This window comes from Pseudomonas sp. Irchel 3A5 (assembly GCF_900187575.1).
In the GTDB taxonomy this organism is placed as follows: Bacteria; Pseudomonadota; Gammaproteobacteria; order Pseudomonadales; family Pseudomonadaceae; genus Aquipseudomonas; species Aquipseudomonas folii.
In genome coordinates, this window is the sequence record NZ_FYDU01000001.1 from 57,672 (window position 1) to 115,342 (window position 57,671).

At 57.8% G+C, this 57,671-nt stretch carries 43 protein-coding genes and 1 riboswitch (1 of these 44 only partly in view); of the genes, 11 read left to right on the forward strand and 32 right to left on the reverse strand.

Annotated features, from left to right (window positions below):
- Positions 1 to 5: 5 nt before the first annotated feature.
- The gene (gene serB / locus CKW31_RS00235; RefSeq protein ID WP_218192126.1) at positions 6 to 1,220 is read right to left on the reverse strand and encodes a phosphoserine phosphatase SerB; all 1,215 of its coding nucleotides are present in this window, start codon (positions 1,218 to 1,220) and stop codon (positions 6 to 8) included.
- Between the two features lie 130 nt (positions 1,221 to 1,350).
- Between serB and CKW31_RS00240 the strand changes: the two genes are divergently transcribed.
- Positions 1,351 to 2,898, forward strand: coding sequence for an AhpA/YtjB family protein (locus CKW31_RS00240; RefSeq protein WP_095092358.1), 1,548 nt, complete (start codon positions 1,351 to 1,353; stop codon positions 2,896 to 2,898).
- Positions 2,899 to 3,143: 245 nt separating this feature from the next.
- On the opposite strand, the gene CKW31_RS00245 is transcribed toward CKW31_RS00240, so the two are convergent.
- The 9 genes from CKW31_RS00245 to CKW31_RS00285 all read right to left on the reverse strand — a co-directional run bounded on the left by CKW31_RS00245 (position 3,144) and on the right by CKW31_RS00285 (position 13,018).
- Positions 3,144 to 3,839, reverse strand: coding sequence for a membrane integrity-associated transporter subunit PqiC (locus CKW31_RS00245; protein ID WP_095092359.1), 696 nt, complete (start codon positions 3,837 to 3,839; stop codon positions 3,144 to 3,146).
- A gap of 180 nt (positions 3,840 to 4,019) precedes the next feature.
- Positions 4,020 to 6,284, reverse strand: coding sequence for a DNA topoisomerase IV subunit A (gene parC, locus CKW31_RS00250; RefSeq protein ID WP_095092360.1), 2,265 nt, complete (start codon positions 6,282 to 6,284; stop codon positions 4,020 to 4,022).
- Positions 6,285 to 6,294: 10 nt separating this feature from the next.
- Positions 6,295 to 6,774 carry a TIGR02281 family clan AA aspartic protease gene (locus CKW31_RS00255; RefSeq protein ID WP_371856666.1) on the reverse strand — a complete coding sequence of 160 codons (480 nt, stop codon included), beginning with the start codon at positions 6,772 to 6,774 and terminating at the stop codon, positions 6,295 to 6,297.
- A 38-nt stretch (positions 6,775 to 6,812) separates the two neighbouring features.
- Positions 6,813 to 7,862 carry an esterase-like activity of phytase family protein gene (locus CKW31_RS00260; protein WP_256582470.1) on the reverse strand — a complete coding sequence of 350 codons (1,050 nt, stop codon included), beginning with the start codon at positions 7,860 to 7,862 and terminating at the stop codon, positions 6,813 to 6,815.
- A 326-nt stretch (positions 7,863 to 8,188) separates the two neighbouring features.
- Entirely contained in the window at positions 8,189 to 10,093 is a 1,905-nt protein-coding gene (gene parE / locus CKW31_RS00265) for a DNA topoisomerase IV subunit B (RefSeq protein ID WP_095092362.1), read from the reverse strand.
- Positions 10,094 to 10,232: 139 nt separating this feature from the next.
- A complete protein-coding gene (locus CKW31_RS00270) occupies positions 10,233 to 10,850 on the reverse strand; it encodes a YqiA/YcfP family alpha/beta fold hydrolase (RefSeq protein ID WP_095092363.1) in 618 nt (205 codons plus the stop codon).
- 96 nt (positions 10,851 to 10,946) lie between these two features.
- Positions 10,947 to 11,759, reverse strand: coding sequence for a 3',5'-cyclic-AMP phosphodiesterase (gene cpdA, locus CKW31_RS00275; protein ID WP_176469750.1), 813 nt, complete (start codon positions 11,757 to 11,759; stop codon positions 10,947 to 10,949).
- A 198-nt stretch (positions 11,760 to 11,957) separates the two neighbouring features.
- Complete coding sequence (locus CKW31_RS00280; protein ID WP_095092364.1) at positions 11,958 to 12,410, reverse strand: DUF1249 domain-containing protein; 453 nt, start codon at positions 12,408 to 12,410, stop codon at positions 11,958 to 11,960.
- Entirely contained in the window at positions 12,401 to 13,018 is a 618-nt protein-coding gene (locus CKW31_RS00285) for an NUDIX domain-containing protein (protein ID WP_095092365.1), read from the reverse strand. The genes CKW31_RS00280 and CKW31_RS00285 overlap by 10 nt, the downstream gene beginning before the upstream one ends.
- Positions 13,019 to 13,228: 210 nt before the next feature.
- On the opposite strand from CKW31_RS00285, the gene CKW31_RS00290 reads away from it, so the two are divergent.
- Entirely contained in the window at positions 13,229 to 13,975 is a 747-nt protein-coding gene (locus CKW31_RS00290; RefSeq protein WP_095092366.1) for an RsiV family protein, read from the forward strand.
- Positions 13,976 to 13,980: 5 nt separating this feature from the next.
- Here the strand turns inward: CKW31_RS00290 and cytX are convergent, their stop codons facing one another.
- Positions 13,981 to 15,249, reverse strand: coding sequence for a putative hydroxymethylpyrimidine transporter CytX (cytX, locus tag CKW31_RS00295; protein ID WP_095092887.1), 1,269 nt, complete (start codon positions 15,247 to 15,249; stop codon positions 13,981 to 13,983).
- A 150-nt stretch (positions 15,250 to 15,399) separates the two neighbouring features.
- Entirely contained in the window at positions 15,400 to 17,289 is a 1,890-nt protein-coding gene (thiC, locus tag CKW31_RS00300; protein WP_095092367.1) for a phosphomethylpyrimidine synthase ThiC, read from the reverse strand.
- Positions 17,290 to 17,457: 168 nt separating this feature from the next.
- Positions 17,458 to 17,562: riboswitch (TPP riboswitch) on the reverse strand.
- Positions 17,563 to 17,718: 156 nt separating this feature from the next.
- On the opposite strand from thiC, the gene CKW31_RS00305 reads away from it, so the two are divergent.
- Positions 17,719 to 19,155 (forward strand): TolC family outer membrane protein, encoded by a 1,437-nt coding sequence (locus tag CKW31_RS00305; protein ID WP_095092888.1) that lies wholly within the window; start codon positions 17,719 to 17,721, stop codon positions 19,153 to 19,155.
- Positions 19,156 to 20,374: 1,219 nt separating this feature from the next.
- Here the strand turns inward: CKW31_RS00305 and waaA are convergent.
- Together waaA and CKW31_RS00330 are read right to left on the reverse strand one after the other, a co-directional pair.
- Positions 20,375 to 21,649, reverse strand: a complete 1,275-nt coding sequence (gene waaA / locus CKW31_RS00325) for a lipid IV(A) 3-deoxy-D-manno-octulosonic acid transferase (protein WP_095092371.1) — start codon at positions 21,647 to 21,649, stop codon at positions 20,375 to 20,377.
- A 14-nt stretch (positions 21,650 to 21,663) separates the two neighbouring features.
- The gene (locus tag CKW31_RS00330) at positions 21,664 to 22,548 is read right to left on the reverse strand and encodes a LysR family transcriptional regulator (protein WP_095092372.1); all 885 of its coding nucleotides are present in this window, start codon (positions 22,546 to 22,548) and stop codon (positions 21,664 to 21,666) included.
- 95 nt (positions 22,549 to 22,643) lie between these two features.
- Here CKW31_RS00330 and CKW31_RS00335 point away from each other — a divergent pair, with 95 nt between their 5' ends.
- The 4 genes from CKW31_RS00335 to CKW31_RS00350 are packed head-to-tail and all read left to right on the forward strand — an operon-like array spanning position 22,644 to position 26,006.
- A complete protein-coding gene (locus tag CKW31_RS00335; protein WP_095092373.1) occupies positions 22,644 to 22,976 on the forward strand; it encodes a multidrug efflux SMR transporter in 333 nt (110 codons plus the stop codon).
- A gap of 49 nt (positions 22,977 to 23,025) precedes the next feature.
- Positions 23,026 to 24,201: an FAD-binding oxidoreductase gene (locus CKW31_RS00340; RefSeq protein ID WP_095092374.1), complete on the forward strand. Its 1,176-nt coding sequence runs from the start codon at positions 23,026 to 23,028 to the stop codon at positions 24,199 to 24,201.
- The gene (locus CKW31_RS00345; protein WP_095092375.1) at positions 24,198 to 25,013 is read left to right on the forward strand and encodes an aldo/keto reductase; all 816 of its coding nucleotides are present in this window, start codon (positions 24,198 to 24,200) and stop codon (positions 25,011 to 25,013) included. Before CKW31_RS00340 ends, CKW31_RS00345 begins: the two co-directional genes overlap by 4 nt.
- Positions 25,014 to 25,049: 36 nt before the next feature.
- Positions 25,050 to 26,006, forward strand: coding sequence for a metal ABC transporter ATPase (locus CKW31_RS00350; protein WP_095092376.1), 957 nt, complete (start codon positions 25,050 to 25,052; stop codon positions 26,004 to 26,006).
- Between the two features lie 220 nt (positions 26,007 to 26,226).
- On the opposite strand, the gene hldE is transcribed toward CKW31_RS00350, so the two are convergent.
- From hldE to CKW31_RS00380, 6 genes are all read right to left on the reverse strand, one after another.
- Positions 26,227 to 27,648, reverse strand: coding sequence for a bifunctional D-glycero-beta-D-manno-heptose-7-phosphate kinase/D-glycero-beta-D-manno-heptose 1-phosphate adenylyltransferase HldE (gene hldE / locus CKW31_RS00355; RefSeq protein WP_095092377.1), 1,422 nt, complete (start codon positions 27,646 to 27,648; stop codon positions 26,227 to 26,229).
- 70 nt (positions 27,649 to 27,718) lie between these two features.
- On the reverse strand, positions 27,719 to 29,146 hold the full coding sequence (locus tag CKW31_RS00360) for a PIG-L deacetylase family protein (protein WP_095092378.1): 1,428 nt from the start codon (positions 29,144 to 29,146) through the stop codon (positions 27,719 to 27,721).
- 15 nt (positions 29,147 to 29,161) lie between these two features.
- On the reverse strand, positions 29,162 to 30,058 hold the full coding sequence (locus CKW31_RS00365; RefSeq protein ID WP_095092889.1) for a GNAT family N-acetyltransferase: 897 nt from the start codon (positions 30,056 to 30,058) through the stop codon (positions 29,162 to 29,164).
- Positions 30,058 to 31,845: a lipid A export permease/ATP-binding protein MsbA gene (gene msbA / locus CKW31_RS00370; protein WP_095092379.1), complete on the reverse strand. Its 1,788-nt coding sequence runs from the start codon at positions 31,843 to 31,845 to the stop codon at positions 30,058 to 30,060. The genes CKW31_RS00365 and msbA overlap by 1 nt, the downstream gene beginning before the upstream one ends.
- A gap of 58 nt (positions 31,846 to 31,903) precedes the next feature.
- Positions 31,904 to 33,085 carry an O-antigen ligase gene (locus CKW31_RS00375; protein ID WP_141230098.1) on the reverse strand — a complete coding sequence of 394 codons (1,182 nt, stop codon included), beginning with the start codon at positions 33,083 to 33,085 and terminating at the stop codon, positions 31,904 to 31,906.
- 5 nt (positions 33,086 to 33,090) lie between these two features.
- Positions 33,091 to 34,260: a capsular biosynthesis protein gene (locus tag CKW31_RS00380; RefSeq protein WP_256582449.1), complete on the reverse strand. Its 1,170-nt coding sequence runs from the start codon at positions 34,258 to 34,260 to the stop codon at positions 33,091 to 33,093.
- Between the two features lie 227 nt (positions 34,261 to 34,487).
- On the opposite strand from CKW31_RS00380, the gene CKW31_RS00385 reads away from it, so the two are divergent.
- The gene (locus CKW31_RS00385) at positions 34,488 to 35,117 is read left to right on the forward strand and encodes a toluene tolerance protein (protein ID WP_095092381.1); all 630 of its coding nucleotides are present in this window, start codon (positions 34,488 to 34,490) and stop codon (positions 35,115 to 35,117) included.
- 34 nt (positions 35,118 to 35,151) lie between these two features.
- Here CKW31_RS00385 and CKW31_RS00390 read toward each other — a convergent pair whose 3' ends face one another.
- The 3 genes from CKW31_RS00390 to CKW31_RS00400 all read right to left on the reverse strand — a co-directional run bounded on the left by CKW31_RS00390 (position 35,152) and on the right by CKW31_RS00400 (position 39,102).
- On the reverse strand, positions 35,152 to 36,345 hold the full coding sequence (locus tag CKW31_RS00390) for a capsule biosynthesis protein (RefSeq protein ID WP_256582450.1): 1,194 nt from the start codon (positions 36,343 to 36,345) through the stop codon (positions 35,152 to 35,154).
- A 104-nt stretch (positions 36,346 to 36,449) separates the two neighbouring features.
- Positions 36,450 to 37,355, reverse strand: a complete 906-nt coding sequence (locus CKW31_RS00395) for a glycosyltransferase family 2 protein (RefSeq protein ID WP_095092383.1) — start codon at positions 37,353 to 37,355, stop codon at positions 36,450 to 36,452.
- Positions 37,348 to 39,102 (reverse strand): carbamoyltransferase, encoded by a 1,755-nt coding sequence (locus tag CKW31_RS00400; RefSeq protein WP_095092384.1) that lies wholly within the window; start codon positions 39,100 to 39,102, stop codon positions 37,348 to 37,350. Before CKW31_RS00400 ends, CKW31_RS00395 begins: the two co-directional genes overlap by 8 nt.
- Positions 39,103 to 39,470: 368 nt before the next feature.
- Here CKW31_RS00400 and CKW31_RS00405 point away from each other — a divergent pair, with 368 nt between their 5' ends.
- A complete protein-coding gene (locus CKW31_RS00405) occupies positions 39,471 to 39,965 on the forward strand; it encodes a hypothetical protein (protein WP_095092385.1) in 495 nt (164 codons plus the stop codon).
- A 534-nt stretch (positions 39,966 to 40,499) separates the two neighbouring features.
- Entirely contained in the window at positions 40,500 to 41,087 is a 588-nt protein-coding gene (locus CKW31_RS29995) for a hypothetical protein (protein WP_256582452.1), read from the forward strand.
- 181 nt (positions 41,088 to 41,268) lie between these two features.
- Here CKW31_RS29995 and CKW31_RS00415 read toward each other — a convergent pair whose 3' ends face one another.
- Positions 41,269 to 42,153, reverse strand: coding sequence for a DUF4123 domain-containing protein (locus tag CKW31_RS00415; protein ID WP_095092386.1), 885 nt, complete (start codon positions 42,151 to 42,153; stop codon positions 41,269 to 41,271).
- On the reverse strand, positions 42,150 to 44,171 hold the full coding sequence (tssI, locus tag CKW31_RS00420; RefSeq protein WP_095092387.1) for a type VI secretion system tip protein TssI/VgrG: 2,022 nt from the start codon (positions 44,169 to 44,171) through the stop codon (positions 42,150 to 42,152). The genes CKW31_RS00415 and tssI overlap by 4 nt, the downstream gene beginning before the upstream one ends.
- A gap of 246 nt (positions 44,172 to 44,417) precedes the next feature.
- Here tssI and CKW31_RS00425 point away from each other — a divergent pair, with 246 nt between their 5' ends.
- Positions 44,418 to 50,558, forward strand: coding sequence for a membrane-targeted effector domain-containing toxin (locus CKW31_RS00425; protein ID WP_095092388.1), 6,141 nt, complete (start codon positions 44,418 to 44,420; stop codon positions 50,556 to 50,558).
- Between the two features lie 931 nt (positions 50,559 to 51,489).
- Here the strand turns inward: CKW31_RS00425 and CKW31_RS00430 are convergent.
- The 7 genes in view from CKW31_RS00430 to waaF are tightly spaced (each overlapping or abutting the next) and all read right to left on the reverse strand, a layout consistent with a single transcriptional unit that may run on beyond the window.
- Positions 51,490 to 52,926 (reverse strand): lipopolysaccharide kinase InaA family protein, encoded by a 1,437-nt coding sequence (locus CKW31_RS00430; RefSeq protein WP_095092389.1) that lies wholly within the window; start codon positions 52,924 to 52,926, stop codon positions 51,490 to 51,492.
- Entirely contained in the window at positions 52,926 to 53,705 is a 780-nt protein-coding gene (locus CKW31_RS00435) for a lipopolysaccharide kinase InaA family protein (RefSeq protein ID WP_095092390.1), read from the reverse strand. The genes CKW31_RS00430 and CKW31_RS00435 overlap by 1 nt, the downstream gene beginning before the upstream one ends.
- Complete coding sequence (locus tag CKW31_RS00440; RefSeq protein WP_095092391.1) at positions 53,702 to 54,436, reverse strand: lipopolysaccharide kinase InaA family protein; 735 nt, start codon at positions 54,434 to 54,436, stop codon at positions 53,702 to 53,704. Before CKW31_RS00440 ends, CKW31_RS00435 begins: the two co-directional genes overlap by 4 nt.
- A complete protein-coding gene (rfaP, locus tag CKW31_RS00445; RefSeq protein ID WP_095092392.1) occupies positions 54,436 to 55,242 on the reverse strand; it encodes a lipopolysaccharide core heptose(I) kinase RfaP in 807 nt (268 codons plus the stop codon). The genes CKW31_RS00440 and rfaP overlap by 1 nt, the downstream gene beginning before the upstream one ends.
- On the reverse strand, positions 55,239 to 56,363 hold the full coding sequence (locus CKW31_RS00450; RefSeq protein ID WP_095092393.1) for a glycosyltransferase family 4 protein: 1,125 nt from the start codon (positions 56,361 to 56,363) through the stop codon (positions 55,239 to 55,241). Before CKW31_RS00450 ends, rfaP begins: the two co-directional genes overlap by 4 nt.
- Positions 56,363 to 57,430: a lipopolysaccharide heptosyltransferase I gene (gene waaC, locus CKW31_RS00455; protein WP_095092394.1), complete on the reverse strand. Its 1,068-nt coding sequence runs from the start codon at positions 57,428 to 57,430 to the stop codon at positions 56,363 to 56,365. Before waaC ends, CKW31_RS00450 begins: the two co-directional genes overlap by 1 nt.
- Positions 57,431 to 57,671: the end of a lipopolysaccharide heptosyltransferase II gene (waaF, locus tag CKW31_RS00460; RefSeq protein WP_027900908.1), read on the reverse strand. The gene runs 794 nt beyond the window's last position; the window shows 241 of its 1,035 coding nt (coding positions 795-1,035); its start codon lies off the right edge, out of view — the gene reads right to left on this strand; its stop codon occupies positions 57,431 to 57,433. It abuts the gene before it with no gap.

A 57,671-nucleotide genomic window follows, 5' to 3' on the forward strand; every position in this document is an offset into this window, starting at 1 on the left:
AGCTTTCAGCCGCGACCTTCTCGCTCCCTTACCCCCAACAGATACAGCACGCCATCCAGACCCAGGGTCGAAATCGCCTGCCGGGCTGACTGTTTTACCAGCGGCTTGGCGCGAAACGCGACGCCCAGGCCCGCGATGGCCAGCATCGGCAAATCATTGGCGCCGTCGCCCACCGCGATGGTCTGCTCAAGGCTCAAACCTTCCTTCGCCGCCAGCTCACGCAACAAATCGGCTTTGCGCTGGGCATTGACGATAGGTTCGACGGCCACGCCTGTGCACTTGCCATCAACGACTTCCAGCTCATTGGCGAAGACATAGTCGATACCGAGTCTGGCCTGCAACTGCTTGGCAAAATAAGTGAAGCCGCCGGACAGAATCGCCGTTTTGTAGCCCAGACGCTTGAGTTCGGCGAACAGAACTTCGGTACCCTCGGTCAAGCGAAGTGAAGCACCAATCTCGTCCAGCACGCTGACATCCAGACCTTTGAGCAAAGCAAGACGCTCTTTGAAGCTGGCACTGAAGTCCAGTTCGCCACGCATGGCGCGCTCGGTGATTTCCGAAACCCGATCGCCCACCCCGTGAGCCTTGGCCAACTCATCGATCACTTCGGCTTCGATCAGGGTCGAGTCCATGTCGAACACCGCCAGACGGCGGTTACGGCGGAACAGCGAGTCCTGCTGAAAAGCAATGTCCACATTCAATTCTTGAGCAACCTGCAGGAATTCAGCCTGCAAGGCCTTGGCATCAGCGGGCTCGCCACGCACGGAAAACTCTACGCAACCCTTGCCCTGGTCAGTTGGAGCATCCAGCGGCATGCGTCTGGACAAACGATCAATCTTGTCAATGTTCAGGCCATGTTGCGCCGTGATGGCGCTGACACGCTGCAATTGCTCGGCAGTGATTTTGCGGGTCAGTAATGTCACGATGTGTCGTGCGCTGCCCTGATCGTTGACCCACTTCTGATAGTCCGCTTCAGACACCGGCGTAATGCGCACCTGCTGATCCAGCGAATGCGCGGCCGAGTGAATGTCCGCAAGGACCGAAGCCCCCTGTTCAGGGTCGGGCATTTCGACAAGAATGCCGAACGACATGACGTCGTGAATCACCGCCTGGCCAATATCAAGGATGCTCACGCCACCTTTGGCAAGCACGCCAGTGATGGTCGCAGTGAGACCGGGACGATCTTCACCGGTGATGTTAATCAGGACGATTTCGCGCAAGGGACACCCCAGCAGTGGAAAAAAACCGCATTCTAACCACATTCAGTGACCATCGGGCGAAGGCAGCGCTTTGCCGCCACTGGGTCGGTCGTTATACTGCGCGGCAACTTCTTCGAAAGAGCCGTGCTCTGTGAACCGGCCCACGCCTGTTAAAACTGATAATTTCTTCCTGCTGATCTTCCGTGCACTGCGTCATCGCCGTGTACCGATTGCATTGCGCATCGCCAGCCACAACGTGATCCTCGTCTCCCTGGCGCTGATGATCTACGCCGGCGTGATGGGCTTGCAGTTCAAGCAGGCCATGCATGAGCAGGCCGACGCACTGGGGCAGGCACTCACCACGCAAACTGCGACCTCCGCCACGGAGCTGCTGGTGTCCAACGACATCCTCAGCCTCAACGTGCTGCTGGGTAATCTGGTGAAGAACCCGCTGGTGGCGCATGCCGCGATTTACAGCGTGGACAATCGTATCCTTGCGGAAGCCGGTCAGCGCCCGAAAAACGGTCTGCTTGGCGAGGCCGAAGGGCTTTACGAAATCAAGATCACCTTCCAGGACACAATGGCCGGGCATCTGCGTATCAGCCTGGACATGTCCCAATTCCAGCAGCCGATGACCATCAGCCTGCAAAGCATGGGCATCCTCGCGGGAATCCTGCTGGCGCTCGCTTTGGCACTGAGTCTGCGTCTGGGGCGACACATTTCCACGCCGCTGCTGCAATTGCGGATCTGGCTGCGTGATATCGATCCGTACACCCCGGCCGTCGAACGCCAGGATGAAATCGGTGATCTGGCCCGCCAGCTGCGCACGTCCTTCGCGCCGCCGATGCCGGAACCGGAGCCCGAACCAGAGCCCGAATATGTCGAGGACGAGTCGGACGATCATTATGCTGAAGACGACGTCGTAGAGCCCGCCGCCAAAGGCCGCTCCGCCCGTGAGCCAGGTTTTGACGAGGCGCCCAAACCACGCTTGCCTGCGCCGCCCGTACAGCGCCGTCTGGTGGCCGAGGAGGATGAAGAAGACGAGGAAGACCCGTTTGCCGACCTGCGCGACAATTCCAGCGCTGCGCCTCAGGTCAGCAAAGCGGTGGCTCCAGGCAACCCGCAACCCAGCGCCGTGCTGGCCGTGCAGCTCGGCTCGCAGGATCAACTGCGTCGCTTGCCCAGAGCCCGCCTGACGGAGCTGCTGCAACGTTATCGCGATTGCCTGGATCAGGCTTCGTCGCTTTACGAAGGCGAGCTGCACACCCTGAACGATGGCAGCACATTGATGCTGTTCCACAGCCAGGAAAGCGGTGACGATTACCTCACCAATGCTATTTGCTGCGGCGAGCTGTTACGTGCCTTGAGCCATGCATTGCAGATTGAGGTCGCAGACAGCGGCATCACCCTGCAATTGCAGCTGGGCCTGACGCTCGGTGAAGGTCTGGCAGGCTTGAGTCAGATCGACCTGTTGCTGACTGAAACCGCACAGGATGCCTTGGCCCTGTCGCAACACAGCCGCAACCTGTTGCTGGTAGAGCGCAAAATCAATGATGACGCACTGATCCGCCAACGCGCGCGCATCCGTCCGATCGCAAGCCCTGAAGGCGCTTGCTGCGTAGAGCGTCTGATGGAGCCCTACCCTTCGATGCTTGAACGCCAGCTGGCGCGCATGCATGAGACGGCACGCAAGGGGTGATCCCGCATACGCTCCTACCCTGACCTGTAGGCGCGCAAGAGCACCGCGATTGATGGCCTTGGGCAACTTTGACCAAATCACGGATGGTTCTGAAAAACTGTAAAACCTGTAGGAGCTGCCGAAGGCTGCGAAAGCGATTTGGCTGAAATACCGCCATTCGCAGCCTTCGGCAGCTCCTACAGGAAATTCCAGATAGCAGCCCACAAAAAAGCCCGCATCGCTGCGGGCTTTTTTTTGCGCCAATCCTAGAAGCGGAACACTTCGAGATCAGTGCGTATGGGGGAAGCCATTGGAATCTTTGGTTTGTCGGGCTCTTTGGCGCGAGCTACCGGGGCTTTCTTCGGTTCATCCACAGGCTGCCAGGAAATCGGCTTGACCGCGGAACTCACCTGATCTGCCAGTCGCTGAAGCAGCAGGCCTTGGGCACGCACCTGATCGGCAGAAGTCCCCGCATGGAGTTCTTCAAGGTGCACAATCCGGCTGTCACGAACATTGCCTTTGCGGTCCACCAGACGCCATTGGGCATCAAGAATCGCCGGCTGCTTCGCGCCCGAGTCCAGACGGCTGATAGACAACACCACCTGCACATCAGGGGTGAAGTTCGCCGCAGCAGGAGCCAGCACGACCCGCTGGCTGTCCAGCTTCCACGCCAATTGGCGCAGCAGCAGTTGGTCGATATCCGAAGACAGGCTACCTGCCCAACGACCGTCGGTCGAAGCGGTCAGGCTACCGTCAGGCTGACGCTGCAACAGAGTCTCGCGCTGCAGGTAATCCGCCACTGAGACTGGCCCAAGTAAAACAGCCAGGCCCTTATTATGCGTAGGTTGCCCCGGTGTACCGCTGTCGAGCTGATAAAGCGAGGTCGGTTGGTTCACACTGCAACCAGCCAGACCCAAAATACCGGTCATCAACAAAACAAAGGGAAGGCGTAGAAGATTCATCGTCCCATCCAGGTGGCCGCCGTCAAGCAAGCCACAGTGTATAACTCAACAGAAATCGTGCAGGCATTCAGCCACGCTTGCGCCTCGAGACGTCATATCATCCGTGAATATGCGTCATGACTCCAGCGATTATGCGTCGATCTTCGTGGCAAAACGAAGACCGATAGCTCTAAAACAGGATTAAGAGGCGTTTTCTACCAAAAGCGCATCAACCCTCTGAAAGCCCCGCGGCAGCTTATTGCCCCGACGCCCACGCTCCCCCTTGTAATGTTCCAGATCATCAGGTTTGAGTGACAGGTTGCGTTTGCCTGCCTGCAAGACCAGCGTCGCTCCTTGCGGGATGACGGCGACATCAGTCACATATTCTTCACGACTGGCCACCCGATCCCCCGGAATTCCGATGATCTTGTTGCCCTTGCCTTTGCTCAACTGCGGAAGGTCACTGATTTTGAAGATCAGCAGACGCCCTTCAGTGGTAACAGCTGCGAGCCAGTTCTGCTCCCGGTCGGCCACTGGTCGCGGCTGCATCACCTTGGCCCCTTTCGGCAGGCTCAACAGCGCTTTGCCAGCCTTGTTCTTGGCCTGCAGATCCTCGCCCTTGACCACAAAGCCATAGCCCGCGTCCGAAGCAATCACATAAAGCGCGTCATCTTCAGGCAGCAGCACACATTCAAACGTTGCGCCTGGCGGCGGCTGGAGCTTGCCGGTCAACGGTTCGCCCTGCCCTCGCGCCGATGGCAAGGTGTGCGCCGCCAATGAATAGCTGCGCCCCGTAGAGTCGATAAACACCGCGTATTGATTGGAGCGGCCCATTGCAGCGGTCTGGAACCCGTCACCCGCTTTGTAGGAAAGCCCGGTCGCATCAATGTCATGGCCTTTGGCAGAGCGTACCCAGCCTTTTTCCGACAGTACGACGGTCACTTTCTCATTCGGCAGCAGGTCATGCTCGGTCATGGCCTTGGCTTCGGCACGCTCCACGATAGGCGAGCGGCGGTCGTCGCCATAGGTTTCGGCGTCTTTAAGCAGTTCGGTGCGGACCAGCTTTTTCAGCTTGGCTTCGCTGCCCAACAGAGCCAGCAACTTGGTGCGCTCTTTGTTCAGCTCATCCTGCTCGTTACGCAGTTTCATCTCTTCGAGACGCGCCAACTGCCGCAAGCGGGTGTCCAGAATGTAGTCAGCCTGGATTTCGCTCAGCTCGAAGCGTTCGATCAACCTGGCCCGTGGGTGCTCCTCGGTGCGGATGATGTGGATCACTTCATCCAGATTGAGGTAGGCGATCAACAAACCGTCCAACAGGTGCAGACGACGCTCAACCTTGTCGAGGCGGAATTGCAAACGACGGCGCACCGTGCGGACACGGAACTCCAGCCATTCCACCAGCAACGCCCGCAGGTTCTTCAACTGCGGCTTGCCGTCCAGACCGATGATGTTGATATTGACCCGGTAGCTGGACTCCAGATCGGTGCTGGCGAACAAGTGCTGCATCAGCGCTTCGTGATCGACCCGGCTGTTCACCGGGATAATCACGATGCGGCAAGGGTTTTCGTGGTCCGACTCGTCACGCAGGTCGGCAACCTGCGGTGCCTTGGAGGGCTTGGCCTGCATCAGCGCAGCGATCTGCTCCAGCACCTTGGCACCGGAAACCTGATGCGGCAAAGACGTGACGATGATGTCGCCATCTTCCACGTGGTACACAGCGCGCATCCGCACCGAGCCCTTGCCGGTTTCGTACATTTTCAGCAGGTCGGCACGCGGGGTGATGATCTCTGCTTCGGTGGGGTAATCCGGGCCCTGAATGTGTTCAACCAACTGCTCGACAGTAGCTTTCGGCTCATCCAGCAGACGAACACACGCCGTTGCGACTTCACGCAGGTTGTGCGGCGGCACGTCAGTGGCCATACCCACGGCAATACCGGTGGTGCCATTGAGCAGGATATTCGGCAAACGTGCTGGCAAGACGGCCGGTTCGTCGAGAGTGCCATCGAAGTTCGGTACCCAGTCCGCGGTGCCCTGCCCCAGTTCGCTAAGCAAGACTTCGGAGTACCGCGACAAGCGCGCCTCGGTGTAACGCATGGCCGCGAAGGATTTCGGATCATCCGGCGCTCCCCAGTTGCCCTGCCCGTCTACCAGCGTGTAGCGGTAGCTGAACGGCTGGGCCATGAGCACCATAGCTTCATAACAGGCCGAGTCACCATGGGGGTGAAACTTGCCGAGTACGTCACCCACGGTACGCGCCGACTTCTTGTGCTTGGAGTCAGCGTCAAGGCCCAGCTCGCTCATCGCGTAGACAATGCGTCGCTGCACAGGCTTGAGGCCGTCGCCGATATGCGGCAAGGCACGGTCCATGATCACGTACATGGAGTAGTTGAGGTAGGCCTGTTCGGTGAAGTCAGCCAGTGATCGGCGTTCTACACCATCAAGGCTGAGGTCAAGGGAGTCGCTCATGCGTGCCTCATTATTTCGTGGTCTGACGCAGCAGCATGGTGCCGCCGCGCTGAGTGAATTCGAGTTGTTTCATTGCGCTCATACCCAGCAGCACTTGTTCTCCGTCCAGACCGGGCACCACCAGGGCGCGCACGTTGTGCAGGACGATATCGCCCAATTGCAGGCGCTCGATGGAAGTCCGAAAGCCTTCGCTGCGACCATTGGCAGTGTTGACCCAAACCGGCGCACCGCGCTGCAACTGCAAGGTGTCGGCCACCTCGCCCGGAACAGCCACATCAGTGGCCCCGGTATCCAGCAAAAACTGCACGAGATGATCGTTGATCTTTCCAGTGCTGACAAAGTGCCCCTGGCGATTGCCCACCAATTGCACTTCGACGTAACCATCACCGTACTGCGAAGTGACCACGGTGTTGGGATTTTCCTGTTTGTCTTCCCACTCGCCAAAAAAGCGCGTTGCCAGAAACAGCCCCGCCGCCCAGGCGACGATCATCAGGACCTTTCCCGCCCGTTTGCCGGGAGGCTGCTGACTCACGGTTTAGCACCCCAGCCACCCGCCGGAGCCGCGAAACGCCACACAATCGGGCGTTCCTCGCCATCAGCGCGCTTGCCAAAATTGTTGTCGACGCCGATCCAGGCTCCCGTCTCATCGACGACCAGTGCTTCAGTCAGACCGAACGCCTGATCGTAAAGTCGATGCGGCATCAGTGCTTCTTTAGCGAACGACCAGCACTGCTCGGTCTTGCCGGTTTCCAGTTCGCGCCGACAGATGCGGTAAGCCGAACGCTCCAACGTAAACAGCTTGCCGTTGAACAGTGACAGATCCGCGAAATCACGGGATACCGATTTGCCACCCACCTGAGGCGGTAACACGTCCTTGCCGGGTTCAGTCCGCAATACGCAACTGCCTTTGCAGCGCCAGGCATCCGCCTCGCGATTGACTACCAGTAAACCGCGCTGCTCACGCTCGGCAGCCAGCCACAAGCGATCTCCCTGCGGGCTGACAGCCAAGCCTTCGAAAATAGCGTTGAAGTGTTGCAACATGCCCTTGGCCCGGGCCTGTGCGACCAGCTCGGTGGGCAATTTCAGCCAGGCCGGCGGTCCTTCCACAGGTACCTTGAGCACCTCGGCATATGCTTCGCTGACGACGTATTTATTGCCAGCTGCATCGCAACTGATGCCCTCGAAATCCAGGCTGCCGCCGCGTACTAATGACGATAGCTTGGCCAGCGAACGCAAGTTGGCCGGTAAGTCACTCTCCAGCGCAGGCGGTACATCAATCTTCTCCGACCGGGCCTGCCAGACGGTTTTCGTCATGTCCATGCGGTAGAGCAGGTCGTCGTCTCGATCCGAAATGGCCCACAGTTGACCGCCGCACATCGCCAGTCCTGACAGGTTGCCGCCGACCATACTGTCTACGGGATGCTCTGAAACCAGCACCAGCTCTGGCAGAGGGGCTGCGAATGCCGGAGTGGCCAGCAGCGTTGCAAGCAGCCCAGCCCACAACGCCGCGCTGTAGGAGCGCGCTTGCCCGCGATTGGGTCGAGCAGGCGCAACATGCATCGACTGACCCACCGCCATCGCGAGCAAGCGCGCCCCTATCAAGAAAAATATAACTACCTGACCTGGAGTACTTTTCTGTAGGAGCTCACGAGCACCGCGAGGCAGCGATGGCGTCCTGTCTGATACACCGCTATCGCGGCCTCGCGGTGCTCGTGCGCTCCTACAGGGCCCAATGTTTTCAATACGGTCTTGTATCAAACGCGCAATTCTGTAGGAGTGAGCTTGCTCGCGATCCGGTCGATCAGTCACAACATGCATCGACTGACCCACCGCCATCGCGGGCCAGCGCGCTCCTGCAGGTTTGGCGCTATCGCGCGGTGTCAGGGACACCGGGGCGCTTTGCATCAAGTCAGAACCTCGGCAAGGTTGCCTTTGGACTCCAGCCAGCTTTTGCGATCACCGGCGCGTTTTTTGGCCAGTAACATGTCCATCATTTCCGACGCCACTTCAAAATCATCCAGCGTCAGCTGCACCAGGCGGCGAGTGTTCGGATCCATGGTGGTTTCACGCAGCTGCGGCGGGTTCATTTCGCCCAGGCCTTTGAATCGCGTGACCTGCGGCTTGCCGCGTTTCTTCTCCGCAACAAGACGGTCCAGAATACCGTCGCGCTCGGCTTCGTCCAGCGCGTAGTAAATGTCTTTACCCAAGTCGATGCGGTACAGCGGCGGCATGGCGACATAGACGTGCCCGGCGTCCACCAGCGGACGGAAATGCTGGACGAACAACGCGCACAACAAGGTCGCAATGTGCAAACCGTCAGAGTCGGCGTCAGCGAGGATGCAGATTTTGCCGTAGCGCAACTGGCTCATGTCCGCCGCGCCCGGGTCGACACCAATGGCGACGGCAATGTTGTGGACTTCCTGACTGGCGAGCACTTCGCCGCCATCGACTTCCCACGTGTTGAGAATCTTGCCGCGCAACGGCAGGATCGCCTGAAATTCCTTGTCTCGCGCCTGCTTGGCCGACCCGCCAGCGGAGTCACCTTCCACCAGGAACAACTCGGAACGCATCGGGTCCTGCCCCGCGCAATCAGCCAGTTTGCCAGGCAATGCAGGGCCTTGAGTAATACGCTTGCGCTCAACCTTTTTACTGGCCTTTAGACGACGACCAGCGTTGTTGATCGCCAATTCCGCCAGTTGCATGCCCAGATCGGAGTTGGCGTTGAGCCACAGGCTGAAGGCATCTTTAACCACACCCGACACAAACGCCGCAGCCTCACGGGATGACAGGCGCTCTTTGGTCTGGCCGGAAAACTGCGGCTCCTGCATTTTCATCGACAGAACGAAAGCAATGCGCTCCCAGACGTCTTCCGGGGCAAGCTTCACACCGCGGGGCAACAGGTTGCGGTATTCGCAGAACTCACGCATCGCGTCGAGCAAACCCTGGCGCAGACCGTTGACGTGGGTACCGCCTTGCGCTGTCGGGATCAGGTTGACGTAGCTTTCCTGAACGCTGTCGCCGCCTTCCGGCAACCAGAGCAGTGCCCAGTCGACCGCTTCTTTATTACCGGCAAAACTGCCGCAGAACGGTTCGTCCGGAAGACGCAGGAAGTCGCTGACCGAATCCTGCAAGTAGGAACGAAGGCCATCTTCGTAATGCCACTCGACCTTTTCGTTAGTAGCCTTGTCTTCAAAGCTGACCAGCAGCCCCGGACACAGCACAGCCTTGGCCTTGAGCACATGCTTGAGGCGGCTGACCGAGAACTTCGGGGTGTCGAAATACTTGGGGTCCGGCGCGAAATACACGCTCGTCCCGGTGTTGCGTTTGCCCACAGTGCCGACGATTTCCAGCTCCGACGCCTTGTAGCCGTCGGTGAAGGACATTTCGTATTCATTACCATCGCGCTTGACCCGAACCTTGACCAAGGTCGACAGCGCGTTGACCACCGAAATACCCACGCCGTGCAGACCGCCGGAGAACTGGTAGTTCTTGTTGGAGAACTTGCCGCCCGCGTGAAGCTTAGTGAGGATCAGTTCGACACCGGAAACGCCTTCCTCCGGGTGAATGTCCACCGGCATACCGCGACCGTCGTCGGACACTTCCAGCGAGTTATCGGCATGCAGAATGACCTGCACCGATTTGGCATGCCCGGCCAGCGCTTCGTCGACGCTGTTGTCGATGACTTCCTGGGCAAGGTGGTTCGGCCGCGAAGTGTCGGTGTACATGCCCGGCCGCTTGCGAACCGGGTCGAGGCCCGAGAGGACTTCGATGGCGTCTGCGTTATAAGAGCTAGCGCTGGGATTGGCCATGGGGTCTCGTCATCAGTTGTTCGTGGGGTTACAGAGTTGAAAACCTGTAGGAGCTGCCGAAGGCTGCGATCCGGCATACGCCAGGCTTTCGAACCAATCGCAGCCTTCGGCAGCTCCTACATTTAATCCGGCTATACATTCAAAGCTTGGAAACATCCACCGCCTGTAACAACTCAGGGGCAAATCCGGCAAAACTCAACAGCGCGGGCAATTGCCCGGCAAAGCCTTGGTAACTGTGGTCGCCGCCTGCCTGTATACGCAAGGCGCATGCTCGATAGAACGATTCGGCGCGGCGATAATCAAGGGTCTCATCACCCGTTTGCAGCCAGACCTGAACACGCGTCGGGTCCTGAGGGGCGGGCACTTCCAGTTCGGCCAGGGCCTTGACGTGGTCGTGGGTCAGCTCCCAGGTTTCGCCGGTATAAAGGTTTTGCTGCGTACCGACAAATCCGTCGAACAGCTGGTGCGGGTTGACTGCCGGGTTGATCAGCACGGCCTTGAGGCCGTGGCGCTGCGCCAAGTGTGTCGCATAGTAGCCGCCGAGCGAGCTGCCGACCAGCAATGGCCGCCCGAGTTCTTCGATAGCGGATTCGAGCTGAACCATGGCGTGACGCGGATGGTGATGCAACTCAGGGACACGCACCTGCTCACTCAGCCCAAGCGAGCGCATCAGGGCGATCAATTGAGTGGCTTTTTTCGACAGGGCCGAACTGTTCAGGCCGTGGATATAAAGCAGTGTGGGGTTTTCGCTGGTCACGCCGTCCGCTCCTGAATCACTGAGTGGTGCAAAGCCGCGCAGTTTACAGGGACTAACGCTGAAAGACCCGCACCCGTGTGTATCACGACAAAAAGATCAGTAGCCGTTGCCGCCGTAATCCACTTCGAAATCCAGGCCAACCACCCGGGACACACCGGTTTCCAGCTTCCCGTCATCGTAAAGACGCAGCCAGCGGTAGCCCGGAGCGGTGTTGTCGACTTTGAAATCAACGCTACCGGGCGCGAACTGGATGCAGGTTGAAGGCGATGCCAGCAGCCGGACGGCATCGCGCATCTGGTCGTATTCCTGATGAACATGCCCCCAGAGCACTGCTCGCACCTGTGGAAAACGCTCCAGGACCGCAAACAGCGCATCGGGATTGCGCAGTCCGATAGGGTTCATCCACTCGCAGCCAATCGGCACCGGATTGTGATGCAGACACACCAGATGATGTCGCTCGGGCGCTTCACTCAATGACTGGACCAGCAACTGTAGCTGTTGATCGCTCAAATAACCGGGTACGGAACCCGGTACCGAGGAGTCCAGCAACGTCACTCGCCAATTGCCAATATCGATGACCGGGTCGAGCAAGTCGCTTTGTTGCGCGGCCTGGAGCATCTCCCGGGATTCGTCATGATTGCCGGGGAACCAGCGCTTCGGCGCCTCGATCGCCCCGCTCAATTGCCGAAAAGCCTCATAAGATTCGACGCTGCCGTCCTGCGACACATCGCCACTGGCAACCACCAGATCGACATGCGGCTGTTCGGCCAGCACCAGTTCGATGACTTTTTGCAGACTGTCGCGAGTACACATGCCCAGCAGCGTACCGTCCGCCTCGGCGAACAAATGGCTGTCGGACAACTGGACCAGCAGGACTGAATCTTTAACGGGGGCGTTTGGCAAAGCCATCTCCTTGGGAAGAGTCTGGCGATTATGGTGGGAAGCGATCAGGTCGGCAAATCCGGGAATGAGCGGCAGGTCTCAGTTACGAACGATTGGCCTGTAGGAGCTGCCGAAGGCTGCGATGGCGGTGTGTCAGATAGTGCTTTCGCAGCCTTCGGCAGCTCCTACAAGAAATGTATTTCTCTGAAAGACGAGATATAACGCTTACCGCACCGCTTCAAACTCATGCCCGCACGCCAGGCAATGGCTCAACCACTCCCCGAGAAACAGATTCAATTGGGCTTTTTCATCCGGCTGGTGCATTTCGGCGTTCGGATAAGGATAGATCCCCCGGAAGCGCCGGGCGTGTTCTGCACCGATCACTTCGGCCATGCGTGCGTCGTGGTAGACCTGCACTTCAAGGCTCGGCACCGGCAGCCACGGCAGGCTGTGTTCCTGCCGGACTTGCAAGGTGGTGGTGTACGGACAATCGAGCAGCACTTCAACCGCCAGCACGCCGAGCATTTGATCGCCCTGGGTCACTGCCACCCGCCTTGAGCGTTGGGCGTTGCGCATGTCCGGCAACAATCGCATCAAGCGCGCATAGTTGGCCTCGCAGGCAGCTTGCAGCCCGACGAGGTCAACCCGATAGCGCTCGCGCAATAGATTCACGACCATAACCCCCTGACTTCAGCACGATTCAACGCTAGCCATTGCAGCGCAATAATCGTCGAAGCATTGATAATTCGCCCGTCACGTACGGCTTGCAGTGCGTCATCGAACGACCAGACGGTGACGCGGATATCTTCACCCTCAGACTCCAGTCCGTGCAATCCCCCCGCACCCTCGCTCTCACAACGCCCTAAGTACAGATGAACGAACTCATCGCTGCCACCCGGTGACGGAAAGTATTTAGTGATGGGCCATAAGGCGCTGAAGACAATGCCAGCTTCCTCTTCTGCCTCGCGGTGGGCAACCTCTTCAGGCTCCTCCGCCTTATCGATCAAACCGGCGACCAGCTCGATCAGCCAGGGGTTGGCAGTCTTGTCCAGAGCACCGACGCGAAACTGCTCGATCAAGACCACTTCGTCACGCTTGGCGTCATACGGCAGGACACACACCGCGTCATGACGTACAAACAGCTCGCGACTGATTTCCTTGCCAAAGCCACCTGCAAACAGCTCGTGACGCAGGATCACTTTGTCCAGTCTATAGAAGCCCTGAAAGCAGTTTTCCCGTTTAGTGATTTCAAACGCTGTCGGGGTCGATCGGGTCGGGTCGGTCATGGGGTTCTCGCTTCGGGTAAATCGTGACGTGACGCCATCCTAACGCGCATCGCCAACCAGATGCAGCCCCCTCTTGAACATGCAGGGTAGACGGCTGATGGCGAAACGAACTCTAATCCGCCCAGCGGCGAACCGATGCCACCGTTTGCAGTCCAAGCAGCCTGAACTCGAACAACGTAACCGTCTTCATTGCCACCGCAAAGGATCAACATGTCGTTATTGAGGATCGCTTCACTGGCTTGCCTGGCCCTTATGCTGGGCGCATGTCAGAGCCTGTTCCAACCCAATTACCGTGCGCCACTGCAAGTGCAGCGCGACGCGTCCGAGCTGATCAAGCCGGGCTGTACCGCCGCTGATTGCCCGCTGGTGAATATCGACACCGTGCACTTCCCTGATGAGCCCAAGCTGGACGCCATCGTGCAGAAAACCCTGCTGCAACTGACTCGCACGGATTCCAGCGGGCCGCTGCCGGTTTCGATCAAGGCTTACCAGGAGCAATATCTGCGTGATTCCCAGGGTCGCAACGCCAGCTACCTGCAAGCCAAGGTACGCGAGCAACATGACGGTATCGTAGTCGTTGAGCTGTCCAGCTATCTGGACACAGGCGGCGCACATGGCGAACCCGGCCGAGCGTTCATCAACTACTCGCGCCAGCAAGAGAAAGTGCTGACTCTGGCCGACATGATCGTGCCGGGCAAGGAAGCCGAGTTCTGGCAAAAAGCCGAACTGGCGCATCAGGGCTGGCTGCTGTCGACCAAAATGAACGAAGACCCTGAGTTCATGAAAACCTGGCCGTTCAAGCGCACCCCGCACATCGCCCTGACCTATGGCGCGTTCATCCTCAAGTATCAGGTGGACACCATTGCGCCCTACTCCATGGGCCACATCGAGCTGAAGATCCCTTATCCACAGCTCAATGGCATCCTCAAACCGGAGCTGTTTCCCGGTCGCGGTTGAGTTTTTTACCTAGCAACTTTTTTACCCAGCAACAACTGCAACACGCCAGCGACGATGAGCGCTGGCAGTGTTGCGCCGATATCCGGATAAAGATTGGCCAGCACGTGATAGGTGCTGACTCCGCCTAGCCAGGCCAGCAAGGTCATCCAGCGAAACCCGACATTAGCCGCCTGGCTTCTGCGTCCGCGCAACACAAAGTGATCCACCAGCACCACGCCAAATAATGGCGCGAACACCGAGCCGATGAGCAGCAGGAAGTTCTGATACTGCGCCAGTGGCGCGAGGCAGGCGATCAGCGTGCAGATCACGCCTATGGCCAAGGCCAGATGCTCGACCTTCAGCCCTGTCAGCATCCCGCTGGACACTGCCGCCGAGTGAATATCGGCGAAAGCGTTTTCCGACTCGTCGAGCAGAATCAGTAACAACGGAATCCCCAGCCCCGCTCCTGCCAGCGCCAGCAACAACGCGTTGACTTCCCCGCTGGGCGCAAACGCCAGGGTGTAAGCAACGCCCAGGCTCATCAACCAGAAATTACCGATGAAGAAACCCAGCGCGGTGCCGCCGAAGACGTTTTTCGCGCGCTTGCCGAAGCGTGAGTAATCGGCAATGAGTGGCAGCCATGACAGCGGCATGGCGATAGCAATGTCAAAGCCCACGGCAAAGGGCAAAGACCCATCACCGGCCTGAGCCCAAAGTGCGGCCAGGTCCGCCTTGGCGAACAGGTTCCAGGTCAGCCACAGACACGCGGCCAGCAGCAGCCAGATGCCCCATTTGCGCAGGATCTGCCGAACAAACGTCAGCGGGCCACTGACGGCCAGCAATGTCGCCAGGCCACCAAAAAACAACGTCCACAGCAGCGGACTGGTCCACAGGTTTTCTTCACCAAAAGCGCGGGTGCCCAGCAGACTCGCGGCATCGCGCATGACGATGATTTCGAACGAACCCCAACCAATCAGTTGCAGCAGATTGAGCAGCGCGGGCAGAGATGCCCCTTTGCTGCCCAGACTGAGCTTAAGCGCGGCCATGGACGACAAACCGGTGTCGCTGCCGATCACGCCAACAGCGGCCAACAGCAATACGCCCACAAGCGTGCCGAGAAAAATGGCCAGCAGCGAACTCGACAGGCCCAGCCCCGGCGCCAATAGCGCGCCGGTTTGCAGGACCATCAGGCCGATGCCGAGGGAAAACCACAGAGAAAACAGATCACGCCCACCGAAGACGCGCTTAGCGGCGGGGACCGGAATATCAGGTGAGTAGGTGCTTGGGGTATTCACATTGTTATCTCGACATGTCTGATGGAACGCGGACATGTGGGAGCGGTGCTTGCCCGCGATAAGGGCGCCGCGATCTCCTAGAAAATCGCGTCCAGCCTTATCGCGGGCAAGCACCGCTCCCACAGGAACGCACTCCTGCGGGCGAATTAATCAAACTTTCTTGTACAGCTGGCTACCTTCCTGTTTGAACCGCTCGGCCTGTTCCGCCAGCCCTTGGGCGACGTCCAGGTCAACGGCTTCAATCTTCTGGTTGGCCGCATACTCACGGACTTCCTGGGTGATTTTCATCGAACAGAATTTCGGCCCGCACATGGAGCAGAAATGCGCGACCTTGGCGGAATCCTTGGGCAGGGTTTCGTCGTGATAAGACCGTGCGGTGTCCGGGTCCAGGCCGAGGTTGAACTGATCTTCCCAGCGAAATTCAAACCGCGCCTTGCTCAGTGCGTTATCGCGGATCTGCGCGCCCGGATGGCCCTTGGCAAGATCCGCCGCGTGCGCAGCGATCTTGTAGGTGATGATCCCGGTCTTCACATCATCCTTGTTCGGCAGGCCCAAATGCTCTTTGGGCGTGACGTAGCAGAGCATCGCGCAACCGAACCAGCCGATCATCGCTGCCCCGATACCGGAGGTGATGTGGTCGTAGCCCGGCGCAATGTCAGTGGTCAGCGGACCAAGGGTGTAGAACGGCGCTTCTTCACAGCACTCCAGTTGCTTGTCCATGTTCTCTTTGATCAACTGCATCGGCACGTGGCCAGGCCCTTCGATCATGGTCTGCACGTCGTGCTTCCAGGCGATCTTGGTCAGTTCACCCAGGGTTTCCAGCTCACCAAACTGCGCGGCGTCATTGGCATCGGCAATCGACCCCGGACGCAAGCCATCGCCCAGCGAGAAGCTGACGTCGTAGGCCTTCATGATTTCGCAGATGTCTTCGAAGTGGGTGTAGAGGAAGTTCTCTTTGTGATGCGCCAGGCACCACTTGGCCATGATCGAACCGCCACGGCTGACGATGCCGGTGACGCGTTTGGCCGTCAGTGGCACGTAGCGCAACAGCACACCGGCATGAATCGTGAAGTAATCGACGCCCTGCTCCGCCTGCTCGATCAGCGTGTCGCGAAACAGCTCCCAGGTCAGGTCTTCGGCGGCGCCGCCAACTTTTTCCAGTGCCTGGTAGATCGGCACCGTACCGATCGGCACCGGCGAGTTACGAATGATCCACTCACGGGTTTCGTGAATGTGTTTGCCGGTGGACAGGTCCATCACCGTGTCCGAGCCCCAGCGAATACCCCAGGTCAGTTTGGCGACTTCTTCTTCAATGGAAGAGCCCAGTGCGCTATTGCCGATGTTGCCGTTGATTTTCACCAGGAAGTTGCGGCCGATGATCATCGGCTCCAGCTCGGTATGGTTGATGTTGGCCGGGATGATCGCGCGACCACGGGCGATTTCTTCACGCACGAACTCGGCGGTGATTTCTTTGGGAATGTTCGCGCCAAAGCTGTGTCCGGCGTGTTGCTGAGTCAGCAAGCCAGCAGCGCGCGCTTCCTGCAGCTTCATGTTTTCGCGGATGGCGACGTATTCCATCTCCGCCGTGATGATGCCCTGACGCGCATAGTGCATCTGGCTCACGTTGGCCCCGGCCTTCGCTCGGCGAGGGTTGCGTACGTGGGCGAAACGCAGACGGGTCAGCTCGGCATCGGCCAGTCGCTGCTGGCCGAAGTTCGACGTCAGGCCGTCGAGACGCTCGGTGTCATTACGCGAGTCGATCCATGGCGAACGCACGTCAGCCAGGCCTTTGCGCACATCAATAATGACGTTGGGATCGGTGTAGGGACCCGACGTGTCATACACCGTCACCGGCGCATTGATTTCGCCGCCAAAGTCAGTTGGCGTCACGTCCAGGGTAATTTCGCGCATGGGCACGCGGATGTCCGGGCGAGAACCCTGAACATAGATTTTTTGCGAGCGGGTAAACGGCTGCACCGATCCAGAGTCGACTTGTGCGGACTCACTCAGGTTGGCGGCATTTTTTGGATTTGTATTCATCACGGGCTCTCCAGACATCATCCAGCGGCGGATTAATTGTCGGAGCGAACCTGAAGACGGAAAGACGCACCAAGGCTGGTGCTGAGTATCAAGCGGAGAGTGTTGATTCATTTCCAGCTTTCAGAAATGAACCATCGACCCCGGACGACACTCAAGAGGACTCGCCGGGAGACGAGAAATCTTGTTCCCTACGCAGGCGCTAACCTGATCAGGTTCAACGGGATCCGGTTTAACCGATCTCAGCCCCAAAGCAAGGCACCCCGACAAGAACGTGGCCAGTCTAGTCGCGACGAGCCCGGAACGCCAAGCACGTTTTCAAACGCTGGATAAATGGCCTGCCTGATTGTTGCCACGGTCCCCAGCCTCTACACTCGCAAGCCAGCTTCTTCGAATCGGACTGGCACCATCATCATGAACAGGGAACGCCCCATGCTGCACAAACTTTCATTGGCCATTGCCGTGTCATGTGCCTGCAGTTCGATTGCCTGGGCAGCCGATATGCCGCTGCCGACCAAGACCGGCCTGGTCAGTGTTTATCAGGAAGCTGTCGACAACAACGCCGATCTTGCAGCCGCTCGCGCCGATTATGCAGCTCGCAAGGAAGTTGTACCGCAGGCGCGCGCCGGCCTGCTGCCTAATCTGTCTGCCGGTGCCGACGTCAACAACACCCGCACCAGTATCGACCAGCCCAATGTTGTGGCCTCCCGCAGCGGTACGGTGTATCAGGCAACGCTGAGCCAACCGATTTTCCGTGCAGACCGCTGGTTCCAGCTGCAGGCTGCTGAAGCGGTCAATGAACAAGCTGCTCTAGAGCTGTCGGCCACCGAGCAGAACCTGATTCTGCAAAGCGCGCAAAGCTACTTCACCGTGCTGCGCGCCCAGGACAACCTGGCGTCGACCAAAGCTGAAGAAGCAGCCTTCAAGCGTCAGCTGGATCAAGCCAACGAGCGCTTCGACGTTGGCCTTTCCGACAAGACCGACGTGTTGCAGGCTCAGGCCAGTTACGACACTGCCCGGGCCAGCCGGATTGTTGCCAAACGTCAGGTGGATGATGCATTCCAGGCGTTGGTGACGCTGACCAATCGTGAATACAACTCCATTGAGGGCATCGTCCACACATTGCCGATTCTGGCGCCGATGCCCAACGATGCGAAAGCCTGGGTTGATACGGCCGCGCAGCAGAACCTCAATCTGCTGGCCAGCAATTACGCAGTCAGCGCAGCCGAAGAAACCTTGCGCCAGCGCAAGGCCGGGCACGCACCGACCCTTGATGCGGTGGCCCAATACAAGCGCGGCGATAACGATGCGCTGGGCTTCAGCAATCCGAATTACACGGGGCAGAGTTACCGTGGTGACGTGGAGCAGCGCAGCATTGGCGTGCAGTTGAATATCCCGATCTACAGCGGCGGCCTGACCAGTTCGCAAGTGCGAGAAGCGTATTCAAGGCTGAGCCAGAGCGAACAGCGCCGCGAAGGCTTGCGTCGCCAGGTGGTGGAAAACACTCGCAACCTGCACCGCGCGGTGAATACGGACGTCGAGCAGGTTCAGGCCCGCAAGCAGTCAATCATCTCCAACCAGAGCGCACTGGAAGCCACCGAGATCGGTTATCAGGTGGGCACTCGCAACATCGTCGATGTGCTGGATGCCCAGCGTCAGCTGTACGCCTCGGTGCGTGACTACAACAACACTCGCTATGACTACATCATCGACAATCTGCGCTTGAAACAGGCGGCAGGCACATTGAACCCTGGCGACCTGCAGGATTTGTCGCGCTACCTGAAAGCCGACTACAACCCGGACAAAGACTTCCTGCCACCGGATCTGGCAGCCGCCGCGAAGAAGAACTTCGAACGGCCGACGCGGTAGGAGCGAACTTGTTCGCGAGGCGATACGTCTGAGTCACCGCGTCGGGACCTCTCGCCAACAAGTTGCCTCCTACCTTAGAACGTTCGGTACTTCGCCCCGCCATCGCGGTAGGAGCGAACTTGTTCGCGAGGCGATACATCTGAATCACCGCGTCAGGCCCTCTCGCCAACGAGTTGCCTCCTACCTTAGAACGCGGCGTGCCTGAATCACCGCTTCGGTACTTCGCCCCCGCCATCGCGGTAGGAGCGAACTTGTTCGCGAGGCGATACGTCTGAGTCTCCGCGTCAGGCCCTCTCGCCAACAAGTTGCCCCTACCTTGGAAGGCGGCGTGCCTGAATCACCGCTTCGGTACTTCGCCCCGCCATCACGGTAGGAGCGAACTTGTTCGCGAGGCGATACGTCTGAGTCACCGCGTCGGGCCCTCTCGCCAACAAGTTGCCTCCTACCTTAGAACGTGGCGTGCCTGAATCACCGCTTCGGTACTTCGCCCCGCCACCGTGGTAGGAGCGAACTTGTTCGCGAGGCGATACATCTGAATCACCGCCTCAGGCCCTCTCGCCAACAAGTTGCCTCCTACCTTAGAACGTTCGGTACTTCGCCCCGCCATCGCGGTAGGAGCGAACTTGTTCGCGAGGCGATACATCTGAATCACCGCCTCAGGCCCTCTCGCCAACAAGTTGCCTCCTACCTTAGAACGCGGCGTGCCTGAATCACTACTTCGGTACTTCGGTACTTCGCCCCCGCCACCGTGGTAGGAGCGAACTTGTTCGCGAGACGGCACATCTGAATCACCGCGTCAGGTCCTCTCGCCAACAAGTTGCCTCCTACCTTAGAACGCGGCGTGCCTGAATCACTACTTCGGTACTTCGCCCCCGCCATCGCGGTAGGAGCGAACTTGTTCGCGAGACGATACGTCTGAGTCTCCGCGTCAGGCCCTCTCGCCAACAAGTTGCCTCCTACCTTAGAACGCGGCGTGCCTGAATCACCGCTTCGGTACTTCGCCCCGCCATCGCGGTAGAAGCGAACTTGTTCGCGAGGCGATACGTCTGAGTCACCGCGTCGCGCCCTCTCACCAACAAGTTGCCTCCTACCTTAGAACGTGGCGTGCCTGAATCACTACTTCGGTACTTCACACCCGCCATCGCGGTAGGAGCGAACTTGTTCGCGAGGCGATACATCTGAATTACCGCGTCAGGTCCTCTCGCCAACGAGTTGCCTCCTACCTTGGAAGGCGGCCAAGCCCATCCAGCAATCGCTGTAACGCGCCTTGATTGGCCTTCATCACTTGTAGACCCGCCTCGGACATCTCACGGGCTCGTTGTGGCTGGTCAAACAGGCTCTGCACGGCAGCCGAAAGACTCGCCGCATCACCGCATTCGATCAACGCGTTGGCATTGCGCAACATCGCGGCGATCTCGAGGAAATTGAACAGGTGCGGACCGCTCAATACCGGCTTGGCCAGTGCAGCAGGCTCCAGCAGGTTGTGGCCGCCGTTAGGCACCAGGCTGCCACCCACAAAAGCAATGTCGGCCAAGGCATAGAGAAACAGGAGCTCGCCCATGGTGTCGCCCACCAGCACCGAGGTCTGCGGTGTGACTGGCTGACCGGATGAACGACGCACCGTCGCAAAGCCCTGCTGCACGGCAAGATCATGAACGCTGTTGAAGCGCTCCGGATGGCGCGGCACCAAAATCAGCAATGCATCAGGATGGCTGCTCAGCAACTGCCGATGAGCCGCCAGAACAACTTCATCCTCTCCCGCATGGGTGCTGGCCGCGATCCAGACAGGGCGCTCAGTCGCCTGCCATTGTTCACGTAGCTGCGCGGCATGGATCAGCAGTTGCGGATCAATCGTCAGGTCGAACTTGATCGAGCCGGTGACGGCTACGCATTCAGAACGTGCACCCAAATCCCGGAAGCGCTGCGCCTCGGTCTCGGTCTGCACCGCGAACCAGCTCATTTCTTCCAGCATCGGCCGGGTCAGTCTGGCGAACCGCGCATAACCCCGCGCCGAGCGCTCGGATAAACGCGCATTGGCCAGGGCCACAGGGATGCCGCGCTTGGCACACTGATGAATATGGTTAGGCCACAGCTCGGTCTCCATGATCACGCCAAGCACTGGTCGCACATGATCGAGAAAACGGCCCGCCGCCCATGGCAAGTCATACGGCAGGTAGCAATGCTGAATGCGCGGCTCGTTGGCGAACATCGCCTTGATACGCTCCGAACCGGTGGGTGTCATGCAGGTGATTGTGATCGGCAGCTGTGGATAACCGGCGAGCAGCGCACGAATTATCGGCGCAGCAGCAATACTTTCCCCAACGGATACGGCATGCACCCAAATACCGCCCGGCTGCATGGCTGGCAAGCTCAGACCGAAACGTTCACCGATTCGCTGGCGATAAGCCGGTGCCTTGCGCGCTCGCAGCCACAGTCGAACGGCCACCAACGGCAGGCCGAGATGAAACAGCAAGGTATATAAGGTTCTATTCATGGGCGCGGAGTTTATCAGCCAATGGCCCGCAAATGCCGGGCAAAACTTTCTGACAGCCACTGCGCCGCCAGGCCTAAGGGTTCGTCGCGACGCCAGACCATTTCCACGACCAACGGTGGCGGCGTCCACTCACTGGTCAGTTCGATCATCTGATGTTGATAGGTCGGATACTGCACCACATGGCGAGGCAGCCAGGCCCAACCCAGGCCGCGCATCAACAGCTCTGCCATCACATAAAAGCTGTCAGCCCGCCAGACCTGTGGGCTCAACTGCTCACCACCGGGATAACCGCTTTGTTGCGGAGCGATCAATAACTGGCGATGCCGCGCCAGCTGTTGCCGAGTGACGCGCCCATCGCGCGCCAGTGGATGATCCACTGCGCAGACGGTAACCATTTCCACACCGCCCAACCCTCTGCGCTCCAACTCGGAGGGCATCTGCTCGTGATGAAACAGCAAACCCAGATCAGCCCGCCGCTCCAGCAACTTGCGTGCGACGTCCCCCTGAGCACCACTGGCCAACTGGACTTCAAGGGTCGGAAAGCGCTCGGACAATGCCTCCAGGCTATCGAGCACCGGCTGATAAGGCATGGCTTCATCATGCGCAACGCGTAATTGCGCCTCCTGGCCGCGCATTAACGCCAAGGCGCGTCCGTCGATACGCTCGCATTGGCGCAACAACTCACGCGCCTCTTCAAGCAATGCCACACCGGCCTCGGTCAAACGCGGTTGACGACCGCTGCTGCGCTCGAAAAGGCTTACACCCAGATCAGACTCCAGCATGGCAATCGCACTGCTGACAGCTGACTGAGCCCTGCGCATATCCCTCGCTACCGCAGAAAACGAACGCTGCTCAGCCACGCTGACGAACAAACGCATTTGCTCAAGATTCCACTGCATAGCCTGACAACCTATCTTCAAAACAGATAGGTAATGACTTTACCCCATCTCACTGCTGACTAAAAATACGCGGCATATAAAGAGGAGTTACCGTTATGCCTGCTTACTACTTGCTGGCCATCGCCATCTGCGCCGAAGTCATTGGCACCATTTCCATGAAAGCCGTTAAAGGCTTGAGTACGCCAATCCCTTTATTGCTGGTGATCTGCGGCTACGCCATTGCCTTCTGGATGCTGATTCTGGTGGTCCGCACGATTCCGGTGGGCGTCGCCTACGCAGTCTGGGCGGGTATGGGAATCGTCATGGTCAGTGTCGCTGCGTTCTTCATCTACGGGCAAAAACTCGACATTCCCGCCATGCTCGGCATGGGTCTGATTGTTTTAGGCGTCGTCGTGATTCAGTTGTTTTCGAAAACCGCCGGGCATTGAAAACGCGTTCCTCTATAATGGCCGCATTCTTTCGGCCACAGAGGTGCTCATGCCTTCCGTTATTTCCACTGACGTCCTGATCGTCGGTGCCGGCGTTGCTGGCCTCTGGCTCAATGCCCGACTGCGCGGCCAGGGGTACTCGACTGTCCTGGTCGAAAACGCCAGCATCGGCGGTGGGCAAAGTCTCAAATCCCAAGGGATTATCCACGGCGGTGCCAAATACGCTCTGCATGGCGCTTTGTCGGGTGCATCGGAAGCCATCGCCGACATGCCGCGTCGCTGGCGTGAAGCGCTGGCGGGCACCGGCGAGCTTGATCTGAGCGGCGTACGCGTGCTCTCCCAGGCCCATTATCTCTGGTCGCCCGGCACACTGGCGGGCAATCTCACCAGCTTCTTTGCCAGCAAGGCCGTGCGCGGTCGTGTCGATCAAGTCAAAGGGGCTGATCTGCCGCCCGCCCTGCAAAACCCGAAATTCAAGGGCAAGGTCTATCGCCTGGCAGAACTGGTCATTGATGTGCCAAGCCTGATCCAGCGTCTGGCTGAACTGGCCGATGGCAGCTTGCTGGCCGGTCAGGATCTGGAACCGTTGCTGGAGGGCAACGAGCTGGTGGGCATGCGCGTCGACGGGCGGGATATTGTTGCTCAGCGCGTGGTGCTATGTGCCGGTGCAGGTAACGCTGATCTGCTGAATAAGCTTGGCGTGGCGCAACCCGCCATGCAGCGTCGCCCCTTGCACATGGTGTTCGCCAAAGGCTCAAGTCTGAAGCCGCTATACGCCCACTGTCTGGGCGGCGGCCCCAAGCCGCGATTGACCGTAACAACTCATCCAGCCGCCAACGGCCAATGGGTCTGGTACGTGGGTGGAGATGTAGCCGAGGCCGATGGCGTGGCCCGTGATCCTGCTCAGCAAATAGCTGCCGTTAAAAAAGAACTGGGCACTTTGTTGCCATGGATTGATCTCACTGAAGTCAAGTGGGCAACGTTGCGGGTCGATCGCGCAGAACCGGCGCAATCCGGGCTGGTGCGTCCTGACAACGCCTTTCTCAGTGTGCAGAATCGCCTGATGGTGGGCTGGCCAACGAAACTGGCCTTGGCCCCGGACTTTTCTGATCGAGTGCTGGCCGCACTGTCCCTCGACGAGATCCACCCGACGCCGCAGCCATCGCTGAGCGATCTGCCCAAACCACCGCTGGCCGTACCTATCTGGGATCAACTGCTGCCATGAGCGTAAAGACCCTTCACGAACTGCATCGCCCGCTGGGCAGCACCGGCCTCAGCGTATCGCCGCTGGGTCTTGGCACGGTCAAGCTGGGCCGTGACCAAGGCGTCAAATACCCCAACGGCTTTACCATCCCGGACGACCAGCAAGCGCAAATGCTGCTCAAGATGGCCCGTGACATGGGCATCAACCTGATCGACACCGCCCCCGCCTACGGCACCAGCGAAGAACGTCTGGGGCCGTTGTTGCGTGGTCAGAGACAGGACTGGGTGATTGTCAGCAAGGTCGGTGAGGAGTTCGAAAGCGGTGAATCGCGTCATGACTTCAGCGCAGAGCACACTCGGACGTCAATAGAGCGCAGCCTGAAACGTCTGGAAACCGATTTTATCGATCTGGTGCTCGTGCACTCCGACGGCAACGACCTGGCGATCCTCAACGAAACTGAGGTCTATCAAACCCTGGCTGACCTCAAGCAGGAAGGCAAGATTCGCGGCTTCGGCTTTTCCGGCAAAACCGTTGAAGGCGGCCTGCTGGCATTGCGCGACGGCGATTGCGCCATGGTCACTTACAACCTCTCCGAGCAGGGCGAAAAGCCAGTGCTCGACTACGCTGCTGCCCACGGCAAAGGCATTCTGGTCAAAAAAGCGCTCGCGAGTGGTCATGTCTGCCTGAGACCTGGCGTTGATGCAGTGCAAGCCAGTTTCGAATTGCTGTTTGCCCATCCGGGTGTTGCCAGTGCTATTGTCGGGACCATCAACCCGATGCATCTGGTCCATAACGTAGCGACAGCCGCTGCCGTGATTCGCCGTCCAGCCTGATGTAGGCGGCCGACCCCAACGCAAGAAGGAGCCGATATGCCGCGAACTTTGATTCGGAAGAATCCAAGCAACTTCAAAACCCTGCCGTTATTCGTCGAGGCCACGCCCGAAGGCCTGAATTACCAAAGCATCGGGATGCCACTCAATTTCACCCAGACCTTGCAGCGGCGCCGCAAAATAGAAGTGGCCGACACCGAGCGGTTCTCTACGGAGCTGGCCAATCTCGGGGTTTCGGTGCGCCTGACATTGAACTGGCAAAACCGCGATTACTGGGTGCTGGTTCGCCAACGACGCCAGGATCGTGGCGATGTGGTGTTGAAGCTGATCTCGGGTTACGTCCCGGCTCATGAGCTGAATCTGCCGCTGCATACCGCCATTCAGGAGGTCGCTGAAGAGTGCCTGATTGAAACCCCTCAAGGCTGGCTGAGCGGGCGTTTCAACGACATCTGGCTACCTGCACCTTATGCAGCGGCGCTGCATTACCGCGAAGCCATGCCGTTTCGTCTCAGCCCGCTATCCGGTGCCGCACGGCCAGTGCGCTGCGGGAGCATGACGCTGATCGAGCGGCCTCGGGCTTACGTGCACCTGCCCACCGCATCGCTGCAACTCATTTATGACATGCGCCTGGAAGTCCCCAAGGAAGCCCGGCCACTGAGCCTGTTCCATGTGGACGAGTGCCTGGAAAAAGACCAACTGGTCGCCCGCCTCAATCGCAGCAAGCCTGATCTGTATCTGATGCCGCTGGAGAATGGCGTGCCGCTGCCGGAGCTTTACACGTTGAAGCGCGACAAGCTGACGCCAGCCGGAACCCGCGGCCTTTATCTGGCTGAAAGTTTTGCTGCGCAGGAAGGCTGGGTGGTACGTGACGAGCGGATTCGCTGGAAGGACTGGCTACGCCAGCAAGGAATGACGCCACCTCCGAAGAAGACCGGACTCAAGCGCCTGACGGGCAAAGCCCGCCAGTTGTTGAAGCTGGTGACGTTTAAAAGCTGAAAGTAACGCAGGGCCTTGTAGGAGCGCGCTTGCCCGCGATTGGGTCTGTCAGTCGATGGATCTATCGCCTGTGCTGACGCGATCGCGAGCAAGCTCGCTCCTACAGGGGTCGGGTTTGCGGCATGACAGGGCGGAGCCCATGGACACGGCCGTGTTTGCTTCCCGACAGCGTGGCGCCTGGGACACCACCGCTCCTACAAGAAAGGGTTCAAATCCAGAGTCACTGCCCGCGGATTTTCTCGACAATCGCAGTGGTCGAGCTGTTCTCAACCAGTCCCAGAACCCGAACCTCACCGCCATAAGCCTGGACGATATCAGCGCCGACGACCTGGTCGATGCCGTAATCGCCGCCTTTGACCAGCACATCAGGCTTGACGTGAGCGAGCAGGTTTTCCGGAGTACCTTCAGGGAAGCTGATCACCCAGTCCACTGCGCCAAGTCCGGCAAGCACTGCCATCCGTCGGTCAACACTGTTGATCGGACGACCCGGCCCCTTGAGACGACTGACCGACGCGTCATCGTTGACCGCCACAATCAGGCGATCACCTTGAGCGCGGGCTTGTTCCAGATACGTCACATGACCGGCATGCAGGATATCGAAACACCCGTTGGTGAAAACGATCGTCTCGTTGTGCGCCCTTGCGTCGTCGATGGCCAACAGCAGTTGCTCAAGGCCCAACACGCCGCGCTCGGAGCCCTCTTCACGCTGAATGGCACGGCGCAGCTCAGGCGCACTGATGGCCGCGGTCCCCAGCTTGCCCACCACAATGCCCGCAGCCAGATTCGCCAGCGCGACGGCGTGAGGCAGATCTTCACCCGCAGCAATCGCGGCTGCCAGCGTTGAAATAACCGTATCGCCAGCACCGGTCACGTCAAACACTTCACGGGCACGGGCCGGTAAATGCAGGGCAGGATGATCGGGACGCAATAAAGTCATGCCGTGTTCGCCACGGGTGACCAGCAGCGCGCCCAGGTCCAGCTCGCTCATCAACTGCGCGCCTTTTGCGACCAGCTCGGCCTCATCCAGACAGTGGCCGACAATGGCTTCAAACTCGCTGAGATTCGGCGTAATCAGACTGGCTCCGCGATAAATCGCGAAGTCCTTGCCCTTGGGATCAGCCAGCACAGGAATATTACGGTCACGGGCCACCTTGATCAGCGCCTGATGATTCTTCAGCGCGCCTTTGCCGTAATCGGACAGGACCAGCACCTTGATGCCGTCGAGCAGCCCTTCGACTTCAACACTCAACGCCTCGGCATCGGTGGCAAACGGCTCTTCGAAGTCGATCCGCAGCAGTTGCTGATGACGACTCATGACCCGTAGTTTGACGATGGTCGGCTGATGGGCAATGCGCTGGAAACGTGCGAGAACACCCGCGGCCTTCAAGCTGTTGGAAAGGCTTTCAGCAGCTTCGTCTTCACCGGTCACGCCGACCAACGACGCCGGAGCCCCAAGGGCGGCAATGTTCAACGCGACGTTCGCGGCACCGCCTGGACGGTCCTCGATTTGCTCAACCTTGACCACAGGCACGGGCGCCTCTGGCGAAATCCTCGAGGTACCGCCATGCCAATAGCGGTCGAGCATGACATCGCCCACTACAAGGACTGGTGCCTGATCAAACCTTGGCATGGATAACTTCATGGGGACTCCGAAGACAAAAAAACGATGCGGATCATAACATAGCCGATTTGGCGCGACGCCAGCGCGCCGGTTATACCTTGTTTGCAGAGGAAAGAGGCTCCACGTCCAGGACCCAGAACAACTCATGGCGCCGCACTGCCTTGCGGAAAAACTCATTTTCCCCGGTGTTCGGCCAACACCGACCTGCAAGTAGCTGCTGGATCCATCGACGCACACGCTTCTTGGGCGACAGCGGATCCTGAAGATCGTGCTGCATAGCCAAGGCCATAGCTTTGTCGAGGCGCTGACTGTCATCCAGAAGAATGCTGCACGCTCGCAACGGTTTCATCCGCGCGATGGCCGGCGGTAAAGCGACGCCATAACCAGCGGGGCCCATGGGCCAGCGATCATTGTCGTGCAGGTGATTGGCGTAGAGAAGCAAAGTACTGGGGCGCCATGTGCTCACCTCAATAGCTTGCAGCAGCGCCTGTGTCGCGGCGACATGGTCACGATGAGGATCTAGCTGAAGATGTGGCGTGACAACGACACTGGGCTCGAAGCACTCGAGCACACGCACAATATCCGCCACCAGATTGTTCCAGGTCGGGAGCCCGTCAGCTTCAGACGGCAGTGACAATGTGCTCGCCTGTCGCCATGTACGAATGTCACTCTCTCCCGATTCGCGGGACCCAAACGGTACCGATGGCTGCTCCTGCATCTCGGCCAGCCTAAGGCAGTAGTAGCCTAACTGGACGCACCGACTTTGCGTGACACCACCCCATAAGGGAACCGCGAGACTATCCCAGGTACGCAGGCGCCCTTTCAATACCGCGGCCTGGGAGGCATCAAGGCCGAAACGACGATAGCTATCCGCCTCGATTTCACCTTGGGTCAGGGTGAGGATTGCCGCCTCAGGAGCTCGGCTATACAGCCCGAATGCTGCAAGCTCTGCATCGTCGGCATGCGGTGCCAGTACCAACAAAGACTGCTTACTGTAGTCCGGGTTACTCATGGCATAAAGGGTCAACGATCCAACGGCTCGGCAGCGATGCAGTGCCATGTAAAGCCCTTCACTAGCTAGAACTCCAGCCTGGCCGGAAAGATTCAAGTAGCGCTTTCCCGCTGTGCCGCGCTCGAAGTCCTGACGATCATTGCCGACCTGTACATAAGGATCGAGCCAGCGTCCCAACCAAGTGGATTTAAGGTGAAGTTCCAGCAATACAGTATCGGTGGGTCCCAGCGGACCAGCCGTCGCCAGCTGCAGTTTCCCCTGCTGGATCTCAACATCAAGCCTGCGCACGTCGGAGGGAAACTCGTAAAGATAGTCGCTGGCCGGATCATAAAACAAATGATCCGAAAACCAGGCTTCATGCGCCAGCCAGCCCGCCAGCACAAGTAACGGCAGCAACCACCATGCGACGAAAACAGCCAGCAGTACCAGCGCTGCGACAGCGACAAGCGTTAGATAACGCTTGCGCCGCCTATGGCGCTTCAGCAACTCGTCCTTACGACCGACCATGCCCGCTCCTGCTTTTTAAACCTGATAGACCGGGTGAGTGTTACACCAGCGGCTTTTGTATTCGCGGTCAGCCCGACCAAACGAGTAACGCAGTGGCTTACCTAATGATTCAGCATATTCCCACTCAGACTGCGTGTTCACATAACTCAATACGCTGCCAGGGCTGAGCTCATTGGCTTGTGGATCAACCCCACCGTTCACGTACTCCAGACTGATCCATTCAGGTGCTTCAACACGGTACAGAATCTGGATAGCGACCGGACGATCCGCCAGGTACACCACTGAACCCGTCATGAATTCACGCAGCAGTGTAAACACCTCGACCAGATGCTCTTTGCCCGGCACGTCGAAGTTCCAGCGCTTGTGAAACAGGTCGGTATAAATAGCCGCCTGCTCCTCGGCGCTCAATTCGCTGATGGCCCGGATCTGCCCACCGGCCTCTTCCAAAAGGCGCTGTTCGCGGCGTTGGTTATAGCGGAATTTCTTGCTGTACTCCTCAGGTCGACGAGCCAGTGCCAAGCCTTCGGACTGGACGCGAAGGCCTGGGACCTTATCGACGTTGAGCTGGGAAACGTAACGCATGCGGTGTCGAACTTGCACCGTGCAATCGTCGGCTAAGGGCAGGATGATCTCGGCGTTACCGAGATCGAACATGCCACGCAGACCTTGGCGCTTGATGACATCCCGTGACAACGCGATATGGCGACCCCAAGTGGGAAGACCGGCAATTAGCTCGCCATCGCGCCGCACACCAAGGTAGCGCACAGGAATACCGACTAGCGTCGACAACCGCTCCACCACCTGCGGATGAGTTGCAACGCTGCCACCATAACGCGCCCAGACAGCGGCATATTCATCAACACTAATCGGAGTCCAGCCACGCTCACGCCAGTTGCGAAGATAACCGAGAATCAAACGGCGCCTCCTGTGACACCAACGTTTTCTTCCTTGAAATCTTTTTCGTGTAGCCGGGCGTAGTAGCCATTGAGTGCCAACAGTTGCTGATGATTGCCGCGCTCGACAATCCGCCCCTTGTCCATGACCAGAATCAGGTCTGCTTTCTCGATGGTCGACAAGCGGTGAGCAATCACCAACGTCGTGCGACCTTTGACGACTTCATCCAGAGCAGCTTGAATATGGCGCTCGGACTCAGTATCCAGCGCAGAAGTTGCCTCATCGAGGACCAACAACGGTGCATTCTTGAGCAGCGCCCGGGCAATCGCCAGTCGCTGACGTTGCCCACCGGAAAGCAACACGCCATTTTCGCCGATCATGGTGTCGTAGCCCTGGGGCATCTGCACGATGAATTCATCTGCATAAGCGGCCTGCGCAGCGCGCTTCACATCTTCATGCGGCGCACCGGCAAGGTCACCATAGGCAATGTTGTTAGTGACCGTATCGTTGAACAGGGTCACCTGCTGGTTGACCAGCGCAATGTGTCGACGCAGGTTGGTCAGTTTGTATTCTTCGACATCAAGGCCATCGAGCAGAATCTGCCCGCTGCCGTGGTGGTAGAAACGCGGGATCAGATTAGCCAGAGTCGACTTGCCACTTCCCGAACGTCCGACCAGAGCGACCATCTGCCCCTCTTCTGCGGTGAACGAAACATCGTTGAGCACCAGCCGGTCGGTGTCGGGGTATTGGAAGCTCAGGTTGCGAACTTCCAGGCGGCCGCTCACACGCCCCACTTCCTGAGTACCCGTATCAACTTCCGGTAACTCATCGAGCTGCTCAAAAATGCTTTCGGCGCCCGCCAGGCCTTTTTGAATGGTTGCGCTGACTTCAGACAATTGCCGAATCGGCTTGGGAAGAAGACCCGCTGCAGTAATGTAAGCAATCAACTCACCCGCAGAGGCATCACCACGCATATAAAGAACCAGATACATCAGCACCGCCATGCCGATGTAGATCACCAATTGCAAAACCGGCGTGTAGATGGACTGCGTGCGTGTCATACCCATGCTTCGGTTCATGTTGTCTTCACTGGCTTTGTGAAACCTCTCAGTTTCATACGTCTCACCACCGAAACTGCGAACCACGCGATAGCCCTGAATGGTCTCGGACGCCACGTGAGTGACGTCTCCCATTGCCACCTGAATCTTCTTGCTCTGCTTACGAAATTTCTTGCTCGCACTGCTCACCAGAATAGCGATGAAGGGCAGGATCGCAACCAATACCAACGTCATCTTCCAGTTGCTGTAAAGCAAATAGCCGAATAGAAATACAACCGTAAGACCTTCACGGATGACCACCTTGATCGCATCCGTTGCAGCACCGGTGACCATTGTCACGTTATAGGTAATGCGTGAGATCAAATGGCCAGAATTGTTGTTGTCAAAGTAGCGATTAGGCAACGTCAACAGGTTGTCGAACAATGCGCAACGCAGATCGTGGACTACGCCACGGGCGACCTTGGCCAGATAGTAGTTGCCCAAAAATGAGCCGATGCCTTGGTAAACCGCGATAAGCACGATCAAAAGAGGCACACCAAGCACCAACGAAACGCCTAGAAACTTAGTGTCGTCAGGCTTTTGCAACGCGTCGAGAAAATGCTTGAGCATATCTGCAAGCATCGGCTGACTGGAGGCAAAAAGCACAAACCCAACGATACTGATAGCGAAAGCGCCCCAATACGGGAGCACATATTTCAGCAATCGAAGGTATATCTTCATGCTCGATTGCTGGTCGGGATTAGCCATTCGGCGCGCCTCGTGCTTATGAAAAAAATACAGGGACGTGATTGTATCAGTGAACCCATTACAAGATGGGTCGAGCTGGCTTTGCAGGCTCAAGGGCCTCAACTGATGTCGAACGGTATGCCAGCACGATGCTCAGACACACTGGCACCCAGGTGATCAACCAGTCCGCATTAGGCTTGAGCCAAAGACCGATGCCATCGGTCATAAGCGACACACTGGAAAAAACCCAAAGTGCCAACAACGCCTGCCCAAGTGGCTCCACTCGTGAGATCCAGCCGCGCCATCCCACCGTCAGCCAAAGTGAGCTAAATATCAGCAGGCCAGGTAGACCAAGCCGTACTCCGGTGTCCAGAAAAAGATTGTGCGGATGCTTGAAACTGCCAGCCACTGGAACAGTGATCAAATACTCGTGAAAACCCAGCCCCGTAGCCCAATGCTGCTCTATGAGCTGAATCCCTCCTGTCCACAGGGCTGGGCGAAAGGAAACGCCTCGTTGCAGTAAGAGCTCTACGTCGAACGCGGCAACCCCTACAACACTGATCACCATTAGAGCGATAACGCCAACGCCGAGCCTTGAAGGACGAGCGATAACCATCACGATCATCGCAGCCACCAACGCGATCCATACCCCACGGGTCTGACTAAGGCACAGAAACATCAAATAACCTGCTGCTGGAATCAGCAATAACGAAAGCGTTGTCCAGCTAAAACGCCTCGTTTGCAACATAAAGATACCGAGAATTGCCAAAGCCCCCACGGCGTGCGCAGCCATGATGACCGTATCCCATAGACCCAGCGCTATAATCCGCCCTCCCGAAGCTTGGGGCGCGCTGTAAAAACAGATCACGGAGACTGCTGCAAAAATCCCCCCTATTACAGATGAGCAAAGCAACAGCGATTCGAGTCGCCATTTTGCGTATTGCGCCGCCAACAAAACCCCAAGAAGCGTCAAGGTCACATAAAGCACAATCTTGCCTTTACCTGGCTCGTCACTGCCCTCGACGATTAACACGAAAAGTGTCCAGATCGAAAAAACTACGAAAAAAAAGACTTCCGGCAATTTGACTAGCGGTCGAACAGATTGCCGGAACACGGCCAGCAAAGCCGGAAGCCATAGTGAAAAAATAATAAGTTGGTGATAAAGCTTGTTCTCAGGCAACACCCAAGGGGCACACAACAAGATGAAAAAACCAATCGACGCCCAGCCTGCCAGGGATGCTTTCCCAACCAGTCTCTTCATCCTGCCTAGCACCCAGCTTCACCTTTTATGCGACGGGCAACCTGCTGCAAGTGAGCTTTATCGGCGTTTTTCCAACTACCTTTGATGCAATAGTGCTCCGACAAATAGTGGAGAAAATTGCGCCGCAGACGCTCACTCAGTGGCCAGTCCGGGAATGCTCGAACCCACGCTACAGCTTGGCTGGCATTATCAGCGTGCACCACCAACCCTTCGATGTTGAAAAATGCCTGACCGAGCGTCATCACCGGCTTGCCCAGAAGCAAGCTTTCCAGGCCGACAGTCGAATTCACGGTTATCACAAATTGACTGGATTCAATTAACTGTTGTGTGGCATTTCCATTGGCAAACAAAAGGCGATCAGACGTTCGCTCATGCAACCGTGGGTAATTTTCGCGGCTGGACGGATGCTCTTTAAAAACCACCGTCATCCCGGTTTCTTCCGCAATATGCTCCCCCAGAGCGAACATCTCCGACATGTTGTTGATCCAGGGGGAAAACAATCGGACCTGAGAGTCTCGATCATCTTGAAAAGGAATAAATATAAATTGCTCCGGCAGCTCGACAGGGGGCAAGCCACCGATGCGCGGCTTTCGCGGAATCAATACAGAGGCAGGCTGAAAATCAGCCAAGGCATGGGGGTAGTTGAGATAAAAGTCGGCATTGCGGGGAACCGAATTAAGGTAGTTCACCCCTTTGGCATCTACCGTTGTTGTGTCGGGCAACAAACCATTTTCGACGAAGAACGTCTTGCATCCTGCAGGCACCAGCGCCATCAACAATTTGCAGTACCGATGAGAACCATTCCACACCACAAGCGCATCAGGGCTCTCTCGTTCAAGCAGCGCCTGGGCACGCAACGCCATCCAGCCCAGCTCCAGCCTCAATAGTAGACGGTATAAAGTGCCATCGCTCTTGTTCTTGATCCGCCGCTCCTCACACTTCTCCTCAATCAGGCCTCGCCAGTCAATTTGTGAAAACACTTGGGAGAGGCGTAAGGTGCGCGGCCAAGGCATTTGCTGCGCAGTAACAACTTTGCCTTGTAATTCTGTTTCATCAAGCAATCGTTTGAAGTAAAGGCCTTGATGTCTGGCCATAGAAATGAACAGGGTTTCCATCTGAAAAAGTCCGAAAAGAGGTGCCTGTCTGCCATCCCGCTTGCAGCCAACTGCGGTCATAGCGCCAGCCTTGCAGTTGAATCAAGCGTAAAGCAAAAAATTCATACGCATGAAATGGGGGCAAGATAAGTTGTATCTTTACGAATCGGGCGACAGGAGGAGCCCGTCGTAACACGACTAAATGCAACTGAAAATTAGCGCGATTGTAGCACAGCGATTTTTTGCCGCGGTCTCAGTACGGTAACATGCGCCACCGCACACCCCATCAGGCCAGCCATGGAGCCTTGATGCAAAACCTTGAGCACATCGTTTATATCAAAATGCGCGAAGGCGCCGCTGTTCTTGAAGCAGACCGTGAAGGTGACAAAGTCCTTCGCCTGGCGGATGGAACAATGCTGAAACTGTTCCGCCGGAAACGCCTGCTGACCTCCGCATTGTGGTTTCCCTACGCCCAACGTTTTGCGGACAATTGCGAAGCACTGCGAGCCAGGAAAATCCAGTGCCCGACTGTCCGCAAAGTTTATCGCATCCCTAGCATCAAGCGTGATGCAGTGCATTACGACCCTTTACCAGGCAATACATTACGCCAACTGATCATTGAGAATCCCGACGGGCTCCGTGCAAAGCTGGGCGAATTCGTCGCAAACCTGCACAACCAGGGTATCTATTTCCGTTCAGCCCACATGGGCAACATCGTACTGACGCCGGATAACACGCTGGGGCTCATTGATATCGCCGATTTGCGCGCCCAGCGCAAGCCATTAAGCAAAGGCCTGCGCCTGCGAAACTTCAAGCATATGCTGCGTTATAAGGGTGACCGCGAGTGGCTACTCAAGGATCAAGAGTTTCCTCACCATTATTTTCGCAGCCAGCAAGTGTGCACCGAAGAAGACTTGGCCCTGATACTTCAACGCTGATATTCACGTCATCGCAGGCAAGCAAGGTCCGCTGTCACCCAATAGCGGGGAGTGAAACCGTTGCAAAACCGAGCGCTGGATCCCTGCCGTTTATTAGGTCATCAATCAGCTGAACGGTCTTTGTCAAACCCTGAGAACCGTACACCAAGTGGTAATCAGCAAATTTCCGGGCTTGAACCACATGCACCTGATAGTCATCTTCGACAGCCCGCAACTGACGTGAAAACGTGTCAATGTCTCGGACTTGCGCACCGAAGAACAACGAGTGGGAAAAGATATCCGCATCCTTCCCGGCATTGACATGGATCACGGGGCGCCCTGCTAGACCGGCCTCTATACCGGCATTAGACATGATATTGACAACTACGCTAGCGGACGCCAGCGCATCTGCCAGTGAGCACTGCGAGTCAAGCAATTCAACGTTGAACTGACGCGCAGCAGCATCGCTCCAAAATTGCGCGCGGCTTCGCGGATGGCGCTTGAACAACAGGCGGTACTCCGGATGGAGCTCAGCCCACTCGCGAAGCAGTTCGTAAGTACGCACATAGCCAGCTTCTTTCTCCCGATCCGGACCAACCCCCAAGACCAGCAGGGTTTTGACAGCCGGGTCCGCCTCCGGCAAATCATAAGTCTGGTCGGCCAGGTAGGAGCCAAGCAGCACCACGGTTGAGTCACCGAATCGCAAACCACGCTGCTGTAACGCGACCAGTGAACTATTACCAAAAACGCCGTAATAATCGTAGTCATTCATCCCCAGCCGACGTGAGGACTCAAGCGTAGCAGCATGAGCCAAATGCAACAGGCGAGCCCCGCGTGCTGCTAGCGCGAGGCGCAGGAAAGGCGCATGGAAGCTTCCGTTTCTCTCGTTGATCAACAATTGCGGCGTGTATTTCGCAACAAGCCATTGGGCGTGAGCGGCATAAGCCAGATAGCGTAGCGGAACAGGCTGGGGCGGACGTAGCAACTGCCGTCGCGCGCAGGCCTCAGGAGGAGATAGCAAGGCGGCTTCATTCAAATTGAGACCCCTCACCCGCACAGCGCCAATCAGAATATTCTTTCGCTGCAATGCCATCGACTTCGGCGCGGAATGCAGCAGTAGCACTTCGCACGGCTCGGCATCCACCGAGGCCCTCAGACATGCGCTGGCACGGATTCCCTGTACCACGTCCACGAGCACATCACGGGCTATACGCAAAAAGCTTCCGAAACGCCCATGGCGCTCGCGCATCAATTTCCAGCGATACCGATCGAGCTCCCGGGCTCTCCGTGCCCAACTGCCCTCTGCCTGGACCACGTCCATGGCAGACGGCGATGGAGTAAACGGCCCCCCGCTCACTTGAGCAACAATCGAATGGCTTTGCGGGTATAGGACCAACGTGTCAGCGAACGCCAGTCAGCACGTATGGCTTTGGCATAGAAAACCTTGGCGTTTTCGTAGTCTCCTGCGCTGTAGCAATCACGAAACAGTGACAAGCAACGCTGTGCAAAAAAAGCCTGGCGCAAGCTCTGCAACGGCGCAGGCATACGCTGCGGAGAAAATGCCTCGTCGACTACTTTCAAGCCTGAGGCAAGGCTTTGCTTCAGATCATGTCGCATGCTGTCGGCATGCTTGTGAATGATCGCCAAGGGCTTATCTATGACGCTGCAAGTAAACCGTGCGAGTACCTGAGCGAACACCGGGATGTCTTCGGCATTGCGCAGGTTCTCAGGGTACAGTCCAGGCTCAAACACATCACGATGCATCACGCAGGCACCGTTGGAGAGCGATATCGTCTTGTCCAGCAAATAACCGCGCACGCGCTGCTCAGCAGGAGCGGGCAGCGGCTTGGGGACATGCACCGAACGACGACCATCATCGAACGCCGACCAGTGGCCACCAATAATCAAACGGCTTTCAGGATGCTCTGCGATGTGCTCAAGCACTGTATTCAGGGCATCTGGAGCCATCTCATCATCGGCATCAAGGAAGATTAGGTATTGACCCCGCGCCTCCTCAATACCTCGATTGCGAACGGACGACAACCCGCCGTTGGGCTTGCGCAACATCCTGAAGCGCCCGGGGTTTTCGGCGAGTAACTGCTCAAGCACCTGAGGCGTGGTATCGGTCGAACCATCGTCAATCACCAACAACTCGGCGGTATTTTCATCGAGCTGAGCCAGCACTGAATTGACTGCACGCGGCAGCGTCTTGGCGTAGTTATAGGCCGGGATAACGACGCTGACCAACGGCTCAGGCATTTTCGTATGTCTCCACGCCGTCTTTGACCACCAGAATGTCTTCCATGATCAGGTATTCAAGATCCGAGCCGAAGAACATGTTCAAGGCATCGGTAGGCGAGCAGATCATCGGTTCGCCGCGACGGTTCAGCGAGGTGTTCAGCGACACGCCGTTACCGGTGAGGTTTTCCAGCGCCTTCATCATGTCGTAGTAACGCGGGTTGTATTCGCGCTTCAGGACCTGGGCACGTGAAGTACCGTCTTCGTGGACAACTTCCGGCACGCGGGTCTTCCACTCTTCAGCCACTTCAAAAGTGAAGGTCATGAACGGCGCAGGGTGATCGATCTTGATCATCTGCGGCGCTACGGTGTCGAGCATCGACGGGCAGAAAGGCCTCCAGCGTTCGCGGAACTTGATCTGATGGTTGATGCGGTCAGCCACACCAGCAACGCTCGGGCAGCCGATGATCGAACGCCCACCCAATGCACGCGGACCAAACTCCATACGGCCCTGGAACCAGGCCACAGGATTACCTGCAACCATGATTTGCGCGATGCGCTCCGGGGTATTTTCAATCTGACGCCAGACTGGCTTGCTCGGATGGCGAGCGCAGGCAGCAATCACATCTTCGTTGCTGTAAGACGGGCCGAGGTAAACGTGTTCCATCTTCTCGACCGGCACCCCGCGGGCATGGGAAACATAAGCCGCCGCCCCCACCGCAGTACCCGCGTCACCGGAAGCGGGCTGCACGAACAGCTCTTTGACTTCCGGACGGGCGATGATTCTCTGATTCAGCTTCACGTTCAGCGCACAGCCGCCCGCGAAAGCGATCTTGCCGGTTTCCTTGAGGATGTCACCCAGGTAGTGATCAATCATCTGCAACGCCAGCTTCTCGAACAGCGCTTGCATGCTCGCCGCATAGTGGATGTAAGGCTCGTCAGCGATGTCGCCTTCGCGCTTGGGACCCAACCACTCAATCAGCTTCGGCGAGAAGTAGAAACCTTTGCCCTTCTCTTTGTAACGACGCAGGCCGATAACATTGGCCAGTTCGGTGTTGATCACCAGTTCGCCGTTTTCGAAGGTCGCCAGACGCGAGAAATCGTATTTGCTGGCATCGCCATACGGCGCCATGCCCATCACCTTGAATTCGCCGTCGAGCATCTCGAAACCGAGGAATTCGGTGATTGCGCCATACAGGCCGCCCAGGGAGTCCGGGTCGAAGAACTCTTTGATCTTGTGAATCTTGCCGTTCTCGCCATAGCCGAAGAACGTTGTGGCGTACTCACCCTTGCCATCGATACCAAGGATCGCGGTCTTCTCTTTGAAACCGGAGCAATGGTAGGCGCTGGAGGCGTGAGCCAAGTGGTGCTCAACCGGCTCGATCTTGATCTTCTTCGGATCGAAGCCCAGTTGTTCAAGACACCAGACGATCTTGTTGCGATAACGCTTGTAGCGACGGTTACCCATCAGCAGTGCGTCAAGGGCACGGTCCGGGGCATACCAGTAGCGTTTGGCATAGTGCCAGCGAGCTTTACCGAACAAGCTGATCGGCGCGAACGGAATCGCTACCACATCGACATCCGATGGCTTGATGCCTGCCTGCTCAAGACAGAACTTCGCCGACTCGTAGGGCATGCGGTTCTTTGCATGTTTATCGCGAACGAAGCGCTCTTCTTCAGCCGCTGCCACCAGCTTGCCGTCGATGTACAGCGCCGCGGAAGGATCATGGCTAAGGGCGCCGGACAGGCCAAGAATCGTCAATGCCACTGGGGTCTAGCCTCTTTAGTCTGCATGCAGGCGGCACGCGCCTGAGAAAAATATGTGCCCTCGCAGCGGGGCGAGGAACAGCTAAAGGGCGGGATTATAGCGTAATGACAAAGGGATTTGCTTGCCCCGAGTAAAACCGGGGCAAGCCACGGCCCGGTTAGCAGAAGTATGAATCTACGACACTTTACGTAGGGCCTTTCCCAAAGTGCTTTCCGTGCATTGAGCGCCTGCCGCTCATCGGCCACTCTCCCGCCCTCGCTCAGGGTCGGGCGCTCAGTACACCCTGGAGCCAGGATGCTGAAAGACGTCGCTCACTTCCTCTAGGCGAGTACCTAAAAGAACTTCATGGCCATATTCAGGCCCCGCGCATGCAGATTGTTCCGTCGAATGATGATCCTAGCAACCCTAACCCCAGGCTCTTCCTGCTGCACTTTCCAAAGCTGTCTGCCGATGATCTAGCGCTACCTATCGGCAGTCTCGCCAGCGGAGCATTGCTCAAAATTGGCGGCTATCAGATTGTTCGGGCCCAACACGGACGCGACTACAGCCCCGAACGATGGACACCTTTAAAGGAGAGACTGCAAGAAAGCTTTCAGGTTTATCAAGAAACACCGTTGATTCTGCGGCTGACAGATATTAGTGGACTGCTCACCTCACCCACTCCAGGACGCTGCGACTTCATGCTGTCAATACTGCTGGGCTATCGGACACAGGAAGGCCTGTACGAAGGCCATCCGTATGACGTGCGCTTTCAACTTACCGGTGAGAACGGCGACTTTCCCTCTGTCGACATTGAGCATCAGGGAGATCAGTGCCCTCACTTCGGTATCTACCCCGCGACCCTACCGTCGGGGAAGAACTGAGATGGGAGAAATGGCTCCTGACACACCGCCGCCGATCCATCATGCGCCTCACGCGGGTTTGCGAGAAACCTTCCCGACAGGCCAGATCGTGTACCTCGCGCCATTGCCGTTGCCCACAGACCTACCCGCTCAGGATTACGGACACGCGGTCGGTGAAATGAACGATACGTATCTGGACTTCGGCATTGGGCTACCCGCAGTGTTCGCCTGGCAGGTGGGTGTAGGACTCCCCTTTTGGGCCGTCTGGTTTTTTGGCTTGCTGACCCCCTCACTAGACTGGTTGCTTTCTATTGCAGAAGGTAGAGGAGTCGAAAGTGCAACCAAAATAATGATAATACTAATACCTCTAGGCCTAGAAATGGGAGGCTGGGCCGCTGCTGCCGCCTTAACCCTCTACCTCATCATCACCTTCAACCACCTCAACAAATACCACGAAGTCATCCCCACCCGCTTCAACCGCGAACGCCGCGAAGTCTGCTTCGTCCCCAGAGGCCAAACAGAGCCCATCTTCGTCCCGTGGGAATCGCTGTCGGCATGGGTCGTTCAAGCGCAGTCGGTCACGCAATACGGCATGGATATCCGCTACGCCATGGGCGTGGGTTTTATCATCCGCCTCACGATGAGCATTACAGCCTGGAGTTTTTCTGCGCCGGGTTTGATCTGGCGGTGTGCAACTGGGAGGCGATTCGGGCTTATATGGAATATGAGGTTCATACCCTCAAGGAGATTCAGGACCCGCTTGAACTGCAAAACCCCGGCGATCCGCCTCACGAAGGGTTGCATACGTTTTACAACGCACGGGAGCGGATGCGGCGTCGGCGCAAAAATCGCGAGGTGGGCTTCTTCTATCCGTTCTGGTGGTACACCTACCACGTACTGACCCTGTGGACGCTGCCCAACTACCTCACCGAATGGGAAATCCGCCACATCAAAAGTATCGGGCGCGCAGCCATACCCGAAGCAATGCAAAGCTGGTCAGAGCCGCTGCCCGCCGAGCAATGGGCCAGGCCCAGTGAAAAGTTAAAACGTATGACCCAGGCGGTCAAAAAACTGCACGCGCAGAAGCCCAGTCAAAATATTGCAGCACGGTTTACCGAGGTACAGCAGGCAAGCACTTTGTAGCAGCGCGAAGTAGCGATGGCGGTGCATCTGACAGATCGCCATCGCGACCGTCGTAAACTCCGATGGCTCCTACAGATTTGCTATCAGCCTCACACTGTAGGCGTTGTCGGAGGTAACGACGGCGCCGATTGCAATAAATCTGACACACCGCCATCGAGGACCTCGTAACTTCGGTGAGCGCCTATAAGTTTCCGGCTCCGGCGATATCTGCCGCCATCGCCGCAGCACGGTCAACACGTTCCAGGGTGCTTAGCTCCGAACGGACTGTCAGCAACTCGGCAATGTCCGGGTACTGTTCCAGTACGTTATCCCCCAGAAAACCAAAAACGTTGGCGTATAACCAGATTTCCTGCTTGGTCTCGAAGCCCTTTTCGATAGCGGAGCGGGCGAGTTGGTGGATACGCTCCAGACGCTGATCAGATGTCATCTCTGCTCGATAGCCGGGGAAAAAGCGCTGCATGTGCTGGTAAAGCGCGCCCATGGACTTGTCAAAAGCCACGCTTTTCAGAGCCATCCATTGCGCGTCACTTGCAACGAAAGTTTTGTCGTATTGCGGGATGTACTTTTCGCCGGGGCGCTTGAGTTGCGCCCATCCATCACGGGGGGCGTTGCTGACGACAATCTGCTGGCAGGGGCCAAAAAGGTCCAGCCCCGGAGCACGCTCTGCTGCAAACAGCGCGAGCGCCACTGCGGGGTCAGAGATGCGCAAGTACATGTCCTCCCCCTGAGGCGGGTGAAAACAGGTCAGCCAGCGAATATGAGCCACTAGCTCATCCCACGAACCATCGCTGACCAGCAGATACCCCCATAACTCCTGAGTGTGGGCCAGAAACTGCAAAAGCACTGGATCATCAGCATCATGCAAGCGCACCAGACACGGCGAAAGCCGACTGATTTCAGCCCACCGGGTCCCGTGGTAGAGCACACTTACCCTGGGTGCCGGATTCCATTGGTAAAGACGCTGGAGCAGGTTTTTGACCTGAATGGCATCGAGCAGAAGTCCGACCGTCTGGCTCCATGGGAAATCGTCAGGCAACGAACATTGCACAGAGCACTCGCTGCTCATGACAACTCCTTCATGGCGTCAGCACAGGCTTGGCAAAACGGGACACCGCGTTCGATAGCCATGAGTTGTACATCCGGGATCAACGACGGATTCGCGGGCAACGCCACCTGGGGGATCAACGCTGCTGGCAAGCCAGGAACTGCCGGCATCCCCACCACCGGCACGCCACCCAACAATATCGGCACACTGCTGAAAATCCCCGCCGGGCTGATACTTATCCAGTGACCACCCGCTTTGATCGTTGCGCTGAGCCCCGCATTGATAACTACGTCTACGTTTGAATGCAGATGCACTTGTGTGGCCGCGCTGACCAGATGATTGGCCGCGCTGATGTGCTGGTTGCCGACCACCGTCAACGAGTCATCGGCCAGCACCTGGGTTTTGCGTGCCCCATGCGTGAGATGGTGTTCTTCGCCGTGCAACTCATGGCTGGACAGCCCGGTGACATTGACCTTGCGCTGGTTATCCACCTGGATCGACTGATCATTAAGTACATGCTCAGACCAGTCGCGTTGAGCGCGGATGGAAATGGACTCGGCACCTTTGCGGTCTTCGATGCGCAGTTCGTTGAAGCCTAAACCACCCGGACTGCTCTGGGTCTTGAGCACGGTCTGGGTATTTTGAGCGGGCAGGTTCAGTGGCGCTCGCGTACCAGCATTGGGCAGGCAGGCCTGCACGTAAGGCTGGTCCGGATCGGCTTCGAAGTAACCCACGATCACTTCCATGCCGACTCGCGGAATCATCGCCGTGCCGTATTGCTCATGTGCCCAACCGGCGGCGACCCGCAGCCAGCAGCTGGAATGCTCGTTGCGACTACCTTCGCGGTCCCAGAAGAACTTGACCTTGACCCGGCCATATTCGTCGCAGTAAATCTCTTCGCCGGACGGGCCGGTGACCACTGCGTGCTGGCTGCCGAGAATGCGCGGTTTACGGTGCCTGAGCGGTGGACGAAACGGCACCTTGCCGGGGATGGCTTCAAAACGATTGCGATAGCCCTGTGTGAACGCTCCCCGCTCAGACGAACGAGGCATCGACTCTTCCAGCACCTGCGGCTGTTTACCCTCATGAAATACCGAAGTCAGCAGCCATTGTTGACTCCACTGCGGATTGGGATGCGTCAGCTCAAACAAATGGCCACTGACCAGCGCGCTCTGATCGCTGTTGCCGCTGGCCAGGTGCATGTCGCTGCGGTTTCGTTCCAGCGCCTTTCGCGCCAGACGCGTGCCGACGCTGAGGTCCGTGAAAGGCGCCGGATACTGGTAATCCTCCAACTCACTGCGACCATCGCCGTCCGCACTGCTGAGCAGGTCAACCTGAGGTAGCTGAAAGTCATAGGTCTGATGGCTGGCCTTGCCCGAGCGTGTGGCGAGTCGCACATTGAATCTGTTGATGACCGAAGCTTCTGCGACCAGACCGCTGCTCTGCACATACGCGACTGCAGGTTTGAGCACCGGCAATTGAATGGGATCGTCGGCAAACACCAGCAGATGCTCGTCAGGACTGTGCTGGAAGTGAAAATGGATACCCTCTTCTTCACACAGCCTGCGTACGAAATGCAGATCGGTTTCCTGATACTGGGTGCAGTAATCGCGAGGCCTGCAGGGCTCGCGCAGCCTGAAGGCAAACCCGTTGCTGAAGATGGCGTGATCCTTGAGCACCAGCGCGATGATGTCCGGGACAGTCTTGCCTTGAAAGATCCGATGACTGCGGCGGTATTCCAGACGCTTAAGGCTGGGCACCAGCTGGATGAAGTAGTGGGTAAAGCGCTTGCCGGAATCACCCTGCGCGACTTCGCCAATCTGCCCGTGAAAACCATGACCGTCAGCGTCAATTTTCAGGAAAGCCAGACGGTGCAGCAGATCATCCAGTTCGAGATTGGCCCGCTCGCTGACCAGCTCGATGCGTACGCTGAACGGACGGCTGATGGATTCTTTGGCGGTAAATGCCAGCACTCGAAAGTCATGCTCAAGCCCGGCAATTTCCAGCGTGAACGAGGCGCGATTGGCGGGGTTGAACATGGGCAAGTCCTTGGCCTGAATAAAAGGCGGAACTTTGCTCCTCAGGGATAAAAGTGTCAGTCAGGCTTGCGTCGTTTGATCTGTAAGACGTTTCTGCAAATGCAATCTCACGCCCTGAACCTCGAAGCCGGAACCTGTAACTAACTATTTAACACCCCCAATCTACCCACTCCTGATTGATTGAACTCAAAGCGGTCCGGCTTCTGGACCGACCTTTACACCATTCAGTCAGGATTCTTGAACACGATGCAACTACTCACTCCGCTCCCCCCTACTCCAGCAGAGAGCCTGCCATTGGCGGCCGCCGCTTTGCAGCAACTCAGCACTTTGGATGTACTGTTCACCGACGAGCTCAAGTCCTTGCCCAAGGCCAGCGCAGCGACCATTGAAACGCTTGGCGGGCAGGACGACACCGCTAAAGAAGCCGAGGTGGCGGCGTTGCTCAAACAGCTCAACGATTTCTGGCAAGCACCCAGCGCCAAGGGTCAAAGCCGCGCGGTCCTGTTCGCAAAAAGCATGGAACAGGCACTGCGTAACGAGGTGATCGTCAAAAACCACGAGCGCAATCTGGGCAAGGAATACACAGCTTGCTTACCCCTGCCAATGGTCGGCAAACAGATTGGCCGCGATCTGGAAATGTTCGCCCTGCATGTGCAACTCAATGACAAGACCACCACTGAGATCGCCGGCGCACTGGTGTTCATTTCAACGACAGGCCTGACCTTGCTGGTATTACCCGGGATCGGTACGGAGGGTTTCAAGAGCCGCACCGCCTTTAGCGGAACGCTTGTTCAGTGGCTCAACAGTGACGTGTTACGTCATGCGCTGTTCAACAATACCCAGCAGCGCGACCAGCAACTATTGGAGACCATTACGCGAGATCCAGATCTCGACCTGGAGCCCTTCACCGCCGCAGACCTGCAACTGCACCCAATTACCGGCAACCCCTTCGCCTATGCTCTCGAGCGCCAACTCGACAAACAACGCAAGGACGTGCGTCACGCCTGTCTCGATGCGCAGACACCCGGTAGCAAAAAGCCGCGGATTGATGCAGCCATGGGCATGCCGGGGCTGTTTGGCCCCGGCGCCATGCTTGCACTGCGCGAAATGGCCTACTGGGAGCGCCAGCAGCGCAGGAATCAGCCCCACTGGATCAAGATCGCCAGCGACAATGACCTCAAGCAATATCAGCAGCGCCTGACCCATTATGAACAGAGCCGCACGGCATTGCTCAGCGCCTTGGGTGGCGCGGCGTCTCATGAACAATGTGCGCGGATGCAACTGCGCGCTCGCATTGCGTCCGACCTTGGCTACGACCTGGAACCCGAGCAGGTCATGATCACCATGCAGCGCCGTCTGGCAATCACCGGCAAACTCTATACAACCCGGCGCTCGCTGCTGCACTTGGCGCTATATGGGCTGCACCCCGGAGATCGCGACGCCAATTCGGCATTCCAGACCCTGAGCACAATCCGTCTGGGCGACTCGCTCCTGGAGATGAGCCACCCGCTGCTGACCCTCGCCTACGTGGCGGAACTGGTCGACGAGTTGAGTCTGGGTACCGCATTTCGCGAATATCAACGTACCGCCTACGCCGCAGAGCACAATCAGCAACTGATGCGCGACCTGACGCGCAAACAGGTTTCAGCTCTGGCTTACGCGGCAAAGATGCAGGCGCATATCACTGCGGAAGATTTCGCAATCATCGAACAGATCGAGGCAGATACAACAGGCCAATCCACGCCAAACCTGCACGTTCAACAGATCAGGCTCGATGACGGGGAGATTTTGGGCCGCATGCTGGTTTTTCGTAAAAACGACAGCCAGGGGCGGCTTGAGCGTCTGATAATGTTCGCTGCGGACGCGCCGAGAACCCAACATTTCCAGGCCTTCGATAATCAGACTCAACTGACCCACGAATTGGTCAGTTGGACCACATCGCCTGATATGAGCGGTTATTTGCTCAAACAGGTGCCGACGTCCAGCCGGGAAAACCTTGAGACGCGCTTCGCCGCTCTGCGCCTCAAGCCTCATCCTCCCGCCAATTACGTGCAGCTCATCACGCGCAGTCACTACAACCAGGCCCTCGGGCAGTTCGTGCGTCAGCATGTACGAGTGGCTGCTGCCGATCAGGCACAACGCGTCCCGGACTGGTACATGCGCGCCAGCCCTGCAGAGCAACAGGAATTGCTGGCTCTGGAAGACGCGCTAGCCGGTGCTACAGAAAACTTCCACGCAGAACCGCCCACTCAGGCACAGGACTTCGAGGAATACGTTCATCAGCGCGCCAGCAAAAAAATCAGTGAATTACTCGGAGTGGCTGAAGGCAGTGTCGACCCGGACCAGATCATCATCACCTCTCAGCGCGAAGTACTCAGCTACACGCAGATGCTACGCAACGGTCATGACGACACTCTGGGTTTCCTCAGCAGTAGCGCCGATACAGAGGCCACATTCAGCGGCCCGCCGCATGTCGACCTCAAGCCACTGAACGCACAAAAAGTCGGACGCTCGGTTCATGGCAAATGGCTCAGTGATGACTACATCAAACTGGTCAGAGATACCCTGCTCGACCCGGACTCTCCCGGATACGACCATCGTCGACGCAGCAGCCTGCAGATCACCGTACTGCAAATGAAAGCGGCCGCATTGCGCAGCTACCTCAAAGGCCAACTCGACACCCGGCAGTATCAGTGGCTCAGGCTATACATGGATCATCTCCACCAGACCGACAGCCAGGCGCGACGCCGATACCCGCTGCACACCTTGCAACTGCGCATGGAAAACCCGCTGATAGGCACCGATATCGCCAAAGCAGGCGAAGTAGCGAGGGATCTCTATAACGCTATTTCACCCGACAGGGTCGCGCTGACTCAGGTTGAAACCGTACAGGGCTGTTATCTGTTGTCCTCCGCCGATGCCAGTCAACCGGCGATGCTCTACACCCCCCAGGCACCGGACGGCCTGGAGTTCCGCCTGTTGAGTGCCTTCAAAAACTCCCTCTCCAGCGCAGGCATGATCGATTACTACAAGGATCGCTGCCGGATTGATGCGCGCCGCAAACTGGCATTTTTCCTGCGCGACATGGAGCAAGGTGGAGCGAGCAAACCGCCGGTCATCCCCCGTGATGCAGTGAACGAGTTTCAGGACATCTGTTTCAATCGCCCCCTTGAACGACAACTACGCGATGTCGAAGACAGCACCACTGGCCGCAGTGACATGCTGGCCAGACTGGCCTGGATCACCTTTGAGATGGTCGCCACTGTGGTGACTTTACCGTTCCCACCCGCGAGTTTTGCGGTCGGCGCACTGCTTTCCTTGCACGACAGCATGAAGGCCCTGCAAGCCTTCGCCGATGGCGACCGGGAAACCGCCAGCGCCTACATTCTCAGCTCACTGTTCAACAGCCTGGGCGCTGCCGGGGATTTGTCAGCCGGCATGAAAGGCTTCGGTGCGCTGCGCCAACTTGATAACAGCGCCAAACACGCGTCTGCATTTCCGGCGGCGAAAAACATCACGCGCGCCCCAAGCCAGGCTGATCTGCACCCCGTCAACCTTGAAGGGGAAACCTTCTGGCGCAGCAAGCCGAACGCGAATGGCCATGCGTCGGTGTATCGCCTGGACGTGGACCCATCCAAGGCGCCACAACCAACCGGACAGTTCGCCCGGCACGACCTCGACGGGAAATGGCGCCCCTTGAGCGAGCCCGCCGGTCAGCCAGCGGTGCTGAACGGAAGCGCTATAAAACCGGACTTTTCCGTAAATATCTCACTGGAAAATACGCCTCCATTGCCCTCCGGGCACGCTAAAGGCGTGAGCGTGGTGAACGGTAAATATTACATAGAACTCGGAACCCGGATCTTCGAAGTGCAGTTCGATGCGAGCGCTCGTTACTGGAACATCATCGATCCACAGAACCCGTTTGCCTTTTTTGGCAAGCGTCCGGTACGCCTGGACGCTCAAGGCAAATGGCACCTGCTGGAACGGCCAAATCTACGTGGCGGTATGGACGATTCATTCAAGCCACTGGCGACGGAATCCGTGACCACCAGGGAGATTACCGCCGCTGTCGTCCCTTATGAGTTACCGCTGCGATTACGCGCCCACTTCGACGTCCTTGCACACCCGGGCAGATCGATAGACGACCTGGGCCTGGGCCTTGATGACTATTTCGAGGCGGTATTCCGGGATGTCCGCGCAGACTTTGCCAGGTTACGAGAGAAGCTCTACGTAAATGCCAATGCGGCACTGGTTTCGACGATACCTCTGCCTCGCCCTGTATTGCCGCTGCTTGAGGTGAATGCTGACGCCGGCAGCCTGATCAAAAAAGTTTTCCAGAACAGCAATGCCATGGTCATTGGCGAAGCCCCGAGGTCCATTGCCAGCAAGCGCCTGTTGATCGAAAACATGGCTGCACTGGCCGAGCAGGACGTCAAGGTGCTGTACATCCAGCATCTGTTCACCGACCTGCATATGTACAAACTGGACAAGTACCGCAAGCTGGGAGCCAGAAGCAAAACCGGCTCCAGCGAGCTGAGGCTCTGGTTCGAAACCCTCAACGACGGAGCATTGAAAAACCGCAGCAGGGATTTCGACTATTACCACGTCGTTAAAATCGCACATCGTCACGGCATAGAAGTACGACCGCTCAGCTCATCCGTCAGCTACCCGCTGATTCACAACCCCGTCACCTCGGCTGCGGGAGATATCGCTGCCGATCAAAAAATGAGCAACTTTTTCAGCAACCTTCTGATAGGTGCCGACGCTGCCGCTACCCCTCAAAAGCGATGGGTGGCGTTAGTGGATCAAAGACTGGCCAATACTCATCAACAAGTTCCTGGCATTGCCGAACTGCAAGGTGCAATCAGCGTGCGCGTGCATGATGTGCCCGATGGCAGACCAACGCTCATCAGCCGTGATCTTGAAAATACCAGCAGTGCATTCGGCAAGGCTGATTTCAAAATCGAAGTCGCTAATCCGTTGATCAGGGACCAGGGTACCGCTGAAGTCGCGTCTGCGATCTCACCGCCCAGCCTCCTGGATGAAGCGTTACATCGACAAATTCACGGAATCACAGACGATAAAATCGACAATATTTTTGTCGGCAAAGCGGGTTTCGAATGGAAGGAAACCGGTGGATGGCAGCCAATCGACGCGGAAAACTGGCCCGCCGAAGTTTCACCTACAGCCATACAATTCTCGTTGCTGGACACCGTTTACGGTATGCCAGTCGAGACCCGAGCCAGCCTGCATGACTTGATCAACTTCAAACACAAGGGACTGGACTCGCGGTTTTTCCTCACGAACGACGAGCATTCGCTGATACGGGACAGCTTTTTCAATCTGCGCCGCAAGCTTCAGAAAGACGCGCGAAAAGTCATTGCCCACGAGCTGCCAGAGCGCCCGACAGTCCCCTCCGTGTCACCCGGAATCAGTCATGGGGATTTGCTTGAAGACCTTTATCAACATACCGACGGGGTGGTCATTGGCGAATCCCACTCATCCATTGCCAGCAAGAAACTGATCATCGATAACCTGCCGCTTCTGGCTCGACAGGATGTGAAGACGCTGTACATGGAGCACCTGCTCAGCGACCTGCATCAGGCTGATCTGGATCGTTATTTCGAAACAGGCTACATGAGCAAATCCCTGCTTCATGACCTGAGAAAACTCGACCTCGGTCATCAAACCGATCCCGACACGGTCTACACCTTTGAGCAACTGGTCATCAAAGCGCGCGCCAATGGCCTGGAGATCAGGGCTATCGACTGCGCAGCCAGCTACCACATCAAAGAAATTGACCATCCCTCGCTCACCACACGTCAGCAGATGTTCAGCTACTTCGCGTCGCGTACGCTGCGCAAACATCAAGAGGTCATGGGCGCGCACAAGTGGATAGCGCTGGTCGGTAATAGCCATGCCAATACTTACGAGAAAATCATTCCCGGCCTCGCTGAACTGGAAGGAGGCATTGGCATCCGGGTGGTCGACGTGAGACCTGGCCAGGGACGGGGTGTTTCGATTGATCCCGGTGACAGCATCCCTATCGGGCTGACTGGCCGAAAAAGTGTCATCAAGAGCGATTTGCGGTTGGAGATGGAAACCCTCAAACCAGCCGTCGCGGTCAGGCCCCCACAATCCTTGCCCATCGGAGAAAGGCTCACGAGGCCAGGCATGTTCCTGATCGAGGAAAGCAGAGACGGGTTGCCGGTGATTGTCCATCGTTCACGGGACAATGCGATTCATCGCACCCCGGTAAAGGTCAACGCCCAAGGCCAGGTTTATGTGGAGCGAGCCACCTGGGCTACGGTCAACCTGAAACCTTTTGCTGACATGGATGCGCTGATTGTCGGGCTGGAGGAAATCAACCTGACGCGGGTGGCGTAACCAAAACGGCAAGCCCAGCTCCCACGTCACATTAGCTTGCGGGCAAACGTAAATCTCCCACAGCAATCACCGATGACGTGGGACCGGCTTCAGCCGGGAAGAGGCCGGAACGGACGTTGATTTTTTATCTGCAGAAACACCGTCTTCCCGGCTAAAGCCGGTCCCTCATCACATTAGCTTGCGGGCAGACATAGATCTCCCACACCAATCACCGATGACGTGGGACCGGCTTCAGCCGGGAAGAGGCCGGGACAGACGTTGAATTTTTATCGGCAGAAACACCGCCTTCCCGGCTAAAGCCGGTCCCACGTCACATTAGCTTGCGGGCAAACATAGATCTCCCACAGCAATCACCGATGACGTGGGACCGGCTTCAGCCGGGAAGAGGCCGGAACAGACGTTGAATCTTCATCGGTAGAAACACCGCCTTCCCGGCTAAAGCCGGTCGCACGTCGTCACATTGGAGTGGGGGCAGACATAGATCTCCCACAGCAATCACCGATGACGTGGGACCGGCTTCAGCCGGGAAGAGGCCGGGACAGACGTTGAATCTTCATCGGCAGAAACACCACCTTCCCGGCTAAAGCCGGTCCCACGTCATTAGCTTGCGGGCAGACATAGAATCTCCCACAGCAATCACCGATGACGTGGGACCGGCTTCAGCCGGGAAGAGGCCGGAACGGACGCTGAATTTTTATCGGCAGAAACACCGCCTTCCCGGCTAAAGCCGGTCCCACGTCGTCACATTGGATTGCGGGCAAACATAGATCTCCCACAGCAATCACCGATGACGTGGGACCGGCTTCAGCCGGGAAGAGGCCGGGACAGACGTTTAATCTTCATCGGTAGAAACACCGCTTCCCGGCTAAAGCCGGTCCCACGTCACATTAGCTTGCGGGCAGACATAGATCTCCCACCTGAAACGCGCCGCTTAAACCTTTGGCAACCGCTGCTCCAGCAATTGGTGCAGTGCGCTGTCAGCGGGCCAGTTGCGCATGAAGCGGTTGCGGTCGCGGGCGAAAGCGGTCGCGAAGGAAGCTTGGGACGTGTGCTGGCACATTGCGTCCAGATCGATCAACGCCCAGCGATCCTGATGCCAGAACACATTATGGCCTTTCAGATCACCGTGGCTGATGCGTTCCCGCACCAACTGTTCGAAGAGCTGATCCAGCGCCACCAACTCGCTTTCCGGCGCATCTCCCGACACCACATACGGCGCAAAACGCTCGATGATATCCGGCCCCGGCAAAAACTCGGTGACCAGATACGCCTTGTTCCGCAAACCGAAAAAGCGTGTTTCCAGCAAGGCCATCGGCTTGGGCGTGGCGATGCCGAGGAACATCAGCCGGTTGCCTTCACGCCACGAATGCCACGCGCGGCTCGGACGCCAGAAGCGCTTGAACCAGTGCGCGAGATCCTTGATGTTGTAGCGCTTGATCACCAGTGCGCGGCCATCGACTTCGATCCGGGCGACACTCGCCGCACCACCAGTCTTGTAGAGGTGGCCCTTATCCAGCAGTGCATCGGCATCCGCCAGCACCGGCAGCATCGCAGGTTCTTCTTCCCGGCGGATGGCGCGCAATTGCGACGGCTCATCAATGACGCTGAACAGACTGCAATCACGCCCGACCTTGTCCAGATAATCCTTCAATCGCCAGGCCCGGACCTTATCGATCTGCTTTTGCAACGCTTCCATGGGCAAACCATGCTCGCCATTGCTCAACAGATAATGCACCAGCAACTCTTCAGTGAAGGGTTCCAACGACTTGGGCAACTGAGCGAAAAACACGCCGAGGTTTTCCAGCACTTTTTGCCGGGACAGCGGTTTGCCCGCTTCTTCAGCGCGAATACCGGCCCCATCGATCAAATACAACTTGCCGTTGCAGCGTAAGAGGTTGTCCAGATGCAGGTCTTCCTGCCAGAGCCCTTTTAGGTGCAACTGGGCGATGGCCGAAAGCGCCTCCCCCAACACGTCCTGTTGCGGGTCGCTCAATGGCGTCTGATCTTCCACTTCAAGCCACGCATCACCCAGGCTGCGGGACTGTTCGAGAAACTCGAAAAGCAGCCAGCCGCCCTCACCATCCTGAAGGCCGTCAGCCAGCAATAACGGTGTGGTCATGCCTTGTGCAGCCAACGCCCGCACACCTTCCAGTTCGCGTTGAAAATGCCGTGCGGCTTTGGGGCCGACCAGTAATTTCGCCAGCACTGGACGGCCACGCCACACCCCGGCACCGACATAACGCTGGCCGGGCAAAACCCGCAGCAACGTCAATAATTGCAATTCAGCAGGGCCGGCCGCATCTGCCAGTGACAGGTTGATCGGCAAGACGGGCTTACGTCCGGCTTCTTTGAGTTCAGACAAACGCATCAACGGATCTCTTCATGTTCGCTGCGCCGCGTAGCGCGTTTGTGAGTGCCGCGCTTACCGAGCCGCACATACAAATCCTCGACCTGCGGGCTCTCGATCCCCGCTTGCAGGTAAGCCGCCAGCAATTCCCGAACCTGCGCACTGCTCCACATCGGCGCCCGACGCAACAGTGGCTCCAGGTCCTTGATCCGGTCACGCATCCCAAGCAGCAAGGGACGGGTCTTCTCCAGATCGATCAACTGCGCGCGATAAAAGCCCGCCTTGGCCCGCATGAAAATATGCTTGGGATAGAAGCAACCATGCACCTGCCGGGCCGCGTGCAGCGTGCGCGCCAGGTCACCGCATGATTGCAGGATCGCTGACTGTTGCTGGCTCTCCATCTCGGGCCACTGCAGCAGCAGCGTATCCAGATCAGTCCAGCCATCCAGCGCACGCGTCATGAGGATTGCGCGACGCTCGCCATTCACGCGCTGTTCGCCGTAAAACACCGCCTGCAACGCAGGAATGCCCAACTGTTGGTAGCGGCTGATATTACGAAACTCGCGGGAAAACGAAGGCTCGCCAAACGGATGGTGCAAGGTGCGAGTCAGGTAGTTGCTCTGGCGCTTCAGATAGAAGCCCGTGCCTTCAAGCTCCATGCGGAACACGCTGCTCCAGCCGCCGCGACCGGTATTGGGCTCGTCGACAGCATCGAGCTGGACCTCCCAAAGCGAGTCGAAATCAGCCAGGCCGTGGCGTTCAAGCAACGGGCGCTCGCTAGGTGCAATAAAATCAGTCATTCGCGCCCCTCAAAGAAACTGACAACGTGGCGGATACGTTTCTTGTCGGACGCGTTCAGCCGCGCTCGCTGTCGATACTGCAAATAGAAGCGCAGACGCTGCGTTTTAGACAGATGGTATTTGCCCAACTTATCCAGACACGCCAGATCCTTGGTAATTCGATACCGCAACATGAAGCTCGTCCAGAACGCGCCATTGGGGCAATCGATCAGGAATACCGTGGCTTGATCGTCGACCAACAGGTTGCGCCACTTCAGGTCGTTATGGGTAAAGTTCTGATCATGCATCGCACGCGTGTAGCGGGCCACCTGACGGCTGACCGTATCCACCCACGAACGGTCTGACAGCCGCGGGTCTTCACGCTTTGCCACAGCAGACAGGTCTTCGGTATTGGGCAATTCACGGGTAATCAACGCCCCGCGGTCATAAGCGGTGCCGCGACGCTCAAGCCCCCACGCCACAACTTCGGCAGTAGGGATGCCCCATTTGGCAAAACGCTTGAGGTTCTGCCACTCGGATTTGACCCGCGGTTTACCCAGATAGCGACGCAAGCCTTTACCAGCACCCACGTAGCGTTTGACGTAGTAATTCACGCCCTGGCGCTGGACCTTGATCACTTCCGACAGCGGATCCCGGGTCAGTCGTTCGCCTTGCAGCGCGAACACCGCGTCAAGGCTGCCAAAGTCGTCACCCAGGAACGCGTAGGCCGGTTCCAGATTCCAACCCGCCATCAGAGCGCATCCCCGTAGCGGACTTTACGCTCATAAAGCTTGTCGGCTTTGACTTCCAGCCAGCGCAGCAGCCTGGCTTCTTGCGCCAGAATCTGGCGCAACGGTTGCTGGAAGTAGCCCTTGAGAAAGCGCAGCTTGTCGCGCCGCGTCAGGCCGATATCCAGCGCCGAAAAATACAGTGCGGCCAGATCCTTGTCGCGCCAGCGCGGGGTAATCACCCGGCGTGTCTGCGCGCGGTGCAGGTCGATCACCGAGAGGCGGAAATCATCGGCCGTGACCGGCTTGTCGGTGTGCAGCAAGAAGTGGCAGATGTAACAGTCGCGATGGTTGACCCCGGCGCGATGCATCATGCCCACCAGCCGCGCCACTTCGGCAATGAACGCCCGCTTGAGGCGTGGCTCCGGCGGCTCATTGCGCCAATTGATACTGACGTCTTCAAGACTTTCGGTGGGTGCCAGCTCTTCGGTGACAATAAAGGAATGCTGCGCCGCCGGGTTGTTGCCCCGCTCGCCATAGGCCACGGCGGTCATGGTCGGTACGCCCACTTCTTTCAGGCGAGCGATGGCTTTCCATTCCATGCCCGCACCCAGCACGGGCAGTTTGGCGGTGAGCAAGTTCTTGCCGATTTCACCCCAGCCAATGCCGCGGTGAATCTTGACGAAGTAACCGCGACCGTCAACTTCGGTGCGCAGCGTGCGCCGACCTTCGAGCTCGCGATAGACCTGACCGTCCAGACGCTCGACTTCGGCAAAGGCATCTTGGCCTTCCCAAAGGGTCTTGAACGGTTCAGCGAGGAACAACTTCATGCGTAGTGCTCCGCCAGAATCACATCGGCCGCGTGCTGCGGCATGCTGTAAAGGTCTGCTGTATCAGCGAAGGCCAGGCCATTGCGGCTCCAGTTGGCGCGTGCCGTGTCGTCAGCCAGCATGGTCTTCAGGTATTGATTGAGCTGTGCCTGTTCGAACGGCTCGTCCAGCACCAGCCCGCTGTCGGCTTCGGCGATGTAATGAGCATAGCCACACACCGCGCTGACCAGCACAGGCAGCCCCGCCACGAGTGCCTCCAGCAGCACCGTGCCGGTATTTTCGTTGTACGCCGGATGAATCAAGACATCGGCCCCCATCAGGAAACGCGGGATATCGCTGCGCCCCTTCATGAAGGTGACGTGATCACCCAGGCCCAGCGTTGCACTTTGTAGCTGGAATACTTTGGGGTCGTCCTGACCGATTACAAACAGCCGGGTGCGTTTTTTAAGTTCGGCTGGCAGCGCGGCCAGCGCTTTCAGGCTGCGATCCACACCCTTGGTCTTGAAACCGGAGCCAATCTGCACCAGCAGCAGGTCATCGTCAGCCAGCCCGAATTCCTTGCGAAAACCGGCGCGAATCTGCGGCGCGTCAGCCGGTGCGCGACGATCCTGGGCAATGCCCGGCGGCAACAGATGAAAGCGCGACAACGGTGTGTCGTAATACTTGATGAACAGCGGCTGCTGGACTTCGGAAATCATCAGCACCTGAGTCTTCGCGTCTTTGGCGAACACCGCTCGCTCGTACTCGGCGAAGTGGCGATAGCGGCCCCATTGGCGATATAGCGAGTGGCGCAAGGTCTGCGCCTTGTCCTCGAAGCAACCGTCGGCGGCGTAATACACGTCCAGGCCCGGCATCTTGTTGAAGCCGATCAGGCGATCCACCGGGCGTTTGGCCAGGTCTGCTTCCATCCAGGCGCTGAGCTTTTCATTGCGGCGATGGTTGAAGAACGCTTTGACCGGAGCCACCAGCACCTCAAACCCTGGCGGCACTTCGCCCTCCCAGATCAGGGTGTAAACGCGGATCTTGTGCCCACGCTGCTGGCACTCCAGAGCGATGCGCATGAAGTCACGTTGCAGCCCGCCAAACGGGAAGTATTTATAAAGTACAAAAGCCAGTTGCATCAGCCGGGCTCCTTTGCCAGCAACAGCGAACCCAATTGGCTCGCTACCCGCTCGGGATTCAAACGAGTGAAGCACATCGGCCACTCGCGTTTTGTATCGAACTGACGGCGGTCTTCGTCCGTCGGTTGATACGTGCATTTCTTTTGCAGGCATGGCGCACACGCCGGGTAGTCACCCGCCAGATGAACCTGTGACTTGCCGTAAGCGCCGGTCAGCCCCGGATTGGTCGGGCCAAACAGGGAAACCGTCGGCACATCCAGCGCTGCGGCCAAGTGACCGATGCCGGTGTCCACCGCCACACAGGCTTGCGCACTGGCCAGCACCTGGGCGACGCCTGCCAGATTCAGCTTAGGCAGCACCACCGCATGTTCCAGCCCTTCGGCGATGCGCTCGGCACGGGCTTTTTCGGTCGGGTTACCCCACGGCAGGCGCACTTGCAGGCCCTGCGCGCCCATTCGCTCGGCCAACTGCCGCCAATAAAGCTCAGGCCAGTGCTTAGTGTCCCAGGTGGTGCCATGCAGAAATAGAACGAATGGCGGTGTATTGGCATCTGCGCCAAGCAGACGGCCACGGTCAAGACCATAATCGCCCAGCCCGGCAGGCACCGCGTAACCCAGCGCCTGACCGAACAGCTGCCGCAAGCGCTCAACCGCATGTTGTCCGCGCGCGACGGGATAAGCCTGATCGTAGAAACGACTGGCGAGTGGTTCGCGAGCCGAATCCTTGTCCAGTCCGGCCACGGGCGCGCTGACATAGCGGGTCAGCCAGCCGCTTTTCAGCAAGCCCTGAGCGTCGATCACCAGGTCGTAATGAGTGTCGCGCAAGCGCTGTTTGAAGCGCCGCCACTCTCCGGTCTTGAACGTTTGCCAGAGATTCTTGCGCCAGCGCCGGATCGCGACCGGAATCACGTTGCCAACCGCCGGGTGCCAGGTCGGGATCTCGGCGAAACCTTCCTCAACCACCCAGTCAAACTGGATACCCGGTACGGCCCGCGCCGCATCAGTCAACGCTGGAAGCGCGTGAATCACATCGCCCAGCGACGAAGTTTTGATCAGCAAGACCCGCAATCAGGCGACCTCCACCGGCGTGGCACCCAGATTACCCAGCGCCTGCACCACGGAATCCGGCTCCAGCAGGCGCATGCAATTGTAGTGGCCAAACCGGCAGGTGCGATCAAAGCAAGGGCTGCATTCCAGGCCCAGACGCACGACTTCCACCTGATCGGCCAGCGGCGGCGTGAAGCCCGGCGATGTCGAACCGTAAACCGCCACCAGCGGGCGATTCAGCGCCGCCGCGACGTGCATCAGG

Coding starts and splice junctions, on each gene's coding strand:
- CKW31_RS00245 (WP_095092359.1), bottom strand. CDS start 3,839: ATGAATCTTCTACGCCTTCCCTTTGTTTTGTTGATGACCGGTATTTTG.
- parC (WP_095092360.1), bottom strand. CDS start 6,284: ATGAGCGACTCCCTTGACCTCAGCCTTGATGGTGTAGAACGCCGATCA.
- CKW31_RS00255 (WP_371856666.1), bottom strand. CDS start 6,774: ATGATCGTCGCCTGGGCGGCGGGGCTGTTTCTGGCAACGCGCTTTTTT.
- CKW31_RS00260 (WP_256582470.1), bottom strand. CDS start 7,862: ATGGCGGTGGGTCAGTCGATGCATGTTGCGCCTGCTCGACCCAATCGC.
- parE (WP_095092362.1), bottom strand. CDS start 10,093: ATGGCCAATCCCAGCGCTAGCTCTTATAACGCAGACGCCATCGAAGTC.
- cpdA (WP_176469750.1), bottom strand. CDS start 11,759: ATGGCTTTGCCAAACGCCCCCGTTAAAGATTCAGTCCTGCTGGTCCAG.
- CKW31_RS00280 (WP_095092364.1), bottom strand. CDS start 12,410: ATGGTCGTGAATCTATTGCGCGAGCGCTATCGGGTTGACCTCGTCGGG.
- CKW31_RS00285 (WP_095092365.1), bottom strand. CDS start 13,018: ATGACCGACCCGACCCGATCGACCCCGACAGCGTTTGAAATCACTAAA.
- CKW31_RS00290 (WP_095092366.1), top strand. CDS start 13,229: ATGTCGTTATTGAGGATCGCTTCACTGGCTTGCCTGGCCCTTATGCTG.
- thiC (WP_095092367.1), bottom strand. CDS start 17,289: ATGAATACAAATCCAAAAAATGCCGCCAACCTGAGTGAGTCCGCACAA.
- CKW31_RS00305 (WP_095092888.1), top strand. CDS start 17,719: ATGCTGCACAAACTTTCATTGGCCATTGCCGTGTCATGTGCCTGCAGT.
- waaA (WP_095092371.1), bottom strand. CDS start 21,649: ATGAATAGAACCTTATATACCTTGCTGTTTCATCTCGGCCTGCCGTTG.
- CKW31_RS00330 (WP_095092372.1), bottom strand. CDS start 22,548: ATGCAGTGGAATCTTGAGCAAATGCGTTTGTTCGTCAGCGTGGCTGAG.
- CKW31_RS00335 (WP_095092373.1), top strand. CDS start 22,644: ATGCCTGCTTACTACTTGCTGGCCATCGCCATCTGCGCCGAAGTCATT.
- CKW31_RS00340 (WP_095092374.1), top strand. CDS start 23,026: ATGCCTTCCGTTATTTCCACTGACGTCCTGATCGTCGGTGCCGGCGTT.
- CKW31_RS00345 (WP_095092375.1), top strand. CDS start 24,198: ATGAGCGTAAAGACCCTTCACGAACTGCATCGCCCGCTGGGCAGCACC.
- CKW31_RS00350 (WP_095092376.1), top strand. CDS start 25,050: ATGCCGCGAACTTTGATTCGGAAGAATCCAAGCAACTTCAAAACCCTG.
- hldE (WP_095092377.1), bottom strand. CDS start 27,648: ATGAAGTTATCCATGCCAAGGTTTGATCAGGCACCAGTCCTTGTAGTG.
- CKW31_RS00360 (WP_095092378.1), bottom strand. CDS start 29,146: ATGGTCGGTCGTAAGGACGAGTTGCTGAAGCGCCATAGGCGGCGCAAG.
- msbA (WP_095092379.1), bottom strand. CDS start 31,845: ATGGCTAATCCCGACCAGCAATCGAGCATGAAGATATACCTTCGATTG.
- CKW31_RS00375 (WP_141230098.1), bottom strand. CDS start 33,085: ATGAAGAGACTGGTTGGGAAAGCATCCCTGGCAGGCTGGGCGTCGATT.
- CKW31_RS00380 (WP_256582449.1), bottom strand. CDS start 34,260: ATGACCGCAGTTGGCTGCAAGCGGGATGGCAGACAGGCACCTCTTTTC.
- CKW31_RS00385 (WP_095092381.1), top strand. CDS start 34,488: ATGCAAAACCTTGAGCACATCGTTTATATCAAAATGCGCGAAGGCGCC.
- CKW31_RS00390 (WP_256582450.1), bottom strand. CDS start 36,345: ATGCGCGAGCGCCATGGGCGTTTCGGAAGCTTTTTGCGTATAGCCCGT.
- CKW31_RS00395 (WP_095092383.1), bottom strand. CDS start 37,355: ATGCCTGAGCCGTTGGTCAGCGTCGTTATCCCGGCCTATAACTACGCC.
- CKW31_RS00405 (WP_095092385.1), top strand. CDS start 39,471: ATGCAGATTGTTCCGTCGAATGATGATCCTAGCAACCCTAACCCCAGG.
- CKW31_RS29995 (WP_256582452.1), top strand. CDS start 40,500: ATGGGTCGTTCAAGCGCAGTCGGTCACGCAATACGGCATGGATATCCG.
- CKW31_RS00415 (WP_095092386.1), bottom strand. CDS start 42,153: ATGAGCAGCGAGTGCTCTGTGCAATGTTCGTTGCCTGACGATTTCCCA.
- tssI (WP_095092387.1), bottom strand. CDS start 44,171: ATGTTCAACCCCGCCAATCGCGCCTCGTTCACGCTGGAAATTGCCGGG.
- CKW31_RS00425 (WP_095092388.1), top strand. CDS start 44,418: ATGCAACTACTCACTCCGCTCCCCCCTACTCCAGCAGAGAGCCTGCCA.
- CKW31_RS00430 (WP_095092389.1), bottom strand. CDS start 52,926: ATGCGTTTGTCTGAACTCAAAGAAGCCGGACGTAAGCCCGTCTTGCCG.
- CKW31_RS00435 (WP_095092390.1), bottom strand. CDS start 53,705: ATGACTGATTTTATTGCACCTAGCGAGCGCCCGTTGCTTGAACGCCAC.
- CKW31_RS00440 (WP_095092391.1), bottom strand. CDS start 54,436: ATGGCGGGTTGGAATCTGGAACCGGCCTACGCGTTCCTGGGTGACGAC.
- rfaP (WP_095092392.1), bottom strand. CDS start 55,242: ATGAAGTTGTTCCTCGCTGAACCGTTCAAGACCCTTTGGGAAGGCCAA.
- CKW31_RS00450 (WP_095092393.1), bottom strand. CDS start 56,363: ATGCAACTGGCTTTTGTACTTTATAAATACTTCCCGTTTGGCGGGCTG.